This is a genomic window from Collinsella sp. AF19-1LB (assembly GCF_003459655.1).
In the GTDB taxonomy this organism is placed as follows: domain Bacteria; phylum Actinomycetota; class Coriobacteriia; order Coriobacteriales; family Coriobacteriaceae; genus Collinsella.
Window position 1 is genome coordinate 1 of the sequence record NZ_QRWO01000020.1, and the last position, 53,702, is coordinate 53,702.

The 53,702-nt window shown below is 59.6% G+C and carries 49 protein-coding genes and 1 riboswitch; of the genes, 17 read left to right on the top strand and 32 right to left on the bottom strand.

The annotated features are described in order from the left end of the window. The first annotated feature begins 568 nt into the window (after positions 1 to 568). The 3 genes from ppk1 (at position 569) to DWX39_RS11320 (ending at position 4,865) form a co-directional block, all read left to right on the top strand. Complete coding sequence (gene ppk1, locus DWX39_RS07000; protein WP_369832167.1) at positions 569 to 2,971, top strand: polyphosphate kinase 1; 2,403 nt, start codon at positions 569 to 571, stop codon at positions 2,969 to 2,971. 98 nt (positions 2,972 to 3,069) lie between these two features. Then, on the top strand, positions 3,070 to 4,398 hold the full coding sequence (gene rlmD, locus DWX39_RS07005) for a 23S rRNA (uracil(1939)-C(5))-methyltransferase RlmD (protein WP_117759007.1): 1,329 nt from the start codon (positions 3,070 to 3,072) through the stop codon (positions 4,396 to 4,398). Between the two features lie 137 nt (positions 4,399 to 4,535). Next, positions 4,536 to 4,865, top strand: coding sequence for an IS3 family transposase (locus DWX39_RS11320; RefSeq protein ID WP_197032199.1), 330 nt, complete (start codon positions 4,536 to 4,538; stop codon positions 4,863 to 4,865). A 175-nt stretch (positions 4,866 to 5,040) separates the two neighbouring features. Here DWX39_RS11320 and DWX39_RS07015 read toward each other — a convergent pair whose 3' ends face one another. From DWX39_RS07015 to DWX39_RS07025, 3 genes are all read right to left on the bottom strand, one after another. Beyond that, a complete protein-coding gene (locus DWX39_RS07015) occupies positions 5,041 to 6,489 on the bottom strand; it encodes a PTS transporter subunit EIIC (protein WP_117759008.1) in 1,449 nt (482 codons plus the stop codon). Positions 6,490 to 6,520: 31 nt separating this feature from the next. Beyond that, positions 6,521 to 7,951, bottom strand: a complete 1,431-nt coding sequence (locus DWX39_RS07020; protein ID WP_117583936.1) for a 6-phospho-beta-glucosidase — start codon at positions 7,949 to 7,951, stop codon at positions 6,521 to 6,523. Positions 7,952 to 8,073: 122 nt separating this feature from the next. Then, complete coding sequence (locus DWX39_RS07025; protein ID WP_117638210.1) at positions 8,074 to 9,054, bottom strand: EamA family transporter; 981 nt, start codon at positions 9,052 to 9,054, stop codon at positions 8,074 to 8,076. A 499-nt stretch (positions 9,055 to 9,553) separates the two neighbouring features. Here DWX39_RS07025 and DWX39_RS07030 point away from each other — a divergent pair, with 499 nt between their 5' ends. The 3 genes from DWX39_RS07030 (at position 9,554) to DWX39_RS07040 (ending at position 11,777) form a co-directional block, all read left to right on the top strand. Beyond that, entirely contained in the window at positions 9,554 to 10,096 is a 543-nt protein-coding gene (locus DWX39_RS07030) for a DJ-1 family glyoxalase III (RefSeq protein WP_117635391.1), read from the top strand. Beyond that, positions 10,093 to 10,674, top strand: a complete 582-nt coding sequence (locus tag DWX39_RS07035; protein ID WP_117635392.1) for a nucleoside triphosphate pyrophosphatase — start codon at positions 10,093 to 10,095, stop codon at positions 10,672 to 10,674. Before DWX39_RS07030 ends, DWX39_RS07035 begins: the two co-directional genes overlap by 4 nt. A gap of 101 nt (positions 10,675 to 10,775) precedes the next feature. After that, positions 10,776 to 11,777, top strand: a complete 1,002-nt coding sequence (locus DWX39_RS07040; protein ID WP_117759010.1) for a P1 family peptidase — start codon at positions 10,776 to 10,778, stop codon at positions 11,775 to 11,777. Positions 11,778 to 12,142: 365 nt separating this feature from the next. On the opposite strand, the gene DWX39_RS07045 is transcribed toward DWX39_RS07040, so the two are convergent. Further along, positions 12,143 to 13,174, bottom strand: a complete 1,032-nt coding sequence (locus DWX39_RS07045) for a glycosyltransferase family 2 protein (RefSeq protein WP_117759012.1) — start codon at positions 13,172 to 13,174, stop codon at positions 12,143 to 12,145. Then, positions 13,167 to 14,369 (bottom strand): UDP-galactopyranose mutase, encoded by a 1,203-nt coding sequence (gene glf / locus DWX39_RS07050; protein ID WP_117759014.1) that lies wholly within the window; start codon positions 14,367 to 14,369, stop codon positions 13,167 to 13,169. The genes DWX39_RS07045 and glf overlap by 8 nt, the downstream gene beginning before the upstream one ends. 232 nt (positions 14,370 to 14,601) lie before the next feature. Between glf and pta the strand changes: the two genes are divergently transcribed. Beyond that, positions 14,602 to 15,582, top strand: coding sequence for a phosphate acetyltransferase (gene pta, locus DWX39_RS07055; RefSeq protein WP_089573084.1), 981 nt, complete (start codon positions 14,602 to 14,604; stop codon positions 15,580 to 15,582). A 347-nt stretch (positions 15,583 to 15,929) separates the two neighbouring features. Here pta and DWX39_RS07060 read toward each other — a convergent pair whose 3' ends face one another. From DWX39_RS07060 to rnd, 9 genes are all read right to left on the bottom strand, one after another. Continuing rightward, positions 15,930 to 17,108, bottom strand: coding sequence for an acetate/propionate family kinase (locus DWX39_RS07060; RefSeq protein ID WP_117759016.1), 1,179 nt, complete (start codon positions 17,106 to 17,108; stop codon positions 15,930 to 15,932). A 164-nt stretch (positions 17,109 to 17,272) separates the two neighbouring features. Beyond that, the gene (locus DWX39_RS07065; protein ID WP_006234305.1) at positions 17,273 to 18,451 is read right to left on the bottom strand and encodes an acetate/propionate family kinase; all 1,179 of its coding nucleotides are present in this window, start codon (positions 18,449 to 18,451) and stop codon (positions 17,273 to 17,275) included. Positions 18,452 to 18,571: 120 nt separating this feature from the next. Further along, the gene (locus tag DWX39_RS07070) at positions 18,572 to 19,732 is read right to left on the bottom strand and encodes an MFS transporter (protein WP_117759018.1); all 1,161 of its coding nucleotides are present in this window, start codon (positions 19,730 to 19,732) and stop codon (positions 18,572 to 18,574) included. Between the two features lie 119 nt (positions 19,733 to 19,851). Next, positions 19,852 to 20,742 (bottom strand): LysR family transcriptional regulator, encoded by an 891-nt coding sequence (locus tag DWX39_RS07075; RefSeq protein WP_117759020.1) that lies wholly within the window; start codon positions 20,740 to 20,742, stop codon positions 19,852 to 19,854. A 41-nt stretch (positions 20,743 to 20,783) separates the two neighbouring features. Further along, entirely contained in the window at positions 20,784 to 21,119 is a 336-nt protein-coding gene (locus DWX39_RS07080; protein ID WP_035137921.1) for a histidine triad nucleotide-binding protein, read from the bottom strand. A gap of 49 nt (positions 21,120 to 21,168) precedes the next feature. Continuing rightward, on the bottom strand, positions 21,169 to 21,435 hold the full coding sequence (gene xseB, locus DWX39_RS07085; protein WP_006234311.1) for an exodeoxyribonuclease VII small subunit: 267 nt from the start codon (positions 21,433 to 21,435) through the stop codon (positions 21,169 to 21,171). Between the two features lie 42 nt (positions 21,436 to 21,477). Then, on the bottom strand, positions 21,478 to 22,929 hold the full coding sequence (xseA, locus tag DWX39_RS07090) for an exodeoxyribonuclease VII large subunit (protein WP_369832168.1): 1,452 nt from the start codon (positions 22,927 to 22,929) through the stop codon (positions 21,478 to 21,480). Positions 22,930 to 23,044: 115 nt separating this feature from the next. Continuing rightward, the gene (locus DWX39_RS07095; RefSeq protein WP_117759022.1) at positions 23,045 to 23,749 is read right to left on the bottom strand and encodes a zinc metallopeptidase; all 705 of its coding nucleotides are present in this window, start codon (positions 23,747 to 23,749) and stop codon (positions 23,045 to 23,047) included. A 124-nt stretch (positions 23,750 to 23,873) separates the two neighbouring features. Further along, the gene (rnd, locus tag DWX39_RS07100) at positions 23,874 to 25,007 is read right to left on the bottom strand and encodes a ribonuclease D (RefSeq protein ID WP_006234315.1); all 1,134 of its coding nucleotides are present in this window, start codon (positions 25,005 to 25,007) and stop codon (positions 23,874 to 23,876) included. Between the two features lie 98 nt (positions 25,008 to 25,105). Here rnd and DWX39_RS07105 point away from each other — a divergent pair, with 98 nt between their 5' ends. The 5 genes from DWX39_RS07105 (at position 25,106) to DWX39_RS07125 (ending at position 31,996) form a co-directional block, all read left to right on the top strand. Beyond that, positions 25,106 to 26,023 carry a diacylglycerol kinase family protein gene (locus DWX39_RS07105; protein ID WP_117759024.1) on the top strand — a complete coding sequence of 306 codons (918 nt, stop codon included), beginning with the start codon at positions 25,106 to 25,108 and terminating at the stop codon, positions 26,021 to 26,023. 408 nt (positions 26,024 to 26,431) lie between these two features. After that, positions 26,432 to 28,426 (top strand): C69 family dipeptidase, encoded by a 1,995-nt coding sequence (locus DWX39_RS07110; RefSeq protein WP_117759026.1) that lies wholly within the window; start codon positions 26,432 to 26,434, stop codon positions 28,424 to 28,426. A 400-nt stretch (positions 28,427 to 28,826) separates the two neighbouring features. Next, positions 28,827 to 29,399 (top strand): hypothetical protein, encoded by a 573-nt coding sequence (locus DWX39_RS07115; protein WP_117759028.1) that lies wholly within the window; start codon positions 28,827 to 28,829, stop codon positions 29,397 to 29,399. A 106-nt stretch (positions 29,400 to 29,505) separates the two neighbouring features. Then, complete coding sequence (locus DWX39_RS07120; protein ID WP_117759030.1) at positions 29,506 to 31,257, top strand: ABC transporter ATP-binding protein; 1,752 nt, start codon at positions 29,506 to 29,508, stop codon at positions 31,255 to 31,257. Further along, positions 31,250 to 31,996: an energy-coupling factor transporter transmembrane protein EcfT gene (locus DWX39_RS07125; RefSeq protein WP_022094111.1), complete on the top strand. Its 747-nt coding sequence runs from the start codon at positions 31,250 to 31,252 to the stop codon at positions 31,994 to 31,996. The genes DWX39_RS07120 and DWX39_RS07125 overlap by 8 nt, the downstream gene beginning before the upstream one ends. A gap of 125 nt (positions 31,997 to 32,121) precedes the next feature. Here the strand turns inward: DWX39_RS07125 and DWX39_RS07130 are convergent, their stop codons facing one another. Next, a complete protein-coding gene (locus tag DWX39_RS07130) occupies positions 32,122 to 32,868 on the bottom strand; it encodes an aspartate/glutamate racemase family protein (protein WP_040358337.1) in 747 nt (248 codons plus the stop codon). Between the two features lie 84 nt (positions 32,869 to 32,952). Then, positions 32,953 to 34,209 (bottom strand): ATP-grasp domain-containing protein, encoded by a 1,257-nt coding sequence (locus tag DWX39_RS07135; protein ID WP_117759032.1) that lies wholly within the window; start codon positions 34,207 to 34,209, stop codon positions 32,953 to 32,955. Between the two features lie 232 nt (positions 34,210 to 34,441). Here DWX39_RS07135 and DWX39_RS07140 point away from each other — a divergent pair, with 232 nt between their 5' ends. Both DWX39_RS07140 and DWX39_RS07145 read left to right on the top strand, forming a co-directional pair. Next, entirely contained in the window at positions 34,442 to 35,074 is a 633-nt protein-coding gene (locus DWX39_RS07140; RefSeq protein WP_199411461.1) for an MOSC domain-containing protein, read from the top strand. A 234-nt stretch (positions 35,075 to 35,308) separates the two neighbouring features. Continuing rightward, entirely contained in the window at positions 35,309 to 36,442 is a 1,134-nt protein-coding gene (locus DWX39_RS07145) for a glucosaminidase domain-containing protein (protein ID WP_117759034.1), read from the top strand. A 37-nt stretch (positions 36,443 to 36,479) separates the two neighbouring features. Here the strand turns inward: DWX39_RS07145 and DWX39_RS07150 are convergent, their stop codons facing one another. The 8 genes from DWX39_RS07150 to DWX39_RS07185 all read right to left on the bottom strand — a co-directional run bounded on the left by DWX39_RS07150 (position 36,480) and on the right by DWX39_RS07185 (position 41,256). Continuing rightward, entirely contained in the window at positions 36,480 to 36,668 is a 189-nt protein-coding gene (locus tag DWX39_RS07150) for a hypothetical protein (protein ID WP_117759036.1), read from the bottom strand. Positions 36,669 to 36,697: 29 nt separating this feature from the next. Further along, positions 36,698 to 37,858, bottom strand: coding sequence for a protein kinase (locus DWX39_RS07155; protein ID WP_117759038.1), 1,161 nt, complete (start codon positions 37,856 to 37,858; stop codon positions 36,698 to 36,700). A gap of 98 nt (positions 37,859 to 37,956) precedes the next feature. Further along, positions 37,957 to 38,379: an XRE family transcriptional regulator gene (locus tag DWX39_RS07160; protein ID WP_117759040.1), complete on the bottom strand. Its 423-nt coding sequence runs from the start codon at positions 38,377 to 38,379 to the stop codon at positions 37,957 to 37,959. Between the two features lie 32 nt (positions 38,380 to 38,411). Next, positions 38,412 to 38,855 (bottom strand): FxLYD domain-containing protein, encoded by a 444-nt coding sequence (locus tag DWX39_RS07165; protein WP_055309781.1) that lies wholly within the window; start codon positions 38,853 to 38,855, stop codon positions 38,412 to 38,414. Positions 38,856 to 39,019: 164 nt separating this feature from the next. Beyond that, positions 39,020 to 39,343, bottom strand: coding sequence for a hypothetical protein (locus DWX39_RS07170; RefSeq protein ID WP_117759042.1), 324 nt, complete (start codon positions 39,341 to 39,343; stop codon positions 39,020 to 39,022). 28 nt (positions 39,344 to 39,371) lie between these two features. Further along, positions 39,372 to 39,713, bottom strand: a complete 342-nt coding sequence (locus DWX39_RS07175; protein WP_117759044.1) for a HigA family addiction module antitoxin — start codon at positions 39,711 to 39,713, stop codon at positions 39,372 to 39,374. Continuing rightward, positions 39,685 to 39,966 carry a type II toxin-antitoxin system RelE/ParE family toxin gene (locus DWX39_RS07180; RefSeq protein ID WP_117759046.1) on the bottom strand — a complete coding sequence of 94 codons (282 nt, stop codon included), beginning with the start codon at positions 39,964 to 39,966 and terminating at the stop codon, positions 39,685 to 39,687. Before DWX39_RS07180 ends, DWX39_RS07175 begins: the two co-directional genes overlap by 29 nt. 102 nt (positions 39,967 to 40,068) lie before the next feature. After that, a complete protein-coding gene (locus DWX39_RS07185) occupies positions 40,069 to 41,256 on the bottom strand; it encodes an N-acetyldiaminopimelate deacetylase (protein WP_233506200.1) in 1,188 nt (395 codons plus the stop codon). 144 nt (positions 41,257 to 41,400) lie between these two features. Then, positions 41,401 to 41,569, top strand: a riboswitch (Lysine riboswitch). Positions 41,570 to 41,634: 65 nt separating this feature from the next. Between DWX39_RS07185 and dapA the strand changes: the two genes are divergently transcribed. Genes dapA through dapD form a run of 3 tightly spaced genes read left to right on the top strand, consistent with a single transcriptional unit; the run spans position 41,635 to position 45,436 of the window. Beyond that, a complete protein-coding gene (dapA, locus tag DWX39_RS11245) occupies positions 41,635 to 43,944 on the top strand; it encodes a 4-hydroxy-tetrahydrodipicolinate synthase (protein WP_117759047.1) in 2,310 nt (769 codons plus the stop codon). Next, the gene (gene dapB, locus DWX39_RS07195) at positions 43,937 to 44,677 is read left to right on the top strand and encodes a 4-hydroxy-tetrahydrodipicolinate reductase (RefSeq protein WP_199411463.1); all 741 of its coding nucleotides are present in this window, start codon (positions 43,937 to 43,939) and stop codon (positions 44,675 to 44,677) included. The genes dapA and dapB overlap by 8 nt, the downstream gene beginning before the upstream one ends. A gap of 39 nt (positions 44,678 to 44,716) precedes the next feature. Further along, positions 44,717 to 45,436 (top strand): 2,3,4,5-tetrahydropyridine-2,6-dicarboxylate N-acetyltransferase, encoded by a 720-nt coding sequence (gene dapD / locus DWX39_RS07200; protein WP_117759048.1) that lies wholly within the window; start codon positions 44,717 to 44,719, stop codon positions 45,434 to 45,436. Positions 45,437 to 45,506: 70 nt separating this feature from the next. Here the strand turns inward: dapD and DWX39_RS11030 are convergent, their stop codons facing one another. The 8 genes from DWX39_RS11030 to DWX39_RS07235 form a co-directional block, all read right to left on the bottom strand. Then, positions 45,507 to 45,671 carry a hypothetical protein gene (locus tag DWX39_RS11030; RefSeq protein ID WP_158561637.1) on the bottom strand — a complete coding sequence of 55 codons (165 nt, stop codon included), beginning with the start codon at positions 45,669 to 45,671 and terminating at the stop codon, positions 45,507 to 45,509. Beyond that, on the bottom strand, positions 45,668 to 46,012 hold the full coding sequence (locus DWX39_RS07205) for a type II toxin-antitoxin system RelE/ParE family toxin (protein WP_117759050.1): 345 nt from the start codon (positions 46,010 to 46,012) through the stop codon (positions 45,668 to 45,670). The genes DWX39_RS11030 and DWX39_RS07205 overlap by 4 nt, the downstream gene beginning before the upstream one ends. Further along, the gene (locus DWX39_RS07210; RefSeq protein WP_117759052.1) at positions 46,009 to 46,359 is read right to left on the bottom strand and encodes a hypothetical protein; all 351 of its coding nucleotides are present in this window, start codon (positions 46,357 to 46,359) and stop codon (positions 46,009 to 46,011) included. Before DWX39_RS07210 ends, DWX39_RS07205 begins: the two co-directional genes overlap by 4 nt. An 84-nt stretch (positions 46,360 to 46,443) precedes the next feature. Beyond that, positions 46,444 to 47,448, bottom strand: a complete 1,005-nt coding sequence (locus DWX39_RS07215) for a nucleoid-associated protein (protein ID WP_022094136.1) — start codon at positions 47,446 to 47,448, stop codon at positions 46,444 to 46,446. Between the two features lie 111 nt (positions 47,449 to 47,559). Further along, positions 47,560 to 48,720, bottom strand: coding sequence for a DUF2974 domain-containing protein (locus DWX39_RS07220; RefSeq protein WP_117759054.1), 1,161 nt, complete (start codon positions 48,718 to 48,720; stop codon positions 47,560 to 47,562). A 114-nt stretch (positions 48,721 to 48,834) separates the two neighbouring features. After that, positions 48,835 to 49,785, bottom strand: a complete 951-nt coding sequence (locus tag DWX39_RS07225; protein WP_117759056.1) for an L-lactate dehydrogenase — start codon at positions 49,783 to 49,785, stop codon at positions 48,835 to 48,837. A gap of 201 nt (positions 49,786 to 49,986) precedes the next feature. After that, entirely contained in the window at positions 49,987 to 51,150 is a 1,164-nt protein-coding gene (locus DWX39_RS07230; protein ID WP_006234344.1) for a pyridoxal phosphate-dependent aminotransferase, read from the bottom strand. A 118-nt stretch (positions 51,151 to 51,268) separates the two neighbouring features. Further along, positions 51,269 to 53,269: an NAD(+) synthase gene (locus DWX39_RS07235; RefSeq protein WP_117759058.1), complete on the bottom strand. Its 2,001-nt coding sequence runs from the start codon at positions 53,267 to 53,269 to the stop codon at positions 51,269 to 51,271. Positions 53,270 to 53,702 lie beyond the last annotated feature (433 nt).

The window sequence follows — 53,702 nt, forward strand, 5'->3', positions numbered from 1 at the left end:
CCTTTCGTCATGGCCTCCTACCTTTCTTTCGGGCCTTTCGGCCGAATCTCTCAGCACCCTTCCGTAACGGGTGCTGCTTGCTGACAGCTCTAGTTATATCCAAATTCCAACCGCAATTCCACCTCGCCCCCGAACGGTCAACAAAGTTCGATGAACGGTATATCGAATATGATTCTCCCATAATGCACTTCGGCGTTCTAAAGTAGCTTTTCTAAGGTAAATGCTCTTTTTTCTTAAAAATCATTCGCAATTACAACTCCAATCTTTCGATTAAGAATTGCATATCTAAAACGGTTTTATGTATATAAATGACGCTTGTTCGTGTTTCTGTCTGTATTCGATGATATTCAGCTACCTATCATTCTTATTCACACATACTCACCAGTTGAGTGAGGATATAGACCGTTTTTCACAACGCGAAGGGCGTCAGCTCTATGGCTTGTCAGCGTAAGAAGTAGGTAAAGATACCGTTCACGCGATACGTCCGTGCCATAGGCCGACTAAATTGAGACAATAGTGAATAGTGTTAGGCAACCGTCCCCCACGGGGACTGAACGGACAGATGCATATGCCGAGCAAAATCGAAAAAAAGCAAGCCGCTGCAAAGCTGCGTAAGCCGCCGCACGACTTCTCGTACACGCAGAACCGAGAGCTCAGCTGGCTGCGCTTTGACAACCGTGTGCTTGACGAAGCCTTCGACGAGACCGTTCCGCTGTTCGAGCGGCTAAAGTTCGTGTCGATTTTCGAGTCTAACCTCGATGAGTTTCTCATGGTGCGCGTGGGCGGCCTGTCCGATCTGGCAGAGCTCAAAAAACAGCCTGTCGACAACAAGAGCAATATGACCGCCTCCGAACAAGTCGATGCTGTCATGGCCGAAATGCCCGGGCTCCTTACCCGATGGGAGTCCATCTTTAAGAGCATCGAGGGCAAGCTCGACACCCTGGGCGTTCACCGCGCCCGCATCGATTCGCTTACGCCCGAGGAGCGCACCTTTGTAACCCGTTACTTCCAGGCCTACGTGTCGCCGGTCATCTCACCGCTGGTGATTGACCCGCGCCACCCCTTCCCCAACCTGCGCAACGGCGCACTCTACCTGGCCTGCGGCCTGGACGGCGTCACCGACGAGGAGAGTCTGCTGGGCCTTATCGAGATTCCCACCTCGATGAACCGCGTGGTCGAGATCCCCTCGCCCACCGGCACCTACTCCTACATCTTGCTCGAGGACGTCATCCTCGCCTGCCTGGACAGCTGCTTTGGCTCCTATAAGCCGCTCGACCGCGCGCTCATCCGCGTCACCCGCAACGCCGACATCGACCCGGACGGCGAGGGCGTCGAGGAGGAAGAGGATTACCGTCAGCACATGAAGCGCATCCTCAAGAAACGCTTGCGCCTGCAGCCGGTGGTGCTCGCGGTCTCGGGGTCGCTCGAGAAGGCGACGCTCAAGACCATCCGCAAGGCGCTCGAGCTTTCGCGCCGCTCTGTCTTTACCTGCGATATCCCGCTCGACCTAGGCTACGTCTTTGGCATTGAGGGCAAGATTCCCGAGCACCTGCGCAACGAGCTGCTCTTTACACCGTTTAAGCCGCAGCCCAACCCCACCATCGATATGACCCGCTCCATCCGCGAGCAGGTACTTCAGCACGACAAGCTGCTCTTTTATCCCTATGAGGCCATGAACCCCTTCCTGGATCTGGTGCACGAGGCCGCCTACGACCCCGAGTGCATCTCACTGCGCATCACGCTCTACCGCGTGGCCAAGCAGAGCCGCCTGTGCGAGTCACTGATCGATGCCGCCGAGAACGGCAAAGAGGTCACGGTGCTCATGGAGCTCCGCGCGCGCTTTGACGAGCAGAACAACATCGAGTGGGCCGAGCGCCTGGAAGAGGCCGGCTGCACCGTCATCTACGGCTCCGAGGGCTTTAAGTGCCACTCCAAGATCTGCCAGCTCACCTATCGCGAGGGCATGGCGCTAACGCGCCTGACGCTGCTGGGCACCGGCAACTTTAACGAGAAGACGGCCAAACTCTACAGCGACTTTATGCTCATGACCGCTCACCCCGGCATCGGCGAGGACGCCAACCTGTTCTTCCGCAACCTGTCGCTGGGCAACCTGCGCGGCGATTACCGCTTCCTGGGTGTGGCGCCCGTCGGACTGAAACCGCTCATCATGCGCGGGCTTGACCGCGAGATCCAGCGCGCCCTCGCCGGCGAGCCCGCCCGCGTGTTCTTTAAACTCAACTCGCTCACCGACCGCGAGGTCATCGACAAGATCGCCGAGGCATCGTGCGCAGGAGTCCGCGTGGACATGATCATCCGCGGCATCTCGTGCCTCAAGCCGGGCGTTCCTGGCAAGACCGAGAACGTGCATGTCCGTTCTATCGTCGGACGCTTTTTGGAGCATGCGCGCGTTTACGCCTTTGGCGTGGACTCGGACATGATCTATCTGAGCTCGGCCGACATGATGACACGCAACACCGAGCACCGCGTGGAGATCGCCTTCCCCGTGCTCGACCCCACCTGCCGCGCCCTGGTGCACGAGTACATGAGCATGCAGCTGCGCGACAACGTGAAGGCCCGCAGCCTCACGAGCGACGGCACCTGGGTCCCCGTGGAGCGCGCAGAGGGTGAGAAACCCTTCAACTCGCAGGAAGCCCTGCTGGAGCGTGCCTACCGCAACGCCGAGGCCGCGCCCGAGCCCGTCATTGAGGCAAAACCCGCCCCCGAGCCCGAGCCGCAGCCGGTAGCACCCAAGGTCCAAGAGGTCCAGGCGACCGTCATTGAGCCCGAGCCTGCACCTGCACCTCGACCCGAGCCGCAGGTCACCAAGCCCGCACCCGAGACGAGTGCCCGTCGCGATAAGCCCGCTGGCAAGACCAAGGCCATCGAGCGCCATCACCCCGGCCGCGTGCGCATGGGCTTGGGCCTGATCGGTCTGGGTCTCAAGACGCTCATTACCGGCAGGACGAAATAGTCGTTTGTAGAAGCAGTTTGTAGAAGCGCCCCGCATTTGAGCAAAGCCTCGGATGCGGGGCGCTTTTCCCTGCTACCATGGTGCGAGCAACAACACGAATGACAGGCAGGGATATGAAGCTCACTATAGAATCGATGACCTACGGCGCCGACGGGCTGGCGCACGCCGACAACGGCAAAGCCGTCTTTGTGCAGGGTGCCGTGGCAGGCGACACCGTCGAGGCCGAGGTCGTACAGGACGGCAAGTCGTTCATGCGCGCCCGCACCACCGAGATTCTGGAGCCGAGCCCCGATCGCATTCAGCCCCCCTGCCCCTACGTGGGCATCTGCGGCGGCTGCTCGTGGGGCAATCTCTCACGCACGGCACAGCTCGCCGCCAAGGAGCAAAACCTGCGCTCCACGCTCGAGCGCATCGGCAAGTTCGCTCCTGAGCAGGTCGATGAGTTGGTGCAGCCCATCTGCCACACCAAGGACGACTGGGGCTACCGCAATAAAATCGAGCTCGAACCGACCGTCGTCAACGGTCGCGTGCGCCTTGGCATGCACGGTGTCGACCCCAGCAAAATCGTGACCGTCGATGCGTGCCCGCTGTTCGATAAACGTTTTCCCAAGGCGCTCAAATCGGTCGTCGGCGCACTCAACTATCTAAGCGGCAGCCATGACTTAGGGCTCGAACGCGTGGGCATTCGCGCATCGCGCCGCACCAAGGCGCTCGAGGTTGCACTCTGGACGCCCACGGGCTCTTTTCCGCGCTCGCAAGTCTCCCGCGTGCTGGCGGTCGCCGCTCATCCCACGAGCATCGTGCGTGTGATGAGCAAGGGCGAAAAGAAGGCCCGCCGTGTCTCCAAGGTCGAAATGCTCGCCGGAGAGGGCTCATGGACCGAGAATATCGCCGAGGGTCAGATGCGCTTGTCTGCCCCGTCTTTTTTCCAAGTCAACACCAAGGGTGCTGAAATTTTGATCGAGCTTGTCATGGAAGCGCTCGACCCGCAAGAAGACGAGCTTGCCGTGGACCTGTACTGCGGCGCCGGAACCTTTACCCTGCCGCTCGCCCGCCGCTGCGACTTCGTCGCCGCCGTCGAGGCCTACGGCCCGGCCGTGCGCGACCTGCGCCGTAACCTGGAAATCAACAAGCTTGATAACGTCGACGTCATTGGCGGAGACGCGGTGCGCGAGTTCCCCGACCAGGATGCCGACGTCTTGGTGGTCGACCCGCCGCGCGCAGGCCTCGCCCCCGAGGCGATCGACCTTATCGCCAGCACGAGCGCTCGCGATGTCGCCTACGTGAGCTGCGACCCCGCCACCCTGGCACGCGACCTTAAGCGCTTTGTCGAGGAAGGTACCTTCTCCCCCGTCAAGATCACGCCGGTCGATCTGTTCCCGCAAACCTTCCACTGCGAAACCGTCGTCCACCTCAAGCGCAACTAGACTGTTTGCCCCAGACCACGCCCGATGATTTTTCTGGCACGGGGATAAAAATAGATTTGCTCCGAATGATTATTTAATCCCCGTCCCGAAATTGAACCGCCCCTCATTTCTTGAACATTAGAAATGGGGGCTTCTTTATGGACGGGAGAGTCAGGCACGACGCCACGCTGAGGACTCTTGCAGCAGAGCTTTGCGACAGGGGGTGCGGGCGCGCCGAAGGCCAGCGGGAGGCCGAAGGGTGCCCGGACCCGGCCGGGGCCGGCGGCGTGCGAGGGCAAGCTCATGCGACGGAGCTGCTGCCCGGGCGCCTGAAGGACGAATTCTACAGGAGCCGGACGTGGCGGAGCTTCGAGGAGTTCAAGCGGGACCTCGAAGCCTATACCGTTCACTGGAACAAGAGGAGGCGGGTTAAGCAAAAGGGACTGACCCCGGAGGAGTTCCGAAATCAGTCCCCATGTGCGGCATAGGCCGCTAATTGACCCGTCCAAGTATCGGGGCGCAGTTCATTTCAGCGCCGCCCGAGAAAGCTAAACGCCTTCTGGCAGGTTGTCCCGGGCCGAGGGCGGCCACCTTGATCGCCCTCGGCCCTCACCCACCTCAACTGCCCCTCAATTACATAGAGCTGATTGAGGAGGGCGCAGGCTAGCGGGTGCCTTCCTCATCGTCGTTGGGCCGGTAGGTGATGAACTCGATAACAAAGGCCAGGACGGCAGAGACGAGCGAGGCGATGATCGCGAAGATCATGTGGGAGATCCCGGCGCCACCAGGGGTCCCGTCGATAAAGTTGAGCAGGTTGAAGACGCCGAGGCCGCCCGAGATGTACATGAGAGCGCCAGTCATTCCCACGATGACGCCGCCCACGGCGGAGCTCAGGCATGCCACGACGAACGCGCGCTTGTTGGGGAGGGCGATGCCGTAGATGCCCGGCTCGGTGACGCCGAAGAAGAAGGCGGAGATCATCGCGGGAAGGGCGATGCCGCGGAAGCGCTCGTCCTTGTTTCTGAGGTACATGGCAAAGATGACCGCTCCGAGCGCGAACCCGTGGCCGATGGTGGCGGCGAGCACGCTGTCGTGGCCGAGGGTGTTCAGATTCATGATGGAGATGGGGATGAGGCTCCAGTGGAAGCCAAAGATGACGAGGCACATCCACAGTCCGCCAACCAGGGCGCTGCCCAGGACGGAACCAACCACGGGGAGCTGGAAGATGAACGAGAACGCCGCGCTCAGCAGGTTGGTGATGAGGGTGGCCACCGGGCCGATGATGAGGTAGCCCAAGACGATGGAGACCGTCATCGTGGCGAGCGGGACAAGGAACATCTTGAGCGCAGCCGGCATCCAGCTCTTGAGCCAGCGCTCAAGGATAGAGCCGAACCACACCATGAGAAGGACGGGGATCACCGAGCTCACGTAGCCGGACACGGGCATGATGATGGGGAGCCCGAGGGCGGTGGCGTACCACGAGAACGTGCCGGCCACGCCGAGGTCGATGCTGCCGAGCGCCTCGCCCGAGGTCAGGGCGACCATCGTCGGGTAGAGAAGCGCCACGCCGATTGCCACGCCGGTGAACTCGTTCATGCGGAACTTGCGCGCGGCACTGAACGCCAGGGCGACGGGAAGGAAGTAGAAGAAGCCGTCAGCCACGGTGTAGAGCAGCGTGTAGAGGCCGTCGTTTGCAAAGGCCGGGACGAAGTAGGTGATGAGGGCAAGCAGTCCCTTCATGATGCCTGCGGCGGCAAGCGGTCCCAGGATGGGCTGGAAGATGCCAGAGATGAGGTCGATGACGACGGAGGCAACGGTCTTATCGCCCTGGGGCTCGTCGTCGGCGCTTGCGCCGCCCGAGAAGTTGCCGGCCTCCAGGACCGCGTCGTAGACGTCCTCGACGATGTTACCCACGACCACCTGGTACTGGCCGTTGGCCTGGATGACCTGGATGACGCCCTTGAGGGCCTCGATCTTGGCAGTGTTGGCGCGGGACTCGTCCTTGAGTTTGAAGCGCACGCGCGTGATGCAGTGCGCGACGCTGGCGACGTTCTCTGTGCCGCCTACGTTCTCGAGTATGGATCTGGCCAGATCGTCGTATTTTTCAGCCATTATTTTCTCCTTAGTGATATTGCCCGGGCGGCTAGCCCAGGTCGCCTCCGTTGGTGGCGATGGCCTGTTGATACCAGTAGAAGCTCTTCTTGCGCCTGCGCTCGAGCGTGCCGTTGCCCAGGTTGTCGCGGTCCACGTAGATGAAGCCGTAGCGCTTCTCCATCTCGCCGGAGCCCGCGCTCACGAGGTCGATCGGCCCCCAGGTGGTGTAGCCGAGCATCTCGACGCCGTCCTGCTCGATGGCGTCACGCATGGCCTCGATGTGCTCGCGCAGGTAGGCGATGCGGTAGTCGTCCTCGATCGTGCCGTCGGGAAGCACCTCGTCATAGGCGCCGAGGCCGTTCTCCACCACAAAGAGCGGCTTCTGGTAGCGGTCCCAGAGGTCGTTGATCGTGATGCGGAATCCCAGCGGGTCGATGACCCAGCCCCAGTCGCTCGTGCGCACGTAGGGGTTCTCCACGCCGGCGAAGGCGTTGCCCTCGGCGACGCCGCCCACGGAGTCGGGGTCGCCCGCGGTGCAGCGCGAGGAGTAGTAGCTAAACGAGATGAAGTCGACGGTGTTCTCCGCAAGGATGCGCTCGTCCTCGGCGGTCATGCCCACGTCGATGCCCTCGCGCTCGAGCATCTTGAGCGCGTAGCCGGGGTAGCGACCGCGCGCCTGCACGTCCACGAAGAAGAGGTCCTCCTGGTTCTTGACCTGCGCCGCGCGAACGTCCTCGGGACGACAGGAGTAGGGGTAGTAGCTTCCCGCGGCGAGCATGCAGCCCACCTTGTTCTCCGGATCGACCTCGTGGGCGATCTTGGTGGCCCAGGCGCTCGCCACGAGCTCGTTGTGCGCGGCGCGGTACTCGGCCTCGCGGGCATTCTCCCCGGGCTCGAGGACGATGCCGGCACCCATGAAGGGACGGTGCAAGATCATGTTCATCTCGTTGAACGTGATCCACCAGCGCACGAGGCCGCGGTAGCGGTTGAAGAGCACCGTCACAAGCCGCTTGTAGAGCTCGATAAGGGTGCGGTTTCGCCAGGCGCCGTACTTCTTGACGAGGTGGATGGGGCAGTCGAAGTGCGTGATGGTCACGAGGGGCTCGATCCCGTGCTCGCGGCAGCAGCGGAACACGTCCTCGTAGAAAGCGAGCCCGGCCTCGTTGGGCTCCTCCTCGTCGCCATTGGGGAAGATGCGGCTCCAGGCGATGGAGAGGCGAAAGACCTTAAAGCCCATCTCCGCGAAGAGGGCTATGTCCTCGCGGTAGTGGTGGTAGAAGTCGATGCCCGTCTGGGCCGGGTAGTAGTACCCGGGCTCGAAGTCGAGCATGCGCCTCAGGCCGCGGCTTACGTCGTTGCGCTCCGGCCCGTGTGGGATGACGTCGACGTTGGCAAGGCCGCGGCCGCCCTCGTCATAACCTCCCTCGCATTGGTTGGCGGCGGTGGCTCCTCCCCAAAGGAACCCTTTTGGAAATGGCATGGTGCCTCCTTCTCTCTGGCGCCCCCATCTCTGCGGGGGACGCTTTATAACGTCCTTGCGGCCTCGCGCGCCTGGCCCGTGGCCCTTTCCCTGATGCGCGCGGGCCGCCTGTGAAGGGGTGACTAGCTGACGGCTTGTCCTGCGGCGGCGCGACGTGCCTCCCGGCCTCCAAGCAGGGAGGGGACCTGTGCCAGGCACACGCCGGCGAGGATGATGGCGACGCCCAGCCACTCGACGACGCCGAGCGGCTCGCCGAGGACGATCATGGCGATGAGCAGGCCGGCGGGGAGTTCCGCGGCGGCCATGACGGTGGACAGGCCCGCGGGCAGGTGCGGAGAGCCCATGCCGAAGAGCAGGACCGGGCAGAGCATGCCAAAGAAGCCGGCGATGACGGCAAAGGGCAGGATGCCCTGGGCGAGGACGCCCGAGACGACGTAGTCCGGACACACCGTGAGCGACATGACCACGGAGCCCGCGCATACGATGACGCCACGCTGCTCGGACGAGCAGGGGGCCTCGACCTTGCCGGAGAGGGTGACAAAGAGGGAGCAGGACACGGCCGCCCCCAGCGCGCAGAGCAGGGCCACGGGGTCGTACCCGGTGATGCCGGTCTTGTAGACGCCGCTGGCGAACACCGTTCCGAAGACGATGACCAGGGCGGAGGCCACTTGGAGGAGCCTCGGCGGCCGGCGCGTCATGACGGTCTGCCACACGAGCCCCAGCCACGTGAACTGGAAGAGGAGCGTGAGTGCCACCGGGGCGGGCAGCACGCTCATGGCGTAGCAGTAGAGGATTGAGGTGAGGCAGGTGAGGGCTCCCAGGCCCATGAGCTTGAGGGCGAGCTTCCAGCCCACGCGCTGCCAGCGGTGCCCGAGTGCGTGCCCTGCGAGCGTGGCGAGGGCGAAGAAGAGGCAGCCGAACCACGCCTGGCTCGCCACCACCTGCGCTGAGGTGAAGCCCGCGGCGTAGGCGAGCTTGTAGGTCGTGGCCATCGCGCCGTAGCAGGCGCCGCCCGCAAAGACCTGGAGCGCCGCCTTGACCTGCCCCGCGCCCGCGGCTCCCGCCTCGGCGGTCTGTTGCTTGATTGTGTTTGTTTCTGCCATTAGGCTCCCTTCCGTCTGCTGTCTTGCAGATGCACGTCTCGTGCGTCTGTTCCCTGCAGTCGGAAGGTGGGCTCGTGCGGTCTTCTGGCGGTGCATGTGGTACCTGCTGCCAAGACGAAAAAAGCCACGCAACCGACTGCTCGGTTGCGTGGCAAAAAGGTGGCTAGCGCCCAGAAAAGTCCACGCGTTTTTAGACTGGGACAAAGTACTACAACAGGTGAGATTCCGTCAAGAAAAACCGAGGAAAAAAGTGAGCCTCTGCCCGCCGTACCTGTGGCGGTCGTTCCCCGAACGGGGCAGTGCTGTTGGGGACTGTCTCGATCTGTAACAGTTGGGGCTAGTTTTGGTCGATGGATGTTACAGATTGAGATTGTTGAGGATGGGTGGGGGTAGCTAATTCGGACGGGGCTATTTTAAACATTGGGAAATCGAGCGTGGCAAGCGGAGGTCTTCGGGGTATAAGACGGCTAATTGTATGCCGCCTATGAAAGGAACCCTCATGCCCAGCGTTGCCGTTCTCGCCGCCGATGGCTTTGAAACTATTGAATGCCTGACCATGGTCGATGTCATGCGTCGCGGCGGCGTGCGCGCCACGCTTGTCTCGATCATGCCCACGCGCGAGGTCGTAAGCTCGCTGCAGATTCCCGTAACCTGCGACGTACTCTTTGACGAGATTAACTTTAACGAGTATGACTGCGTCGTGCTGCCCGGCGGTCTGCCCGGCGCCACCAACCTGCGCGCCGACCAGCGCGTCTGCGACGTGGTCTGCGAGTTCGCCGCGACCAAGCACGTCGCCGCCATCTGCGCCGCCCCGTTTATCCTGGGTGAGCTCGACCTGCTCGAGGGGCGCCACGCCACGTGCTTCCCTGGCTTTGAGAAAAGCTTCCCCAAAGGCGCCTATACCGGCGAGAAGGTTACGCAAGACGGCAACATCATCACCGCCAGCGGCATGGCCCAGTCGCTCCCCTTTGCGCTTGAGCTGCTGCGCACGCTCGCCGGCGACAAGGCCGTCGAGAAGGTCGCCGAGGGCATTCAGCTATGATTTTGGCTTCGCAATCACCGCGCCGCATCGAGTTGATGCGCGAGGCGGGCTATGACATTCGCATCATTCCTGCCGATATCGACGAAACGCCGTTTGATGGCGAGGCCCCGCTTACGCTCGTTGAACGCTTAGCACGCGCCAAAGCCGCCGCCGTTGCCGCCGAGCATGCCGAGCCCAATGAGCTGACGGTCGCGGCCGACACCATCGTCACCTTTGACGGCAAGATTCTGGGCAAGCCGGCAACCGAGGACGAGGCGCGTACCATGCTCCGTGAGCTTTCGGGCCGCACGCACCAGGTCGCAACCGGCGTCTGCATCGTTAAGGCAGGCGATACGGCCGCCCCACATGCCGCCGAGAGCCTGTCCTTTGTCGATGTGACCGACGTGACGTTCTACGAGCTCACCGACGAGCAGATCGAGCACTACGTCGCCTCGGGTGAGCCCATGGACAAGGCCGGCGCCTACGGCATTCAGGGCACAGGAGGACGCATGCTCGTGCATGATATATCGGGCGACTTCTATAACGTGGTGGGCCTACCCATCGCTCGCGTCGCGCGCGCGATTCAAAAGCTCTCGTAATTGCATCTGGCGCTGGGTATCCCCCAGCGCCTACAATTTTGGCGTACCGTACGGATCCCGACCGGGCACATGGCGCGGCGGAAAACCGATAGGAGTTAAACATGGATACACTGCTCGAGGCCATTGACGTCTGCGATGTCGATGGCTTTTGCTATGGCAACTATACGGACGAGGAGGCCGGCACCGGTTGCACCGTAATCGTGGCACCCGAGGGCGCCACCGGCGGCGTTGACGTTCGCGGCGGTGCTCCAGCATCGCGCGAAACCGACCTGCTGCGACCCGAGAACACCGTCGACAAGGTCCACGCCGTCTGCCTTTCGGGCGGATCGGCCTTTGGTCTGGAGGCCGCAAGCGGCGTCGCCCGCGAGCTCGAGAGCCGCGGCATCGGCCTTCCCGTCGGCCCCACGCAGGTGCCTATCGTGTGCTCCAGCTGCATCTTCGACCTCGCCTTTGGCGATCCCACCGTGCGCCCCGACATAGAAGCCGGCATCGCCGCCGTGCGCGAGGCACTCGACAACACCCCCACCACACTCGAGCAGGGCAATGTGGGTGCCGGCACCGGTGCTACCGTAGGAAAGCTCATGGGCCCCACCACCTGCATGAAGGCCGGCCTTGGCGCTGCCGCCGTGGCGCTCGGCCCTGTCAAGGTGGGTGCCGTGGTCTCGGTCAACGCCTGCGGCAACGTCGTCGACCCGACCACGGGCGAGTGGGTAGCCGGCATGCGCGCCGCAGCCGATAGCAACCAGATCGTCGACATGGAGCTCGCCGCTTTTGCCGCCGCCGGCTCTATGCAGATGCCGCTCGACCGCACCAACACCACCATCAGCTGCATCGTCACCAACGTTGAGCTCACCAAGGCTCAGGCCACCAAGGTCTCCCAGATGGCCGCAGACGCCTACGCACACGCCATTCGTCCCACGCACACCACCAACGACGGCGACACCATCTACACCCTCGCCAGCGGCAAACTAGACGCTCAGACAAGCGCCACCGTTCCCCTAGACCTGCTGGGCATGCTCGCCGTAAGGGCCCTACAGACCGCCATCGTAAACGGAGCCAAAACCGCCAAAACCTCCCACGGCATCCCCGGCGCCGCGAAGTAACTTCACTCGACCGTCGGTCGGAGGCGGGCGGGCGTTACGTTTGCTGCTCTACAGTCCTATGCAAGACGAAGGCCACATTAAGTGGCCTTCTTTGCATGCGGAACTCGCGACAAACGTAACGTCCGCCCGCCTCCGACCGACTACCAACCAAATTCTTTTCAGCCCAGGCCCCTTTGTACCACGCGTCGAAGATCTTCAAATTCAGCTTGCTGACATAAAGCGAGACATAGCAGAGGACCCCTGGTCCTTAACTTGATACGAGTTCCGCACGCAAAGGAGGCGCCAGTGGCGCCTCCGTCTTGCGCAGGACTGTCCGAAGTAGCAAGTTAAGGACCAGGGGTCCCCGTTACCCGTGCGTTTCTGTGCTAGTTGAATTTGAAGATCTTTGAGGCAAGACGGTATAGGCCGAGTGTGGTTTTGTCTCCGGCCCGTCCGCGCAGGTTGGTGAAGAAGCCGACCACGCCGTAGCGGGCACGACGATACATGCGCTCGTCGTAGGCCTTCAAATCATTCCACAGCGTCTTTAGGCGCTCGTCGGCGCAATCTTCCTCGGAAAGCTTGGTGAGCACCGAGCAGATCGCCATCATCATGGTGAAGTAGCCCATCATGTACGAACGCAGACGCGACGACTCAACATCGCTGTACAGGTGGTACGACTCCATCATGATACGCGTAACACGGAACTGCTGGTCCAGACGCTTGACCATCGTTGCCTCGTTGACGCTCTGACCTTCGCGACCGATAAAGTAGCGGTAGAGGTCGATGTCGGCGTAGTACATGGTCTTGCAACGCGGCAGCGGCACGTAGGCGTAGATGTTGTCCACATAGAACGTGTGCGGCGGCATGGGAAGGTTGGACTCGCGCAGCACATCCGTGCGATAGCACAGGCTGTGCATGAGTAGGTTCTGGTCCAGGCGGAAATGACCGATCTGATCCCAGGAAAAGATCTTTTTGCGCGGCAGGGCAAATTTGTAACCGATAGCGGTATGCGTGCCCTCGTAAACCTTCTCGTACACGTAGTTCGAGATAAACAGGTCAACGCGCTGGTCGCGCTCCTCAAAGCCACGCAGAATCGACAGCATGGTCGAAAGGGCAGCGCCGTCAAGCCAGTCGTCCGAGTCGACAACCTTGTAGTAGGTGCCCTGCGCCTCGCGCAGACCCGAAAGGACGGCAATACCGTGACCGCCATTCTCCTGGTGCACCGCGCGGATGATTCCAGGATAACGGGCCTCCCACTCGTCGGCCTTGGCGGCCGTCTCGTCCTTGGAGCCGTCGTCCACCACGATAATCTCGATATCGGTGGCGCAATTGCTCCCCTCCAAGATGGAGGTGATGCAATGGTCCATGTCCTTGGCGGCGTTATACGAGGGAATACCGAATGTTATGACTTTATGCATGGCAGGCGATAATCTCATCCGAAAGATCGAGGGCAGAATTGGTCACGGCGTCCATATCGTAGTAACGATACTCGGCCAGACGACCCACCGGGTGGAAGTTCGTCAGGTTCTGGACGCGCTCAAGATAGCGCTCATAGAGCTCACGGTTCTCGGGCTCAAGAATGGCGTAGTACGGCGTCTCGCCCGAGCCGGGCGTATAGGCCTTGGAGTACTCCTTCATGATGGTGGTCTTGCCGGGCAGGACCTGACCGGTCATGTTCTTGAACTCGGTGATACGCGTGTAGTCCTCGCTCGTGGTGTAGTTGACGGTGCCCACGGGCTGGAACTGGTCCATATCGAGCGTCTCGAACTTCATATCGAGCGTGCGGTACGGCAACGCACCCAAGTCGAGGCTGAACAGCTCATCGAGAGGACCGGTATAGACAATCTCGCCGCCGTAGACCTTGCCATCGATCTTGACGGTGGTCTCGTCGATTTCAAAGAGATCGCGGGCGTCCACGTCGCAGAACACGTCGATCAGATCGTGATCGAGCATATGCTCGAACAGCGCGGTATAGCCGTCCTGCGGCATGCCCTGGAAAGGAGCCTGCGGGAAGTAGCGATCGTCATCGCCCACAAAGACGGGAACGCGGCCGGTGATCGAGGGGTCGATCTGGTCGGGCGTCTGGCCCCACTGCTTCATGGTGTAATGCAAAAAGACGTTCTCATAGACATAATCGGCGACCTCGGCAAGATCCGGGTCGTTCTTCTTGCGCAGCTCCATAATGGGCACCTTGACGTCCTTGCCAAAGGTCTCCACGAGCTTTTGGTACAGCTCCTCGCCGCGCTCATCGCCAAAGGCGAGCTTGAGGCTCGCATGGTTAAAGGGTACGGGCATGAGGGTGCCGTTGATGTTGGCGAGCACCTTGTGCTGGTAGTCCGTCCACTTGGTAAAGCGCGACAGGAAGCTATGGACGCGCTCATTAAAAGTGTGATAGATGTGCGGACCGTACTCGTGGACCAGGATTCCGGCCTCGTCAGTGCAGTCGTAGGCATTACCCGCGATGTGGCCGCGACGCTCCAAAACGGCAACACGATAGCCGATAGTTTCGGCAAGACGGCGGGCGCAAACGGCACCGGCATAACCGGCGCCGACAACGATCATGTCGTACGCACCGGCATTAAAGCCTTCAGGCAGGCCTGAGGTAATCTGCATCGATACTCCTTGTCAAAAGCCACACGCTTTTTAACTGGGCTTTTTCTCGAACATACGTCGAGACATATTTATCAGTGCGATTATAGCGCTAATGCGTCCTATAATGAGCTTGCCACACAAGGAAAGCTCAAGCACCGCGGCGTACATTATTGAAAGGTAAACCCGCTAGCAGCGGGTTTATTCGTGTACAGCCGAGGGCCTGGAGCTTAGCGAAACGCTTGTAAGGAGTATCATGAGCGATTTCCTGAACCGTATGAAGTCTGCCGCCAAGGCCGACCTTAAGACGATCGTCCTGCCCGAGGGCGAGGATCCGCGCACCATCGTCGCGGCCAACAAGATCATCGAGGAAGGCCTGGCCAACATCGTCATCCTGGGCGATCCCAACGAGATCAACGTTCCCGGCGCCACCGTCATCGACCCGCGCAATGCCGAGAAGCACGAGGAGTACGCACAGAAGTTTGCCGAGCTCCGCGCCAAGAAGGGCGTTACCATCGAGCAGGCTCGCGCCCAGGTGATGGACGCCACCTACTTTGGCACCATGATGGTCAAGATGGGCGACGCCGACGGCCTGGTCTCCGGCGCCTGCCACTCCACCGCCGACACCCTGCGCCCCGCGCTTCAGATCCTCAAGACCGCCCCGGGCACCAAGCTGGTCTCGGCCTTCTTCGTGATGTGCACCGACACCCCGCAGTTCGGCACCGACGGCACGCTGATCTTCGCCGACTGCGGCCTCAACATCAACCCGTCCTCCGACGAGCTCTCCGAGATCGCCATCGCCTCCGCTCACTCCTGGTCCACCTTCATGGGCAACGTTGAGCCGCACGTGGCCATGCTCTCCTACTCCACCATGGGCTCCGCCGGCGGCGAGGTCGCCAAGAAGGTCCAGGAGGCCGTGAAGTTCTGCAAGGAGAAGGCTCCCGAGCTCGCCATCGATGGCGACCTGCAGCTCGACGCCGCTATCGTCCCCACCGTCGCCCAGCTCAAGGCTCCCGGCTCCTCTGTCGCCGGCAAGGCCAACGTGCTCGTGTTCCCCGACCTCGAGGCCGGCAACATCGGCTACAAGCTGGTCCAGCGCTTCGCTGGCGCCGACGCTTACGGCCCCATCCTGCAGGGCATCGCCAAGCCGGTCAATGACCTTTCGCGCGGCTGCTCTGCCGACGACATCGTGGGTGTCGTAGCCATCACCGCCGTCCAGGCTCAGATGGCTGAATAGATTACATATCCCCTCGGGACCCTGCAGGGCAAAGCTCTGAAAACGTCCTCGGACATGCAAAGAGGCTCCGCTGCGCGCTTCGCGCGGCGGAGCCTCTTTGCGTCCTGCGGAATGTTTTCAGAGCTTTGCCCTGCAGGGTCCCTGCCGTCACGCAGCAGTCAGGGAATCTGGAGTGGGCGGCGGCTTGGCTACGAGCTGGGGCTTAGGATCTGAACGAATGGATGCCGTTGCTGAAAGCGCAGGCGTTGCCGGCGATGGTCACTTTGGGACTGGAATTACCGCCTGCTAGTAAAAAGGCCTCCGGAGCTGTTGCTCTGGAGGCCTTTTTTCAATTACAGACGAATGCGTTAGTTGTTCTTGGTCAGGCGTTCGACGTCGTGGGCGATCATGTATTCCTCGTCGGTGGGGATGACCATGACCGTGACGGCGGAACCGGCGGCGCTGATGACCTGCGGGCCGTTACCCACGGCCTCGCGGTTCTTGTTGTTGTCGATGCGCACGCCCAGCCACTCGAAGCAGTCGCAGAAAGCCTTGCGGATCGACCAGTCGTTCTCGCCAATGCCGGCGGTAAAGGTAATGGTGTCCACGCCCGCCATGGAGGCAATCATGGAGCCGGCCTGCTGCATGGCCTTGTAGGCGAACATATCGAAGGCGAGCAGGCAGCGCTCGTCGCCCTCGGAGGCGCGCGTGCGGATGTCACGGGCGTCGTTGGAGATGCCCGAGATGGCAAGCAGACCAGACTGCTTGTTCATCATGTCATCGACTTCCTGGTAGCTGTAGCCGCCCTCGCGCTGCAGGTAGCACACGGTAGCCGGGTCAATGGAACCACAACGGGTGCCCATCATCAGGCCGTCGAGCGGCGTGAGGCCCATCGTGGTATCGCGGCATACACCGTCCTCAATGGCGGCGAGTGAAGCGCCGTTGCCCAGATGACACGAAAGCAGACGGTGGCAGCGCGAACCCAGGATCTCCTTGGCCATCATCCACTCGTAGCGGTGGCTCGTACCGTGGGCGCCGTACTTGCGCACGTGGTACTTGTTACACACGTCCTTGGGCAGGGCGTAGGTGTAGGCGACCTCGGGCATAGTCATGTGGAACGAGGTGTCGAAGACGGCCACGTTGGGCAGCTCCGGATACTTCTCGCGACAATACTCGATTGCCGCTGCCTCGCCGTAGTTGTGCAGCGGGGCAAGCGGTGCCACCTCGAGAATCTTAGCCATGACCTCATCGTCGACGACCGCGGAATCGTCAAAGTACCAGCCACCCTGAACAATACGATGCCCAATGCCATCGATCGTAAAGTCGGTCTTCTCGAGCTCCTCGAGCACACGTGCGATAGCCGAACGGTGGTCCGGGAAGGGGACCTCCTCGGTTTGCTTGGCGCCACCGTTCTCGGAGTGGCCAAAGATGCCCATGTCCGAACCGATACGTTCGCAGTTGCCCTTGGCGAAAACCTCGCGGGTATCGGTATCCAAAAGCTGATATTTAAGGCTTGAGCTACCGGCGTTGACAACAAGTACGTTCATGAGACTCCTTTGCAGTGCGATACGGTCGGCGCAGACCCCTTAAGGCGGCCGCATGTTAATAAGAAGTTATCACAACTTAATAAATAACTATCAGGCATATCGCCCAACGAGCACAAAAGAGGGGCCGAACGGCGCTCGGTCGTCCAGCCCCTCCCCTTTTGCAATTACTTGCCGTTGACGATGCGCTCGACGTCGGAAGCGATCATGAACTCCTCGTCCGTGGGGATAACGAAAATCTTAACCTTGGAATCCTTGGCAGACAGGCACCATGCGCCGTCACCACGCAGGGCGTTGCGGGCATGATCCATCTTGACGCCCATAAAGGCCAGGCGGTCGGCCACGCCGGCGCGGACGGCAGGAGCGTGCTCACCGATGCCGGCAGTGAAGACCAGGGTGTCCATACCGCACATGGAGGTGGCCATCTCGGCAGCCTTGGCAGCAATCTTGTAGACGAACATATCGAAGGCAAGCTGGGCCTCGGGGTCACCGGCAGCGGCGAGCTCCTCGACGTTGCGGCAGTCGTTGGTCTTGCCGCCGGTCACAGCCAAAAGGCCGGACTTCTTGTTCATCATCTCGTCGACCTCGTCGAAGGTGTAGCCGCCCTCGCGCTGCAGGTAGCACACGGTAGCCGGGTCGATGGAGCCGCAGCGGGTGCCCATCATAACGCCGTCGAGCGGCGTCAAGCCCATGGTGGTGTCCATGCACTTGCCGTCCTCGATGGCGCACAGGGAAGCGCCGGAGCCGATATGGCACACGACGACCTTGCGGGCCTCGCCGTTGGTCATCTCGGCGACCTTCTTGGAGATGTAGCGGTAGCTGGTGCCGTGGGCGCCGTACTTACGGATGTGCAGCTTGTCGCAGACGTCCTTGGGCAGGGCGTAAGTCTTGGCGACCTCGGGCATGTTGAAGTGGAAAGCGGTGTCGTAAACCGTGACGTTGGGCAGGTCGGGATACTGCTCCAGGCAGTACTCGATAACGTTGGCCTCGGGGTTGTTGTGCAGCGGGGCGAGCGGAGCGACCTCGCGGATCTTGGCGAGGACATCCTCGTCGACGAGGGAGGAATCGCCAAAGTACCAACCGCCCTGAACGATACGGTGGCCGATACCCTCAATCTTGACGCCGTTGGCCTCGAGGTCCTTCAGGACAACCTCGATGGCGACCTTGTGGTCGGGGAACTCGATGTTCTCGGTCACCTTCTTGGAGCCGTTGGCAGCATGGGTGAAAGTGCCGCCGGTAAAGCAGACGCGCTCGCAGGAGCCCTTTGCGGACACCTTATGGGACTTGGTATCGATGACCTGATACTTAAGGGTCGAAGATCCTGCGTTGACGACCAGAACGTTCATGTGTCTCCCTACTAACAGGCGGTGTGGCGCCGCCAGGTTACATACGCTTCAATAATAAACCCAAACGCCCTCGCGCTCGGGTTTATTGCGTTGATATATAAGTTATCGGTGCCTAAATACTCATGTCCTCTGGCTTGTAAGACGAAATAACGCGGGGATATACACAAGGGAAGAAATCCCGAGCGCGACAAGCAATATGACTCGAATGCCCGCGATGCCGCTCAACGCAGCGTTGAACAGATAGAAAAGGATGGCACCCACCGCCACCATCTGGCTTTGAACCGAAATCAGTGAACAGCGCATCGAAGGATCGGCTGCTTTTTGAAAAATTGAGTATTTAATTGGAGCAAATAACGAGTACGCGACCGTCTGCAGCACATAGAACACGGGCAGCAAATAAACCGGAGTTAAGGGAATCAAAAACAGAGCTGTCAGGAAAAGACGCACGATGCCGCAAATACGCGCAAAGCGGCCCTTGTCGACATGAGCAATCGCACAGGGCACAATAAGTCCCATGGAGGCCGAGGCAAGGAGCTGAACCGCAATGGTCACACCCGAAGCGACGGCATTCATTCCGCGACCCGCAAGCAGCAGTGAGAAAAAGTCTTCCAGGGCGACAAAAGCAAATGCCTGAGAACAGTCCATGATGAACGCTGAACGAAGAATGCCATTACACGCAATAGCGGCACCGATCATCTTCGGGCTAATTCCACGCTCAGGTGCCCCCGCAGTGCCCCCTCTTCGCATCTCAGGAATGCAGACAACGACAACCAACGTCAACACCATTGCGATGATATCTGCCGAAAGACCAATGAGATATGCACCGACAGACGAAATGAAACCGCCCACGCAAGCGGAGATGGCATAAGAGGCATAGAAAACAAATCGCTCAACGACATTAAGTCTTACGAGCTGGTCCTGAGAGACGCTGTCAATGTAAATCGCTTCTATGGATCCGCTCAGACATGCAACGGCAAAACCTTTGAGAGCGAACGCACCGATTAAAAGCAGAGGGGAACGGACGAGAAGCAGGGCGGCGTAGTATCCAAGCATCCCCACGACGCCAACGAGACCGCTTGCCTTTCGTCCAAACCTATCAGCAATATAGCCAGTGGGAACTTCGAGGATGAACTTGCTCACTTGATATGCAATCATCATGCTAGAAATCGCCACTATCGAGAATCCGACGAATTCAAGGTAAACCGTCAGAAAATACAAAATAGTGCTGAAGTTCGACAGAAAAACGAACGTCATATAAAGCAAAACCGTACGGTTTTTCATGCTCCGCCCTCCAAGAGTCAGCAATCTAAATCGAAATCTTGGAAAAGCATGAGGGCAAAGCTGTCAGCTATGTGTTGCAGGGCGTCAACATTCACTTGACGACACGAGGCCAAATGGCCTCACGAAGCGAGATGACGCAATAGGTGAAGAAATACCGTCTGGTGTCGATCGGTCCAGGCATTTTGTCGATAGCAAAAGTAGATGGGCAAGGCTACGTCATGTGAGGCTTCAATGGAGCACTCGCTCACTTCCGATCCATCCGATGCGAGAGAAGAGCCAGAAAAACTCAATATCAATCCCCCGGCTTGAAGAAACTCAGCCTGCGCCCTGTTTCCGTATTCGACATCGCGAAAGCGGAAATTAACCAGCTGAGCTTCGGGACATTGATTGATTGCATTGAGACAGGGTGACAAATTAATGGGAACAGCGAGCCTGCCGCCCAGTAACTCACGAACGGTCATAGCACCCACAGATTGATGACCAGCTGGGCATGAAAGAACCCTGAGCTCCTTTTCACCCATATATTTTGAAGAAAGGACGCTGTCCCGTGGTTCCTCAAACGAGATAGCCGCGTCCGAAATGCCAAGTATAAGTGATTCAAAGCATGTAGCCGTTGGCTGATGCCACACATCGAGGTGAATCTGAGGGTGCGAGCTTTCAAACGAGTCATACCAGTTTTCGGCAAAAAGGCGCCCCCGCCCATGAAGGCAGGGGGCGTAAAGACGAAAGTGGCCGTCGGGCGAGACGCCGTCGTCCCTCGATTGAGCGTACTTTTTGAGATCGTCGACTTGTGCCAGGATCACGCGTGCACGACGCGCAAATTCTCTGCCCGCCGGAGACAAAACAGCCTCCCCCGCCGATCGGTTGAGCAAAACGATCTGATACTCAGATTCCAACTTTTTGATTGCCGACGAAACGGCCTGCGGACTCACATGAACGGCGCGAGCTGCTTTGCGCACGCCGCCATAGTTCGCTACCGCTTGAAGGTATTCGAGTTGAGAAAGCTGCATAGATTACTCCAAAGGCAGCCAAGTCGACGGCCTACGCGCCCTCAGATGAGGTTCTCACCCAAGTTCTTGCCGCCGAGGACGTGCATATGGAAATGCATGACGGTCTGACCGGCGTTGACGCCCTTGTTGGAGATGACGCGGAAACCGTCCTCCAAGCCCTTGGCCTTAGCGACCTCCTGGATGGCGTGAGCCATGGCGCCCATGGTCTCGGCAGGCACATTATCGGCGATATCGCTGTAGTGCTTCTTGGGAATCACGAGAGTGTGGACCGGCGCCTGGGGGTTGAGGTCGTCGAAGGCGATGACTTGATCGTCCTCGTAAACGACGGTCGAGGGGATCTCGTGGTTGGCAATTTTGCAGAAGATGCAATCACACATGGTTGGTTCCTTTCTCGCAGACCAAGGTAATTATATTTGGTCGGGGTGGTTAGAACGAGAGGTTGTCGTCCGTGTTGGCGGCCTCGCCGTCGGCGAGCACGTCGTTGCCGTCGACGTCCTTAAGGAGCACCGAGACCTTCTGCTCGGCATCGGACAAGCGAGTACGCAGGCTCTTGAGGAGCTCTACGCCGCGGGTATAGCTCTCGAGCGACTCCTCGAGCTCCATATCGCCCGACTCCAGGCTGCGGATGATGAGCTCCAACTCCTGCGAAGCCTGCTTGTACGTAAGCTGCTCGACCGGGGTTTTCTCTGCCATATCTGCTTCCTTTCCTAAAGGTTTATCGCTATGAAACGCAGCCTACTCGACCGTATCGACCGTTGCTGCCACGTTGCCGTCTGCCATGCGTACGCGAATGGCGTCGCCCGGCTTAAAGGTCTTGGCGCTCATAGCCACGCCGTCAACGCTGTACGCGATGGAATAGCCGCGGGCAAGCACCTTGAGCGGCGACAGGGCATCGAGCGAGGCTGCCGTACGGCCCAGGTCGGACGCTGGCTTGTTGAGCATCGTGCGCCCCTGATGCTCCAGGCGAGAGCTCGCGAGCGTGAGCGCATGGCGCTTGCCATCGAGCCCCGAGGTGCTTGCAACCAGACGCTCGGGCAAGCGCTCAAAGTTGGAGCGAAATGTCCCGACCGAGCGTACTATGGCGCCCGACAGGCGATCGGCGGTCAGCGCAAGCTCCGATTCGCGACGCTCGACCATAAATGTGGGGTCGTTGAGGCACGGGCGGCACGCAGCCGCATCGAGCGCATCGCCCAGGCGAGCCGTATAGGTATCCCAGGCACGGCGACCGCGCTGATCGAGCATCTCCAGGTCGACCTGGGCCGACCCAATCATCGATGCCATCGCGGCACCCAGACGCTGATGGCGCGCCTCGAGCACATCGGCCAACTCCGTCATAGCCGGCGCCACCGATTCTGCCGCCGCCGTGGGCGTGGAGGCGCGGCGGTCGCTCACCATGTCGCAAATCGAGGTATCGGGCTCATGGCCGATACCGGTCACCACGGGCACGGGACAGGCAGCCACTGCACGGGCAAGCTCCTCGTCGTTGAAGGTCATGAGGTCCTCGAAGGAGCCGCCGCCGCGCACCAGCAAGATGCAGTCGGGCGCCGGCGTGATGGCGGCGGCACGGCGCAGGCCCTCGATAAGCTCGGCCGGCGCACCCTCGCCTTGAACCTTGGCGCCCACGCAGACAAGCTCGACGAGCGGATTGCGCCGACGCAATGTACGCTTGACGTCGTCGATTACCGCACCGGAAAGCGAGGTGACGACCGCCACGCGGGAGCAGAACACCGGGATGCGGCGCTTGCGCGCTTCGTCCATCAGGCCCTCGCGGCGTAGCTTTTCGGCCAGTTGCGCCACTTGCTGACGCAGCAGACCCTCCCCCGCCAGCGAAAACGAGCGAGCGACAAAGCTCATGCGGCCTGTGGCCTTATAGAGGTTGAAGCTGCCCTTAAAGCTCACCTGCATGCCGTCACGCAGATCGAAGGTACGCTTGAGATAGGCGCCCTTCCAGATGATGCAGTCGACGGCGGTCGAGTCGTCTTTAATCTGGAAGTAGCAGTGGCCGCTTCGGGCATTGGGACCACGAAAACCCGTGACCTCACCCAAAACGCTCAGCTGCGGAATGGCGTCGAGCGCGCCGGCGGCGATCTCCACCGCTTGGCTCACGCTGAGCTCCTTGCGCTCCTGATCGTCCGAACCGTCGAACTCGGCGGAAACGGTATTGCCGGTCAGATTCCAGCCTGCCACGCAGCCTCCTTTCGTCATCGTGCACAAGGGCTTCGGCCCTGCGCAAATTCAAGTCCAACACATAGTACAGCGCCGCGGGGACACGAATCCCCGCGGCGCCCAGCGACCCAATTTGTTATCGGTTGGAGTTTCTGTTGTAGCGAGCCATAAGATAGAGCAGCTGAATAATCGAGGTGAGCGCCGCAGCCACATAGGTAAGCGCGGCGGCCGTCAGCACCTTCTTGGCACCGTTGACCTGCTTGGAGCTCATACCCGACTGCTCAATATACGCCACGGCGCGCCGACTAGCATCAATCTCGACCGGCAGCGTAACCAGTTGGAACAGCACGCTAAACGAGAAGAAGATCAGCGCGAGGGCCGTGAGCCCGGCAATGTTCATAAATAGGCCCAAGAGCAACACGATGGTCCAGGTGTTCTGGGTAAAGTTGACGACCGGCACGAGGGCGGTGCGAACCTTCATCATGGCATAACCGCTTTGACGCTGGGCGGCATGGCCCGCCTCGTGGCAGGCAACGGCAACGCTTGCGACCGACCCGCCCGAACGGTTGGCATCCGAGAGATACAGGTTGTTGTCCTGCGGGTTGTAATGATCGGTGAGCTCACCAGCGACGCCCTTGATACCCACGGCGTTGCAGCCGTTGGCGTCGAGCATGCGGCGAGCGACCGTGGCGCCCGTGTCGCCGTCCGAGCGAACCTTGGACCAGGTTTTGTACGTCGAGTTGATATAGTTCTGTGCGGCAAGACCGATCACCGTGCAGACAAGAACAACCAGCAGGTACAGCGGGTCGATGCCAAAGCCGTATCCATAGTAATAAGGCATGCGAATTCCTCCGAATCGAGTTACACGTTGGAGGCATTTTACCCACTCGCCCAGCCAACGAGACACCATCGATGTTTTGGCATTGCAGCTCTAAAACGTTTGCAGCGCTTGGCAAACCGCGTAACTACAAAAGCTCGATTTTGCCGTCCTTCACAGTGAGTCCCATGTTGCCCGAGAGCAGATCGTCCAGGCGCGAGCCCACAAGCTCAAAGCGCCAGCCTTCGCGCAAGGGGCTCTGCTCGGGATGCTCAATATAGTCGGCCAGGTCATCGCGCGAGGCAATGACCGAGGTCGCCACTCCCGAGCGTTCGGCAACCAGGCGGATAAGCGCGTACATGAGATCCGTCACGCTCTCCAGCTCCGGAGAGATCTGGCGATGCCCGCGCACCATGAGCGGCAGGCGATCGTGCGGGCAGCTTGCGCCGCGCTTGATGGCCATGAGCGCACCGTCCACGTCGCGCTCCCCCAACTGATCGGTACCGCGAATGCTACGGAACTCCTCAACGCGCACGGGATTGCGCTTGACGAGCGCAAGCAGCGTGTCGTCGGACATGACCCACTTGCGCGGGATGTTACGGCGCTCGGCGCGGTCCTCGCGCCAGGCGGCGAGCTCGCGCGCGATGCCCAGCTGGTGGCGGCTGCACGAGTTGATGCGCTTGACCTTGCGGAATGCCTCGTGACGGTCGGCGCGATAGTGCGACTCGTCAGCCAGCGGGCGTAGCTCGTCGAGCACCCAGTCCACACGGCCCAGCTCGCGCAGGCGACTCATCATCTCGGTATAGGCGACGATCAGGTACTTGACGTCATCAATCGCGTACTCAATCTGCTTATCGGTCAGCGGGCGACGCGACCAGTCGGTCAGCGACTCGGTCTTGGGCAGCGAGACGCCGCAAAACGTCTGAACAAGCGCGCCATACGAAATCTGCTGGCGCTCGCCCAAAAAGGCAGCGGCGACCTGCGTATCGAAAATCGGTCGTGGCAGCACGCCCACGGTATGGAGCATAACCTCCATATCCTGCGAGCAGGCGTGGAAGACCTTAGTCACGCTCTCGTCTGCCATAAGCTCGGCCAGCGGCGATAGGTCGTCGATCACCAGGGGATCGACCGCGACGCTCTCGGCAGGGGTGGCAATCTGAACCAAGCACAGGCGCGGATGGAACGTGCGCTCGCGCAAAAACTCGGTATCGACGGCAATCGCGTCGAACTCACGGGCGCGCTGGCAAAAGTCGAGTAGAGCCTGATGTGTGGAAATGTACATATCAACCCATCGAATAAGGTTAGGCCCGAAAAACACGGGTAGGATATCGGCATTGCCTTACAACTATACTCGGTTAGTCACAGAACGGGAACGTAAGTATGCGCTGCCTTATCATCCACAACCCGGCATCGGGCCCCAGCTCAGATGAAATCTTCGCATTCACGCACGCCCTTGCACAGGGCGGCGACGAGGTCGTGATGCGCTTTATCGGCGATGGCATGGAACCCGAGGACGCCGTGGCAGACGTGCGCGAGTTTGATCGCGTGGTCGTTTCGGGCGGTGATGGCACTGTCTCCAACGTGCTCGACCAGATGCGCGGATGCGGTGTCCCCACGCTCGTCTTCCCCTCCGGTACGGCCTGCCTGTTCTTCAACAACATCGGCAATGCCCCCGAGGCGGCGGCGCTTGCCAAGGCTTGCCGCGCCGGTCGCACGGTCAAAGTAGACATGGGCGAGCTCTTTTGGCTCGACGAAGACGGCAACGAGAAGCGCCACGGCTTTATCATCATCGCCGGCTCGGGCTTCGACGCCGAGATCATGATGAAGGCCGCCCCCACCAAAAACGACATCGGCGAGATCGCCTACTTCCTCTCTGCGCTCGCCACGCCCAACCCTACGGTAGCGCACTTTACGATTGAGCATGACGGCATTGTCGAGGAGCTCGATGGCATCTGCTGCATGGCCGGCAACACCTCGGTCATTCAAAACGACATCAACCTGTTCCCCGATTGCCGCATGAACGACGGCATGGTCGACATCGCGGTCATCGAGCCCGTAAAAACCGTCCAGCTGCTCCCGACCGTGATCACCGCCGCGCTCGACCCCGCCGGCAAGTTGCTCGGCCGTCCGCAGTTCAAGATCATCCAGACCAAGGAAGCCAAGATCACCTGCACGCCGTCGCTGGGCATGCAGTTCGATGGCGAGATCATCTCCAGCAACTCGGGCGTCTTTGGTGCCCGCGCGCTTCCGCAATGCCTCGACCTCATCGTCGACGAATTCTCACCGCTCGGAAAATAGGAGGACCCCATGAACGACAATCCCCTGATCGGCTTTATTGTCATCGTCTTGGCCATGCTCGTCGGTTACGCCATCAACGTGATTCACCGCCGAAAGAAGTAAATCTACATTGGTATGATATTCATCCAATTATCGTCTCCCCTGCCGTTTATGCATTTGCCAAACAGCAGGGGATTTTCATTTCGGGCATTCCCAGCTACTTTATTCGACTACAGTAATTACAGGGCGTCTTTATTAAAGTAAAGCTATAAACTGAGTACAATTAACCGCTCATCGCATATTTCATTACGCTTATCGAGTAAGTTTCTTTCATAGATGAATATTGTTTCCAGTTCGTTACGCTAATGGGGTGTCTTTATTGGCTGAAGCCCTCTGGCAACGGAGGGCTTTCGCACGCTGGGAGGGAAAATGAGGAAAACTCACCCCGTCAACGCGCTCAAAAAGCTTGGCATAGGCCTCGCCTTTGGAGCTGCAACCATCATGTCCATGCCGACATCTGCGCTCGCCTGCACGCAGATGTACATGGGCAAGAACCTTACGGCCGACGGTAACACGTACTATGGCCGCACCGAGGACATTGGCACTCGTTACCTCAAACACTATGGCATCGAGCCCTCTTATGGCCCTGGTCATACCTACAGCTCGAACGAGTCCGGATTCTCCTACACCTCGACCAAGACTACGTATCGTTACAGCTACGTGCGCGACCATCCTGCTGAGTGGGACGGACGCTGGGATGCCTACTCCGAGGCCGGCATCAATGAGAAGGGCGTCTCCTGCTCCGCAACACTGAGCACCTCCTACAACGACGATGCCAAGGCAGCGGATCCCACGACCGAGCATGCCCACAAAGCAAATCCCGAGGTCAAAAATACCGGCATCGGCGAGTACAGCTACGCGGGCGTCATCTTGGGCGAGAGCGCAACGGCCCGCGAGGGCGTCGAGCTTATCGGCAGTCTAATTGACGAGCAGGGCGTCTGCTCCAACGACCAGATTGTCATCGCCGACAACACCGAAACTTGGCTGTTCGCCGCGCTTTCCGGCCACCAGTGGATCGCTATGAAGCTGACCGACGACGTCGCTTCGGTCAACCCCAACATTAGTAACCTCAATTTCCAGGTCAATCTTGACGATCCTGAGAACTGCCTCCACTCTGAGGGGATCAAGACTATGCCCGAAGAGAAGGGCTTCGCCAAGTACTTTGAAGACGGACAGTTCGATGTTGCCCAGACCTACGGTGTATCTATCAACAATACGGGCATGGGCTCTTGGGCGCGTTATATCCAGGGCCGTGACTACTTTATGGCTCCGCTGACCGAGGGCACCGACTACGAGATCGTCAAGGACAAGGACAAGAATGACGTCACGCTCGGTGCCATGGTTCATGAGATGCAGCCGCTGTTCTTCCAGCCCAGCAAGTCCGACTGGAACACGTTTGAGCTGATTCGCGCCTTCGGCAACCGCGGTGAAAAAGTCCCCGGCCTTAATGCCAATACTGACGGTGTCAGCAGCATCGGTTCCGACCGCAACGCCGAGGCCAACCTCTTCCAGATTCGAAAGGGCTATGACCCCGAGGTTGCAACCATCCAGTGGGAGATGCTCTCCTGCGCCGAGTTCTCCGTCGCTATCCCGCTATACTCCGCTCTGATGACCGAAGTCAGCCCCTACTTCAGCGACCAGACCGTTGATTATGGTCACTGCAGCGAGACGGACATCGTGAACAACGAGGAGCCCGAGAACTCCATTAACTACGTCCTGATGGACATCAACTCGCTTTGCTTCGCGAACCGCGCACAATTCGCCACCAGCGTCCGCACCTACCTCGATGCGCTCCAGAACGAGCTCATCGAGCAGAACAAGGAAGTCGACACCGCCATGCTGGCCGAGACGACCACCGAGGGCCGCACTGCCCTGGCCAACAAGGCCGGCAAGGCTGCTACCGAGAACACCTACAAGAAGTGCAAGGCACTGCTCCAGGAGATGCGCGCCTATCAGAAGGCCGAAAACTTCGACCAGCCCTTCACCCCAAGCGACCTGAACACCGAGACCAACGGCCTCAAGGTGTCCATCACCTACGCCAAGGATGCTCTTGCCACCGATCCGGTCACCCCGGATCAGCCCGGCACTCCCGAGCAGCCTGGTACTCCTGAGCAGCCCGGTACCCCCGAGCAGCCCGCTAAGCCCGAGCAGCCCGCTAAGCCCGAGCAGCCAGCCGCCAAGCCTGAGAAGCCTAGCAAGTCCGACACCACGACCACGGTAACCACTAACAAGACGAACACCAAGGGCGGCCTGCCCACCACTGGCGATCGTTTTGATGGCCGCATGGTGGCCGCATTCGCCATCGCTGGCGTTGCCGTCATCTCCGCGGGCGGTTACTTCCTCTACCGTCGCAATAAGGAGTAACGTCTTAGCTGGGCGGGCAAGGCAGCAATGGCAGCCTCGCCCGCCCAGCCCGCTCTTTTGACCGGCGGGAAACCCGCCTGAAATCTTTTCAAAAAAGATTTCCCCGCACGCACTTCGCTGTGCTATAGTGCAGCGCAACAGCAACTAGGTGCGACCGTGCCACGGTATCACGAAAGGAGCCACCAACATGAAGAACACGATGAAGTCTCTCAACAACTGGTGGTGGCGTGATGCGAATACGATCGGTCGACAGTGAGTCCCTCACGCCTGTTTTTGCGCTCTAGGTGATTGGAAGGCCTCCGGTTTCGACCGGGGGCCTTTTTCTATCTCGAGCCCGATCGCATTCGCATCACGCGCCTCCGCTTTTCTCTTGCACCCCCATTCCGAAAGGATTTTCACCATGTCTCAGAACACCACCGCCGCCCAGCCCCGCACCGTCCAGACCGCCGACCGCGGCAAACTCGACGTCCGTGCTCTCGTCCTGCTCGCCATCCTGCTCGCTGCCGGCTTCATCCTCAACTTCACCGTCGGCAAGGCCATCTCGGGCATCTCGGGCGGCATGATCAGCCCCGAGTTCATCATCTCGGCCTTCTGCCTCACCATCCTGGTCGTTCGCCCCAACATCGGCCAGGCGCTCGTCATTGGCCTCATCTCGGCTGCCGTAATCCAGATCACCACCGCTTCGCCGTTCGTCGATTTTGCCGCTGAGGGCATCGCCGCCATGCTCATGGCCGGCATCGTCAACGCCGCCGGCAAGAACGGTCAGGTCAAGCCCGCGATCGCCATTGTCGCAACCTTCCTGACCACCTTTGTCTCCGGCGTCATCTTCATGGTCATCAAGATGGCCATGCTCGGCGTGGTCGGCGAGCTCGCCGCCGCCATGTTGCCCGTCGTCGCCATGACCGCCGTCTTTAACGCCATTCTGGTCGGCGCCCTCTACTTGCCCATCCAGAAGGCCCTTAGGCTCAACTAACCCACAGTGCCCCATCGGTAAAGACTGTCCCAAACAACGAGCTCTTGGGGACGTTCTTAAACGACTGGTCATTTAAGAACGTCCCCAATGACTATGAAAGGTATCCATGGAAACGATCATCAACGTCGACGATGTCTCGTTCTCCTATGGCACGCAGACCGAGCAGGCGCTCAGCCACATCTCGCTCAGCGTGAACAAGGGAGATTTCATCGGCATCATCGGGCCCTCGGGCGCCGGCAAGTCCACGCTTGCCGCCTGCCTGTCGGGTGCCGTGCCCCACCACTACACCGGCACGTTCTTTGGGTCCGTCATGGTTGACGGCCACGACACCTGCGAGGTCTCGCTGACCGACGTGTCGCAAATCGTCGGCAGTGTGCTGCAGGATATCGACACGCAGATGGTCGCCTCGGTCGTCGAGGACGAGATGCTCTTTGGCCTCGAGAACTTTGGCGTTCCCCACGACCAGATCGAGCGGCGCGTGAGCGAAACGCTCGAGACCGTCGGCATCAGCGACCTGCGCGACCGCGAGATCGCCACCCTCTCGGGCGGACAGAAGCAAAAGGTAGCCATCGCCGCCATCCTCGCCATGCGTCCGCGCGTCTTGGTTCTCGACGAGCCCACCGCGGCACTCGACCCCGCTAGCTCCACGTTGGTCTTCGAGACGCTGCGTGAGGCAAACCGCGCACTTGGAATCACCATCGTCGTCGTTGAGCAAAAGGTCGCCCTGCTCTCGGAGTACTGCAACCGCGTGCTCGTGCTCAACCATGGCGAAATCGCGCTGCAGGGCGAGCCACACGAGGTCTTCGCGCATACCGACGAGCTCCGTGCCATCGGCGTCGACTGCCCTCGCGTCACGCGTATCTTCAATAGCCTCGAGGCCGATGGCCTGGTAAGCGGCACCCCCTGCTTGGATGTCGATGAGGCCGAGCGCCTGATTTCGGGCATCGTCGACCCCGCACACGCGGCTATCGAAGCCCAGGCGCCCGCCGGTTCCCCGCATGCACCGTCGTTGCGTCCTCATGCCAAGGACGCCGAACCCGTACTCACCTTCGACCATGTTGAGTTTGCCTATCCCAATGGTGGAGCCGCCGTACGCGACCTTAGCCTGACGCTCTATCCTGGCGAGCTCGTGGGCATCGTCGGCCAAAACGGCGCCGGCAAGACCACGCTCACCAAACTGCTCATAGGCCTGCTTAAGCCCGCCTCGGGCAGCGTGCGCGTCACGGGACTGGATACCGCAGCCGTTCCCACGAGCCGCATCGCTCGCGAGGTCGCGACCCTCTTCCAAAACCCCGACCGCCAGATCTGCAAGGACACCGTGCTCGACGAGGTCGCCTTTGGCCTGGAGCTTGGCGGCATGGACCGTGCCGAGGCTCTGCGTCGTGCCCAACTCGTCATCGACCGCTTTGGCCTGCCTGCCGATGAGGCGCCGTTCTCGCTTTCGCGTGGCCAGCGACAAATGGTGGCGCTTGCCTCCGTCGTAGTGGTTGAGCCCAAGATCGTCGTACTCGATGAGCCCACGAGCGGCCTTGATTACCGCGAGTGCATGACCGTCATGGAAACGGTGCGCACCATGGCCGAGCGCGGTTGCGCCGTTATCATGGTCTGCCACGATATGGAAGTCGTCTCGGATTTTGCCGAGCGCATTGTGGTGATGGCCGACGGTCGCATCCTCGACCGCGGCCGCACGCACGAGCTATTCTCGAACATCGAACTCATGCAGCATGCCTACGTGGAGCCTCCCCAGGTTATTGAACTCTCGCGCCGTCTGGCATCTTCCGTCTCGCCCGCTTTTGCGCAGGTGAGCGAGGTCACCGATGTCGTTCGAATTACCAAGGAGATGGTCCACCGTGGTTAACGTCATCGACTACATGCCGGGCGATACGCTGCTGCATCGCCTGAACCCCGTCGTCAAACTGGGCCTCGCCGCTGCCATCATCGTCGGCATCTTCTTGTCCGACACCTACGTAGCGCTGCTGGGCTTTTTGGCACTCACCCTTGCACTGGGTGCCTATGCCGGCGTCGTCGACCGTCTGTTCTCGCTGCTCAAGTTGCTGATTCCGCTCGCGCTTATCATGCTGGTGCTCCAGCTGGCCTTTATGCGCGATGGCAACGTGGTGTGGGGTTTTATCACCGACACGGGCCTCATCACAGGATCGAAGGCCTGCCTGCGCCTGCTGGGTGTGGCGTTACCACTCATCCTCATGCTCATGGTGACCAAGCTCAACGACCTTGCCAACGCCTGCGTCGAGGTGCTGCACGTGCCGTATCGCTATGCCTTCACCTTTACCACGGCGCTGCGCTTTGTGCCGGTGTTTGGTCAGGAGATGAATGCCATCATGGAGGCGCAGACCGCACGCGGCGTCGAGTACGACACCAAGAACCCCATCAAGAAGCTTAAGCTCATGTTGCCACTGTGCGTGCCGCTGCTCATCTCAAGCGTGGGCAAGACCGATGCCACAGCCTTGGCGGCAGAACAGCGCGGCTTCTATCTGCGTACGCGCGCCAGCTCGTACAAGCGCTACCCCATCAAGGGCCTGGACATCGCCGTGCTCATCGTCAGCATCGCCCTCATCGCCATCGGCTTCCTGTTCTAGTTCACCACCGACAGCAACCGCCCAACGCAAAAGGCCTCGGCTCGCACCAAACGAGCCGAGGCCTTTACTGTTTCACCAGATAAAACCTACCAAAATTAACCTGTCCCTTTTTGGCGGGTCGGAAGCTAGAGGCGGTAGGGGGCGCCGCTGCGGATGATGGATTCGCGCACCAGGACATCCATGGCGTCGAGGGTGATCTCGGGCATCTCTCGGTACTTTTGCAGCACCGAGAGCTCGGTGCAGGCCAGAATGACGCGGTCGCAGCCGCTACGGGCGAACTCCCACATCACGCGGTCGAACTTATCCATATCGGGCTCACGTCCGGCCTTCACATCATCGTAGATAAGCGACATCACATCGTTCTGACGTTTCTCGCTGGGATAGACGACCTCAACACCCGCAGCCTTACATTCGCGGCCGTAGACGCCCGCGCCCACGGTTCCGTCGGTGCCCATGATGCCAATCTTGTGCACCGGCTCGGCCGGCATACTCAGGTTGGGGTCGAACTCGCACTCCCCCATCACCGCACCGGCCAGAGCATAGCGCACCGACTCACGCGGCATGTGGATAATCGGCACCTTCGTAAACGACTGGATCTGATCGTAGAAGTAGTGTGACGTGTTGCAGGGAATGGCAATGTGCGCGCAGCCCAGCGACTCGAGTGCCTGGGCACACTCTTTCATGGTCGCCAGCAGCTTGGCATGCTCGCCGGTCTTAATGGCCAACGTGCGGTCGGGCATGGTCGACTTGGAGAGCACCACCATGTCGATATGTTCCTGATCGCAGGCAGCAGCCGTGTGGCGCACCACCTGGTCGTAGTAATACGACGTGGCCTCGGCGCCCATGCCGCCGATAACTCCCAGCTTTTCCATCGCCGCCTCCTTGGTGACGCTTGCGCAATTGCGCGTATCATACCCGCGCCCGCCCGATGCAAACCGGACGGGCGCCGCGCTCATCTACTTGTAATACGTCTTGAACAGCTTGAAGTGGCGCAGCTTGGTGTGCCACATGCGCAGCCAGCGGTTAAAGACAAAGTCGCCCTTCATAAACGAAGGGTCGGCGCCCTTGCCCTCCTTGTCCAGACGATGCACCTTAGCGCGCAGCTCGGGATCCTTGACGTACTTGTCGACGACGCCCATGGGGACGACCATCCACAGGGCCTCGTCCTGAGCCGTCACAAACTCCGGCTCAAATGGACGGTTGAACACATACTCGTCCACCACATACTTGGCAACGTTAAAGCCACTGTTAGTGACGTAGTAGTTGCTGCGGCCCTGGCGCGTGTTGAAATCGAAGAACTTAAACGAGCCGTCGCGCTCGTCGTACTTAACGTCAAAGTTGGAATAGCCCACAAAGTGAAGGTCCTCGAGCAACTTGCGCACGCCGTCCATGAGCTCGTCGTTGGGCTCGGTAATGATACAGGCATGGTTGCCGACACCGTGGGGCTGATGCTCCTCGAGCAGCACATGGCCCAGGCACATCATGCGCACCTTGCCGTTGCGGTCGGAATAGCTGGTGAGCACGCGCATGTACTCGTCGTTACCGGGCACGCGGTCCTGCAAGATCAGGTCGTCAGTGTAGCCGCTGGCATACGAATCGCGAATGACCTGTTCCAGCTCGGCGCGGTCGGCAATCTCATAGGCCTTCTTCTGGCCCTCGAACTCGTGCTGCCACCACATGATGCCGTCAGAAGGCTTCAGAATCATCGGGTAAGGAAAATCGATCTGGTCGAGCACCTCGGCAGGTGCCTCGCCTTGGTCGTTCAGCATCGCCATGGTGAAGGTAAAGGTATGCGGATAAGGCACGCCATGCTTCTCGCACAGCTCGTAGAAGATCTCCTTCTTCTGGCACTGCTCGAGCATGCTGTAGGGAGCGTAAGGCGCGACGATGTTATCCGCCAACTCATGGGCATCCTTGGCCTGAGCCACGAGGGCAACATAGTTATCGCCACAGCCCACAAGGACAATCGTCTTATCGGCATGCGCTTGGGCAATGCCGTTGACGGTTTTGAGCATCACGGGCATGGTATCGATATCCACGTTGGGCGTGTAGTCGATAATCTGGCTGCGGTACGCGGGACCCGTCTGGTACTTGCCAAAGACCAGACTCTTGACCTGGTACTCCTCGTAGAAGGCGCGCGCCACCGAATAGGCGTTGATGTCGCCACCGAGCAGCACGGGAATGAACTCGCGCTCTGTAAATTGCAATGCCATGGAAACTTCCTATCATGAACTGCCCACACAACGGGCGGTCTTTGCGCATCTGATTTATTCTAGCGTGCCAAGCCGCCGACGCCCAAAGCTCCACCGTATCTATGGCAATCGACGTAATCGTCCAGCACGAAGGCCAGCACAAAGACGGCGCTCACCGTTGTATGACAATGGGCAATGAACCTACCATTGTTGTAGGATTCAACATGTTGCCCGCCCCGTCGAAAGGTGCACCGTGCCCCAGGCTCATCCGATCAACAACCCCATCATTGACGCCGCCAAGCGCGAACTTGCGGATCGTGCCCAGACGGCAGCTCCCCTACGCACCGCAAACGATGCTTACAACGGGCCTGCCCGTATCGTCTCAATCAACACGTCGGAGCACAAAGGCACTCGCAAGTCGCCCGTCGCCGATGGACGCGACACCGTCATCGAGCAATTTGGCCTCGCTACCGATGCGCACGCCGGACATTGGCACCGCCAGGTCTCTTTTTTAGCCGCGGAGTCCATCCAGACGGCGCAGGCGCGCGGGCTCGATGTGCACGAGGGCGACTTTGGCGAGAACTTCACCACCCAGGGTATCAACCTGCTCTCACTCCCCTTGGGCACGCAGCTCAAGCTCGGCAGCGAAGTACTCGTCGAAATCAGTCAGATCGGCAAAGTCTGCCATACCCGCTGTGCCATCTACTATCTCGCCGGCGACTGCATCTTTCCCCACGAGGGCGTTTTCGGCGTGGTACTAAAGGGCGGAGAGGTCCATACCGGCGACGAAATCCAGGTGGTCAAGCTCGGCGACGGCACTTGCTCGTTCACCCCCGCCGAGGCGCTCGAAGAGATTGAGCAGGCTCGCCAGGAGGGCACGCTGTAGTTGTAAAACCCCACGTTGAGATAGCTTTTACAGCCCAAAGTTCCTCTTAAACAGGCCCCCGTAACGTTAAAGTTGAACTCTATGGTTTCTCAACAATTCATCATAACTGCAGGTCAAAGCCAAAGCCTCAAGTTCAACTTGACCCTTTGGAACCTTTAAGGTTCAAGTTGAGGTCGAAAGCAGTAGTAGAATACCGTTCGAACCATAACCTACGATTGATTGCAGAGGGACTGGATGCAGCATTCGAATCATCGCACCGCAGCGCTCATTGCGTCGAAGCCGGCTCGTATCATCACGAGCGCCGCGCTCGCCGTTGCGCTGACGGCCTCGCCGATGCTCTCCCCCGTTGCGGCGTATGCCGCCTCGCAGGCAACGCAGGACCAGCTTTCCGCAGCCCAGCAGAAGATCGAAGCCGCCACGAGCGCCTACAACGACGCCCGCACCAAACTCGATGACCTGCAAAAGCAGATTGACTCCAATGAGGCAAGCATCGAGGAAATCGAGGCTAAGCTTCCCGAGCAGCAGGCCAAGGCAAGCTCTGCCATGCGCGATCTGTACAAGTATCAGAAGGGCACCAATCCCATCGTGAGCTTCCTGGTCAACGCGCAGAGCCTGGGTGAGTTCATCACGACCTGCAAATACACCAACCAGATCACGAGCTCGAGCGTCGACGAGATCGAAGAGCTCAATAGCATGCAAACCGAACTCGAGCAGAACAAGGCCGAGCTCCAGCAGGCCAAGTCTCAGCTTGAGGCGGAGCAGAAAAACGCCGAGGATGCGCTGGCACAGGCCCAGCAGCTCCGCAGCGAGGCACAGGCAAAAGCCGAGCAGGAAAATGCCGCCGAGCTTGCCAAGCTTGAGGCCGATAAGGCCGCTGCCGCCGAGAAGCTCTCGGGCGAGGGCGTAAGCGGCAGCAATTCCAGCAGCCAGGCCACCAACACCAACACCACCATCGACACCACGGTGAACAACTCCAATACCGGTAGCTCCGATTACGATTCGTTCATTAATGAGTGGACGAGCCGCATCGACAATTATCTCGCCGGCTCCCCTATGGCAGGCCAGGGCTATAACTTTGCCGTCGCCGCTTGGAATACCGGTGTCGACCCCCGTTGGTCCCCCGCCATCGCCTGCATCGAGAGCACCAAGGGTGCTTATTGCGCCAATTCTTATAACGCCTGGGGCTGGAGTGCACGTGGCGGCGGTTGGCGCAGCTTTGGCAGCTGGAGCGAGGGCATCTCCGCTCACGTTGCCTATCTGGGCGCCAACTACGGCTCCACCCTTACCCCGGCTGCGGCCAAAAAGTACTGCCCGCCCACGTGGCAGGACTGGTACAACAAAGTCGCCGCTCAGATGAACCGCATCTAAGTGCAACTGCAAAGGGCCCCAATGGGGCCCTTTTCTTTTAGGTAGCGGAGGTATCGACAACGCCGGTCGCATTGGCAACCGCGACTATGACGATCATGCATAGGAGCAGCACACCCAATGCCTTGAGCCAGAGTTTCGCGAGTTTCTTGCCGCGATAGCTGTCGAGCAGTGCGAATCGCCGACGAAGACGGCGCTTATCGAGCAGCGCAAAATGCATAAGCACCATAAGGCCATCGACAAAGAAAAAATACTCGATTATGAGAAGCCACGTCGGGTAGCTTTGGTTTGCTCCCGTGGGGTGAAAGACGGCAAAGTGACTTCCGGCAAAGAACACAAGCAGCGAGAAGCAGACGAGCGTATTCCAAATACGCCCAGAGACTCCGGAACGCGAGAGAGCAAACCGCATGCAGCGGAGGCGGCAGGCCTAGGAAGCCCTGTGGGGTTCTGGAGCCCTTGGGGCGTCAACACCGTCTCCGAGGCCGGAGTACGGACAGGCGCAGGCGCAGGAGGCCGCACGGGGCGACTCAGATCGTATGCCGCGCGCGTCGCCCGTCCCAACGCTTCCGCGCTCGCAAAACGCTTGGCCGGGTCGAGCGCCATCGACATGCAGATGACATCGGCAAGTGGGGTGGGAATGCCACGCGCCTCGCATTGCTCGCGCATGTCGAGCCCTGGTTTAGGGTCGACTCCCGTCAAGCAGAAGAACAACAGGGCGCCAAGTGCGTAGACGTCGCTTCGCACGCTCGTCTGCCCAAACCCATACTGCTCGGGCGGCGCATAGGGCCGTGTCCCAAACTTGATGGTGTCGGCATCGGCGCCATCGCGCCATACGCGCGCGATCCCCAAGTCGATAATCACCAGCGACGAAAACGTCAGACCGTCATCAGGCGTATAGTTGGCACCTGTCATGATGATATTCGACGGCTTGAGGTCGCGATGGATCACCGGCGCCGACGTCTCCCCCGCCATCGCAAAACCGGCGTGGAGCTCGCCCACGGCATCGCATAGGGCAGGATACAATTCGTGCGCATAATCGGGGGTGGCTCCCAGACGGTCCACCAGCGCCCCGAGTGTCTCCCCTTCGATGTATTCCATAACCACGTTGAGCTCGTCGCCCGCACGACGACAATCGACGATTCTGGGCAGGTGCTCAAAACGCCTACCTGCCCGCTGAGCGGCAAACAGACGCCCGTATGCCCCACCGATTTGAGCCGAAGCATCGATGCGCTTACGGACAAAGGGGCCGAGCGAACCACCGCCGGTTCCTTCAAAGTACACGAGCTCGGTTGTTTCAACGGACGAGCGCTTAAGTACACGCTCCACGCGATAGCTGTCGTCGCGATCGAGCGACGCCAGGTGCTCGGCAAGCGCTGCGGTCAGCTCGTCATTGGAATATGTTGGGGTCTGAGTATCCATAGCCTCCATCATAGCGCAGGGCGCAGACACCCCATGGCATCCGCGCCCCGTTCGTTTGCATCGTTGTTCGACAGCTCCACCGGCTCAGATATCAGCCGCTAACTCACCGTCTCCTCGCCAAAGCGATACAGCTCCTCGTTGACCTTTTGGAGGCTGCACCCGCGATCGATGCAAAAGATGATAATCGCATCGCGGTGGTCCTTGCAGTTAAGGACGCTTACCCCGGCAGCCGTCAGCGCACGGTTGGTCTCTTTGAGCGTCAGCGCCATCGCAAAGGCAATCTGCAGCACCTTATTGCGACTCGGATGACGCGCGCCGGTAAAGATCTGATAGCCAAAGGTCTCATTGAGATCGGCCATGCGAACCACGCGCGAACGCTCCAAGCCCTTTTCCTGCAGTAGCTGCTTCAGGTAGTCCGAAAGCGACGGGGCGGCAAAGTCGTGCTCCCTGATATAGCCATCGATGTTCGGCGCATCGAGAAGCTCATTGAGCAACTCCTCGGTCAGCTTTTTATCGGGCATACGGCTTCACCTCCCCCAGTGCATGCAACATGCTAGAAACCACTTACGTCCGAACGCTCCCAGCTAGCAACCTGGTCGGGAGACACTGTACCCAGCGCCTCGAACTTCCAGGAGCCGCCCGCCTTCAGATGATTGGTGTTTGCAAGAGCCGTTCCAACCTGGTTGCCATCGGCATCATACAGAACATACTCAATCTGAATGTAGCTCTTTTCCTTGTCCGTGTTATTGGTCAGCGTGCCCGTGATCTTATAGGCAAACTGATTGGAGGTGTCTTCAGCCTCATCAGCAATGGTATACGGTTCTTGCGGTTCTTTTTGCTCCTCAGCCTGCTGTGTCGCCTCGGCAGGTTTTGCCGAATCGCTCGCAGACGAATCGGTTGAATTGCCACCCATAGAGCCCACGGCACCGACGATAACCAGCACCACGATGACGCCTAGGACAATCTTGCCGATCGGCTTCTTTCCCTCTTTTGCCATTATTCATCCTTCCTACGATCCGGCTACCGCGCCGGCACACAGCACATCGTAGAAAGGATTGAACTTGAATTCATTAGCTGAGAGCTAAGGCTGCAGTAAACGGCCAATGCAGTTATCCAAACGCCGAGCAAACGCACTTTGCGCAACCGTCTGCTGGCAGCGCGTCAACCCACCGTTACGGATTCCCCAGTAAAGGCGCTGATCATCAACAGGACAAAGAACACCAGGTAGCTGGCACTCAGCGGGTACGCAATAATCAGGAAGACGACCCAGCCGACAGTGGTTTTACCGTCGGCACGGCGTTGCTCGCGATTGCGGCAAAGCCAAATCGTCACGCCAATGGCCACAATCAGCAACACGAGTGCCGCTGCTGCCAACCCGGCAAGCGCAAACATTACGCCAATGCTCACAGCGATGACCGGGAGCAGCAGCAAGCCGCACCCGCAACCGCCCGGACTATATACAGCAGACTGTCGGCGTCGCTTCATCGCCGCGCCACCCCATCATCTCTGAGCACTACAGTGCGATGGCCTGCTGAACAGGAACGATCTTATCGAGTTCCGGTTCGATCCGCCTTTTCTCGACCTCAAGGTCAAACGCCACCTGAGCGCGCAGCCAATAACCATCCGTCAGGCCAAAATAACGGCAAAGACGGAGGTCGGTGTCGGCCGTCACGCGACGTTTTCCCAAGACAATCTGCCCGATACGCTGAGCCGGAATCCCGGTCTCTTTCGCAAGGCGATATTGAGAAATGCCCATGGGAACAAGAAACTCCTCTTTGAGAAGCTCACCAGGGGTCACCGGCGACAGCAAATCGGCCGAGGTCTCATCACTTGTGATAATCGACGATTTCGACATTCCAAGCCATCTCCTGTCTCCACTCAAAACAGACCCGATAGCGCTCGTTAACACGGATGCTATATTGACCGGCACGATCGCCCTTCAAAGCTTCCAGGCGGTTGCCCGGCGGAACGCGAAGATCATCAAGCGAAGCACAAACCTGCAGTTGGCGAATCTTCCTCAGCGCAACGCGCTCAAAGGGCACGAACCTCCTGACCCGCACACCCATGGCAAAGCGTTCGGTATCCTCATCTATATACGATGCAATCATAGTATCGCCTTACGTTAGTAACGTCAAACGTTTCTATAGACTTACATCTCTATTATATCGTACGTTTGTTCGTGTTTTCTAGAACAAATAGTCCTTCACGCCTTAGTCAAGCGAAAGTAATCGTTTGTAGACATCGAAGCCTTTGAGAAGAATCTCCTCGTCGAAGAGCATGCTATCGGTATGCAGAGCGCTTGTGGCATAAGCGGGGCAGCCATCCGAATCACTCGGGTTGTCTTGGTCCTCTGGCATACCCGTACCCAGCAGGAAAAACACGCCCGGCAGATGGCGCTGATAGAACGCGAAATCCTCGGCGATCAGCAGCGGCTCGTCCACAAGTTGCAGCTCGGGCAAGGCAGGCATGATGTTGGCAAACAGCTCGGGGTCGTTGTCGACCGGCGGATAGCCCTCGGCAAAATCGAGGTCATATGCGCAGCCCGTTGCGGCGCATGCCTCATCAAGCACGCGGCGCACACCCTCACGCGCACGGTCGAACATGTCGTCCGTAAACACACGCAGGCTGCCGGCAACATGGGCCTCCCCCGCCACCGCGTTGCAGACGGTACCGGCCTGCAGCAGACCAAACTTACCGATACAGGGCTCGTCGGTGCCCAGCTCGTCCATCAGCTCGCGCTCGGCAACCAAAAACTTCGCTGCCGCCAACGCGGCATCGTGCGACTCCCCAACCGGCACACCATAGGTCTTAGCGATGTGGATGCTCGTACCGTGAATATGGATATGCGTCTCGCTCGAACGCGCCAGCAGCGGACCGGAACAACTCGCCAACGTGCCGGCAGGCAGATCGGGCCACACATGGAAGCCAAAAATGCGGTCGGCCCCATAGCGCTCGAACACACCACTCTCGCATACCGTCTTGGCACCACCTGTCGTTTCCTCGGCCGGCTGGAACACAAAGAGTACGTTGCGCCTAATGGCGCCCGGCTGCTCGCGAATCGTACGGTCGACATACGTCGCGGCGGCAAGTGCCATGGCCATGTGTCCGTCATGTCCGCAAGCGTGCATCTTGCCGGGATGTGTCGAGGCGAACGCTGCCCCTGTTGCCTCGGCAATGGGCAGCGCATCCATATCGGCGCGAATCGCCGTGGCATGCGCGGCACCAACGCCGGCGTCGAAGAAAGCGCAGACGCAGCTGGGGCACGGATGGGTCACCTCGCAAGCGAGCGGTGCCAACACGCCCTCGATATAGGCAATGGTTTGCGGAAGATCGAAATCGAGCTCCGGAATGCGATGGAGATCGCGGCGATAGCGACGGAGTTCTTGGAGCTCGGTCATAGAGGATCCCTTCGTGAGGCACATCTGTTGCAACTTATTGTGATACAGGATTGTGGCGCACATGTTTCCAGCATATCCCTGCATTTTTTAAACGTTATATACGAATACTCTTGTTTGGTAAAGTGCAACGTGGTAGGGTCGTTACCACTTGATAGAGGCGCGGGCACGAAGAACCGCGGGCGAGCCGGCAGGCTTTGACCCCGTGGGGAGGCGAAACCCGCCGAACTGGGCTTTTCGGGCACGAACAACCTGGTGGGCCTGCGGGAAACACCCGCAGGACTGTCTGCAGCAATGCGGGAGCGCTATCCGGACATTGGGTCCACGCTATGCGGATTCGATGCGCAGATGGCGCCGTCTGGATAGCGAGGTTTACGGGACATGGCATTGACCCCCAACGAGGCATATGCGGCCAAGCAGCCGTTTGTGGACAAGGAGACGCTCGAGCATATCGTCGAGCAGTTCCCCACGCCGTTTCATCTATATGACGAGGCGGGCATCCGCCGCAACATGCAAGAGGTGCGCGATGCCTTTGCATGGAACCCAGGCTTTAAGGAATACTTTGCCGTCAAGGCAAATCCCAACCCGGCGCTCATCTCCATTCTCAACGAATACGGTTGCGGCTGCGATTGCTCGAGCTATACCGAGCTCATGATCGCCCGCTCGCTGGGCATCACGGGACACGACATCATGTTCTCGTCCAACGACACGCCGGCAGCGGACTTTGAGCTCGCCGACAAATTGGGCGCCATCGTCAACTTTGACGACATCAGCCACATCGAGTTCTTTGAGCGCGTCGCGGGCCCCATCCCCAAGACGGTCAGCTGCCGCTTTAATCCGGGCGGCCTGTTCCAGCTCTCCAACGGCATCATGGATAACCCCGGCGACTCCAAATACGGCATGACCACCGAGCAGCTCTTTGAGGCTTTCCGCATGCTCAAGGCCAAGGGCGCCGAGAATTTTGGCATCCATGCCTTCCTTGCCAGCAACACCGTCACCAACGACTACTACCCCAAGCTCGCGCGCATCCTCTTTGAGCTTGCCGTGCGCCTGGAGCGCAAGACCGGTGCACATGTCGCCTTCATCAATCTGTCCGGCGGCGTCGGCATCCCCTATCTGCCCGAGCAGCAGGCCAACGACATTCACGCCATCGGCGAGGGGGTGCACGCGGCCTACGACGAAATCCTGGTTCCCGCCGGTATGGGCGATGTGGCCATCTGCACCGAGATGGGCCGCTTTATGATGGGGCCCTACGGCTGCCTGGTCACCAAGGCTATCCACGAAAAGCAGATCTACAAGGACTATATCGGTGTCGACGCAAGCGCCGTCGATCTGATCCGTCCTGCCATGTACGGCGCCTACCACCACATTACGGTAATGGGTCAGCCGGGTGGCGACGACAAGACCACAGCGCCCGTCACAGACACCTACGACATCACGGGCAATCTGTGCGAGAACAATGACAAGTTCGCCATCGACCGCGAGCTGCCGCATATCGAAATGGGCGACCTGCTCGTGATTCACGACACCGGTGCGCATGGCTACTCTATGGGCTACAACTACAACGGCCGCCTGCGCTCCGCCGAGGTCCTGCTGCGTCCCGATGGCTCAGCCGACCTCATCCGCCGCGCCGAGCGCCCGGGCGATTATTTTGCCACGCTCGACGTGCTGCCGAGCGGCCGAGAGCTGCTGGCCAAGTCGCGCGCCGAAAGTGCCCGCCGTCGCGCCCAAGACGAGCGCCTGACAGTCGCCGCTCAATGGAACAAACGCATCCAGATCGCGGACGCGAAGGAGAAGAACATGGACATCCGCAATCTCGAGGGCTCAATCGTCGCCCTTGTTACGCCGTTTAAAAAGGACGGCAGCGTCGACTTTGACGCGCTCGAGCGCCTTATCGATTTCCACCTGCAAAACGGCACTGACGCCATCCTCACCTTGGGCACCACCGGCGAGAGCGCCACGATGACCGACGACGAGGACAACTCCGTTGTCGCCGCAGTGGTCAAGCAAGTTGCAGGACGCATCCCCGTCATCGCCGGCTCGGGCTCCAACTCCACGCAGACCATGCTCACCAAGTCGCTCACCTACCAGGGCCTGGGCGCCGACGGTCTGCTGCTCATTACCCCCTACTACAACAAGGCCAATGAAGAGGGCATCTATCAGCACTTTAAGACCGTCGCCGATGCCGTGGACATCCCCTGCATCCTGTACAACATTCCCGGCCGCTGCGGCTGCGGCATCAGCGAGCGCAACGTAGAGCGCTTGGCCGCGCACCCCAACATCATGGGTATTAAGGAAGCCTCGGGCAACGTCGCCTACGCAGCCAAGATCGCCCACCTGCTGTCCGACGACTTCCGTATGTACTCGGGCGAGGACGCACTTACCGTACCGCTCATGAGCCTGGGCGCTTCGGGCACCATCAGCGTGTGGGCCGATGTTCAGCCGCAGCTCGTGCACGACATGTGCCGCGCCTATCTGGACGGTGACGTGGAGCGCGCCCGCAATATCCAGATTGCCGGCCAGCCGCTCATCAATGCCCTCTTTAGCGAGGTCAACCCCATCCCCGTCAAGGAAGCACTCGCCCAGATGGGTATGATCGAGGCAAACTATCGCATGCCGCTGTGCCCCATGGCAGACGACACGCGCTCCGCACTTACCGATGCTCTGAAGGGAGCTGGTCTGCTTGATTAAGACCGTCATTATGGGAACGGGCCGCATGGGCTCGCTCATCCGCACTACCGCCGGGGGCATTGTCAACGCCGCCGGTCAGCCCGTTTTCGACATCGTCGCCCAGATCGGCTTCGACTTGTCCGAGCTCGAGAACGCCCCGGCAGCCGACGTCATCATCGACTTCTCGAACGTCGTGACCTTCGATGCCGTCGTCGCCTATGTCGAGCGCACGGGCGCGGCGTTGGTCTCGGGCACCACGGGCTATACGCCCGAGCAGATGGATCGCCTGCGCGAGCTGGGCCAGAACGCCCGCGTCATGCACTCGGGCAACTACTCTATCGGCATCGCCGCCCTGCGCCATCTGGTGGCGCAAGCCACACGCGAGCTGCCCGGCTTTGACTGCGAAATCGTCGAGACACACCATAACCAAAAGGTCGACGCCCCCAGCGGCACTGCCAAGTTGTTGCTCGACGCCGTCGTCGAAGCCGAGCCCGAGGCAGGTTACCACCCCGTCTATGGCCGCGAGGGTATGTGCGGAGCGCGCGACCCCAAGGAGATCGGCATGCACTCGCTGCGCGGCGGCACCGTCGCCGGCGTGCACGAAGTAAGTTTCTTTGGCCAGGACGAGGAGGTCACGCTCACGCACCGTGCCACAAGCCGTCAGATCTTTGTCAACGGCGCCCTGGCAGCCGCGCAGAAGCTCGTCACCCACGAGCCTGGCTTCTATACGTTCGACCAGGTCATGTTTGCCTAACCAGGTATCAACCGAATCCACCCAAAGGAGAGACATCAAATGAGCAATGCAGCCGAGATGGATGCCCAGGAGATTATCAATTACATCGCCACCGCGCCCAAAAAGACGCCTGTCAAGCTGTACGTGCGTGAGAAACCCGGCATGAAGGTTGCCTGGGGCAACGCACATGTCTACGGCGGCCGTCGCGGCAAGACCGTCTTTGGCGACTGGGACGAGCTCAAAGCTATCCTTGATGCCAATGCCGATTCCATCGATTACTACGATGTGGAGAACGACTGCCGCAACTCCGCCGTGCCCATGCTCGACCTCAAGGGCATCAACGCCCGCATCGAGCCGGGCGCGATTATCCGTGACCGCGTCGAGATCGGCGACCGCGCCGTCATCATGATGGGTGCCATTATCAACATCGGCTCCGTCATTGGCGAAGGCTCCATGATCGACATGGGCGCCGTGCTGGGCGGCCGCGCCACCGTGGGCAAGAACTGCCACATCGGCGCCGGCACCGTGCTGGCAGGCGTTGTGGAGCCCGCCAGCGCCACGCCCGTCATCATCGAAGACGATGTCATGATCGGCGCCAACGCCGTGGTCCTGGAGGGTGTGCACGTAGGCAAGGGCGCCGTCGTTGCCGCCGGCGCCGTGTGCGTCGAGGACGTCCCCGCCGGTGCCGTCGTGGCCGGTGTCCCCGCCCGCGTCATCAAGCTGCGCGACGAGAAGACCGACAGCAAGACCGGCCTCGAAGAGGGCCTGCGCCAGCTTTAATAGTTACGCGGTTTTGACAAACCGCGTAACAGGTCGACGCTGCAAACGACCCAGAGCGGCAATCTGATGTTCAATCGTCAGGCATGACCAGAAGGTCAATGCCTTCCTCTTTCACGTCACCTTGCTCGCTCTGGGGCGTTTTCGCTGACGTATGCTCAGCCTGCGGCGCAATGTCAGCAACCAAGCCGAAAACAAAAAAAGGCCGAAGCACCATCGGGGCTTCGGCCTTCATCATCTCAGGGTTCCGTCGTATTCAACCATGGCGGGTCGCTTTGACAGGCGCCCTGCGGCCGTCTTATAGACCTCGGAACGGTCGCGCCGCCCTATTGCCACGATCTCGGCAATCTCAACCGTTCCGTCCTCCCGGATTCGAAAAACCATTCGGAGTCCTGCATTCCGCCATTTGATCTTTTTGCAGCCGGCAAGCTCGCCGTGAAGCGGCGTTCCGATTTCATCAGCGCGCGTCTTTAATTTCGCGACTGCAATACGGACGAGTCTTCGCTGAGATCCGTCTAGTTTTTGATATTCCTTCTCGACGTCTCGATTCAAAAAGCCGACGACAAAATGCCCACTCATTCGAAAAGATCCTCATCGGGGATCGCGTCCGGATCCATCGATTCAAACTCCGCGAGCTCCTCGGTAGTTAGGGCGTCCTCAAACGGAACAAATTCATGCGGACCATGCTTGACTCGATCCGCAGCGATGCGATTTATCTCAAGTTCGTGCAGATACTGCAGCGCGCCGTACATTTCCTCATAGGCGGCATAGTCGATGATCACGGTATCGATATCGTTATGATCGGCAATGAACTGTGGCGCGCGTTTTGCGCGTTTACGAATGGCAGATAAAGACTTGCTTGCTTCGGTAGCCGAAACAACCTGGTCTTTTGTAAACACCGGTTTTTCCAGAACAAGTGGGGACATTTTGACCTCCAAAAAATAATCTGGATTATATTTCAAAGTATACTTCAAAATATAATCCAGACTTTTATTCGAAAGAAAAAAGCCCTATCGATTCTCGATACTACCGATATTCTTGAGCTCGATGGAGATAAGGCCGTTGGGCTCGTTGACGAACTCGATGTACTCGGAATTCGAACCCATCTCGGCCGGGAAGCTGATTTCGATACCCGTGTCGGTACGGATCTTGTGATTGCGCACGGCAGCGCGCTCGACCTGCTTGCGCTCCACGGGAACGCGCTCGGGAACCTTCTCCTCGGTCAGTGCCGCGCGCACGCTTTCCTTGATGACCGGTTCGTCCTCAAAGACCTCATCGACGATATCCCAAGGCGGCAGCTCCTCGTCATCCTCAACCTTCTCGGCAACGGCAGCCTTAACCTTGGCGAGTGCCACGGCCGTATTGGCACCATGCTCCTCGGCGACTTCCTCGACCACACGCGTCACGGTGTCGATGACCTCCTTGCCCGATACACCCGTGTCGCACTGCAGCAGGCCATCGGGGATAAGCATACGGTCCTCGCCGGCAATCTTGCGCTTCTTGTCCACGTAGCCGATCTCCATGGTACTCGCGCGCACGATGGCATAGCTCGGCACCTTTTGCGAGGGGTTTGGCAGAATAGCGTAGTGGCGCGCGATGTCGTTGCGTACCTCCCCCTCCTCACGGCCCACTTCGTGCATAAAAGCCTGCTTGGAGCCCAGCAGCATCACGGCAAACCAGCGGGCATCCTCATCGTCGTCAAAATCGGCCACGAGCACGTCGGTGGACTCGGCTTTCTCGGCTTTGGTGAGCTCGGAAGAGATGAACTCCGCAATCTGCTGCGACAGGTCCACGAACTCGCGCTCGCCAAAGAAATAGCCCTTGAGTTCGCCGCCAAACGCAGAGTTCTCGGCAAACGTGGCACGTTTATTGTCGGCCGAGGTTCGTGCGCGGCGCAGATGCGTGGTCACGAAGTTGCGCACGGTACGGCTTTCGATATCGAGCTCGCGCTGGCTCATAACGTTAACGGCAGAGTCAAAGTCCAGGATATGCAGAATCGCGTGATTGATTTTCATATACGGCATTCCGTTCTAGATCGATTTCGGCACGAACCAGTATAGCGGTCGAGCCCGCCCCAAGCGCATCGGAGATTGCTGCATTGGGGCCAGGTTTCTCTGCACCAATGGTTAACGCAGGAGCTCGGACTGCCAGGCCTCGAGTTGTTCTGCCAGACTCTTACCGGCAGCGGACATGTCGATCTGAGGGCGTTTGGGCAGCAATGCACATCTAAGGATTGCCGCGATGGTCTGCGAAACAAAATGGCGCGTATCCTTGTCAAAGCCTTGGGCGGCCCGGAGCATCACAGGCAGGTTCTCGCGCATGTTCCCGGCGATATCCGCAAAACGTTCGGCGCCCGTAGCCTCAAACACGGAGAACAACGCATCTACAAAACGCTCGCGCTCGCCAGGTGACACTGCAAGCAGCATCTCGCGAATAGAGCCATCAACATATCGCGCGCCAGCAGACAGGCGTTCGCAATACACAAAATCGCAGCCGTCGACCACCCAGCTAAAGGGATTGTGTTGCAGCAGGCTAAACTCGGTGCTTTCGACGATAGCGTAGTCCTCTTGCGTCTCGAACATCATGCCGAAGATCGAAGACTGGGGCAGGGTTTTATCAATACGACCAGAAAGGCTCGCAAAGGCGTCTCCGTTCAGAAACTCCTCGACAAAGCCAGGGCCATCGTGGGAGAAGACCCGCTCAATCCGGTTGCGAGCACCGCTTGAGCACATCGCTGCACCATACACAGCCAGATTTCCGCCCTTGGAATGGCCTCCGCACAAGAGCGGCCCGTCAATCGCATCCGCCGCCTCGTCCACATAACGCGCCGCGGATTCCTGGGCCGGCACAGGACACCGGAACGCCATGTTAAAGTCCTCTTTCCAGCCCACAATCGTGCTGTCGGTCCCTCGGAAGGAAAGATAGCTAAACCCCGCCGGAAACCGGAACGTCATGGCTGCAAACTGCTCCGTCGCCACCACATCGCTCACGGCACGATAGCCGCAAACGTTCACGCCACGGTAGCGAGGGCTTGCTGCCACGGCCTCCAGCAAGGCCCTGCTCCCCTCTGGGTCCCACAAGTCGCCAATCATGTCCCGGTAGCACTCGGCACGCAGCAGCTCGCGTACGTCTAGGCCCTGCCAGTTCGTCAGCTCCGCCATATCACCCGGCAAACGCAAATAGGACAACCACGCAAAGACCAGGCTATCCACCGCGCAGAACGGCCGCTCCTCAAACGGATCAAACGCCGTCTGGGCATAGGTCAAAAAATTAGGCGAATCCGACATGGCCCTCCCATCAACTATGGTGCATTGGGGTCAGGTTACTTTGCACCAAAAAGGCGCCCGGGCCGTGTGGGCTCGGACGCCTTCATTGTAGCTTTTCGCTCTAACGAGCTTGATTTAGCAGGAGAAGTCGACGCTGTCGATGATGTCCTTGAGGGCCTTGGCGGAGGCGGTGAGCTCATGTTGCTCGTCATCGTCCAGCGGCACGGGAACGCGGCAGACAACGCCGTCGCGACCAACGACGGTCGGCATGGAGATGGCAAGATCGGACAGGCCATACTCGCCCACCATGAGCGAGGAAACGGGCAGAACGGTCTGCTCATCGCGCATGACAGCGGTGCAGATGCGCTTAACGGCCATGGCGACGCCGTAGTAGGTGGCGTGCTTCTTCTCGATGATGGTGTAGGCGGAGTTCTTGACGTCCTCGGCGATGCGCTTCTCGGCGGCTTCGTGCTCCAGGTGGCCGTGAAGCTCGCAGAAGGTGTTCAGCGGAACGCCGGCAACCTGAGCGCTGGACCAAGCGACAAACTCGGAGTCGCCGTGCTCACCCATGACGTAGGCCTGAACGTCGCGCGGGTCGACCTCGACGTGGGCGCCGAGCATCTGCTGCAGGCGACCGGTATCGAGCACGGTGCCGGAACCGATGACGTGGCCCTCGGGCAGACCGGACATCTTGATGGCGGCATAGGTCAGGACGTCGACTGGGTTGGAGACGATCAGCAGAATGCCGTCGAAGCCGGACTTCTTGATCTCGGGAATAATGGACTTGAAGATGTTGACGTTCTTGTTGACCAGGTCCAGGCGTGTCTCGCCGGGCTTCTGGGCGGCGCCAGCGGTGACGACGATCATGGCGGCGTCGGCGACATCGGAATAATCGCCGGCGTAGATCTTCATCGGCTCGGCAAACGTCATGCCGTGCGCGATATCCAGGGCCTCACCCTCGGCACGGTTCTTGTCCACGTCGATGAGGACCATCTCGGAGAACAGACCACTCTGCATCAGCGCGAACGCCGAAGACGAACCGACGAAACCACAGCCGACAATAGCGACCTTCTTCTCGTTAACCATTAGAAACTCCCATCTCTCTCCACAAACAAGCCGCCCGGGAACGACCCGAGCGGCTTGCCGTAATCCCAATACATCCAATCGGGACTTTGATTATGCTCCTATTCGCAGCCAAATATCGACCGTTTACCGAAATTATTTGCAGGATTCGTAAAATAACTGCACGAAATCGGTTTCGAGCTATTGACGAGTCGAAACACCTTTCTAATACAGGCCCGCCTCGCGAATGGCCTCGACAGCCAAAGCAATCTGATCGGGCGGTAGGACCAGCGCCATGCGCACGTGCCCCTCGCCCGAAGGGCCAAAGCTCGCGCCCGGCGTCACCACAACGCCGGCCTTCTCCATGAGCTCCTCGCAAAACGCCATGGAATCGGTGCGACCACCGGGAAGCTTGGCCCACACAAACATAGAGCCATGCGCGTTGGGACGCTCCCAGCCCAGGCCCTCAAGACCGTCGCACAGGGCATCGCGGCGCTCCTGGTACTTCAGACGCTGCGCCTCGACCTCATCGCGCGGGCCATTAAGGCACGCGATGGCGGCCTTCTGGATCGGGAAGAACATGCCGAAGTCGATCTGCCCGCGCAGCTTGGCAAAGGCCGAGACCACATCCTCGCGACCGACCAAAAAGCCGATGCGGGCACCGGTGACGTTAAACGACTTGGAAAGCGAGAAAAACTCCACGCCCACCTCGAGCGCACCGGGATACTGCAGGAAGCTGCCGCCGGGCTCGCCGTCAAACACGATGTCGGAGTACGCGTTGTCATGAACGATCAACAGATCGTGCTCGCGGGCAAAAGCGATTATCTCCTCGTAGACCTCGGGCGTACCCACCGAGCCGACCGGGTTCGCGGGCAGCGACACGATCATATATTTGGCACGATCAGCAACCTCGGGATCGATACCCGCCACATAGGGCAGGTAATTATGCTCGGCAACCAGCGGATAGTATTCGAGCTTGGCATCGGCGATCTTGGCACCCGCCTCAAAGACCGGGTAGCATGGATCGGGCACCAGGATGGTGTCACCCGGATCGAGCAGGGCCAGGCCCAAATGGCCCACGCCCTCCTGCGTGCCGTTGCACGACTGCACCATAGACGGCGTAATGCCCGAAACGCCAAAGCGGCGCTCATAGTAATCGCACACGGCTTGCTTGAGTTCGGGCAGGTCGCGCAGGGCGTACTTCCACATCTCGGGATCTTGGGCTGCCTGCGTGAGCGCCTCGACCACGTGGTCGTACGGCTTAAAGTCGGGCGTGCCCACGCTCATGTTGTAAATGGTCTTGCCCTGAGCCTTCAGCGCGAGCAGTTTGTTGTTGAGCGAGGCGAAGACCTCCGCGCCAAAGCGGTCGAGACGCTGCGATGCCTGCATGGTGCCACCTTTCGATATAAAAAACGCGGCGCTCCGACAAGAGCGCCACGCGATACGGGCCATCAGATTGCAAAAGTGTAACGCTTGCCACCCCCGTATTGGTTCAATTTAGCCAACCTTAGTCAATTGGATTGAGCGCGTCGATCTGCGCAAGCCACAGACGCGAGCTGGCGTCACTCGGCATACGCCAATCGCCGCGCGGGCTGAGCGTCACCGAGCCCACCTTGGGACCATCGGGCAGGCAGCTGCGCTTAAACTGCTGGGCAAAGAAGCGACGATAGAACGTGCGCAGCCACGTGTGGACGATCTTGGCGTCGTAGACACCCTCGAAACTCTTGAGCGCCATGCGGTAGATCTTGCCCGGCTCAAAGCCAAAACGCAGCAAGTAGTAGAGGAAGTAGTCGTGCAACTCGTACGGGCCCACCAAATCCTCAGTCTTCTGCGCAATCTCGCCGTCGCCCGTGGGCGGCAGAAGCTCGGGGGACACCGGCGTGTCGAGGATATCGAGCAAAACCTCGGCAATACGCCCGCCAAAGACATCAGCCGCATAACGCACCAAGTGACGCACGAGTGTCTTGGGCACGCTCGCGTTGACGGCGTACATGCTCATGTGGTCGCCGTTATAGGTAGCCCAGCCGAGTGCCAACTCCGACAGGTCGCCCGTGCCGATGACAAAACCGCCAGCCTGGTTGGCCAGATCCATCAGAATCTGCGTACGCTCGCGGGCCTGGCTGTTCTCGTAGGTCACGTCCTGCACGGTCGGATCGTGCTCAATGTCCTTGAAGTGCTGTTCCACGGCCGCGTGAATCGAAACCTCGCGGAAGCTCACGCTCAGGTCGCGCGCGAGCGACTCGGCGTTGGACTTGGTGCGATGCGTCGTGCCAAAGCCGGGCATGGACACGGCAGTGATGCCCGAGCGCGGCAGCCCCAGCGCATCGAAGGCACGCACGGTCACGAGTAGCGCCAGTGTGGAATCGAGGCCGCCGGAAAGGCCGATGACGGCAGCCTTGGTACCCGTATGGGCAAGGCGGGTCTTGAGGCCCGCAGTCTGCAGATTGAGAATAGTCTCGCAACGCTCGGCCAGATCACCGTGGTCGGCCGGCACAAAAGGCGCGCGAGGGAAAACGCGGTCGATATCGCAGGCATCGCGCAGGACAGGCTCTTTGGCCAGCACGCCCTCAAAAGAAAACTCAACGGTCGTGGCCTCCGGCGCATCGTCCGCGCGCGCCCACGTCGTCGAGCGACGGCGCTCGGCAACCAGGCGGTCAAGATCGACATCGGCGATGGCCATATCGCAGGTAAGCAGTTTGGTCGCGGCGAGCTTGGAGCCGTTTTCGTAGACGAGGTTCTCGCCCGCAAAGACCATATCGGTCGTGGACTCACCCTCGCTCGCGTCCGCGTAGGCATAGGCGCAGTACAGGCGTGCACTTTGGTTAGAGATAAGGCTGCGGCGGTAATCCGCTTTGCCGATGATCTCGTCCGAGGCCGACGGGTTGAGAATCACCGTCGCACCGGCAAGCGCCATCTCGGTCGAAGGAGGCGCCGGCACCCACAGGTCCTCGCAGACCTCAACGCCCAGCACCAGGTCCTCGGCGCCTTCATCACAGCAACGGTAGACAAGCCCCGAACCCAGCGGGACCGGACCCTGACCGGCAAATTCAACCCACACGGGATCCGCAGGCGCCGGAGCAAACCAACGGCGCTCATAGAACTCGCCATAGTTGGGCAGATACTTCTTGGCCGTGAGGCCCAAAAGCTCGCCCGCGCAGCACACGGCGGCGCAGTTGTAGATATTCTCGGCAACTGCAACGGGAAGACCGATGGTAAAGACGACCGGCAACTCACGGGTTTCATCAAGGATGTGCACAAGTGCCGCCTCGCAGGCATGCAGCAGTGTGCGGTTATGGAACAGATCGGCCGCGGTATAGCCGCACAGATTAAGCTCGGGCAACACCAACGCGCGAATGCCGCGCTCGGCAGCTCTGCGAACAGCTGCCAGCGCAACCTCGGCATTACCCTCGACATCGGCCACGCGAATCTGCGGCGACGCCGCCGCCACACGCAAAAAGCCATCGTTCTTATTAGCCGAAACGCAGCATTGCCTTGTTGATCTGGACACTGGAGGCCCCTTCTACCCTGAGATTCAGTCTAACGGACGTTCACATATCTCTAACTAGCCAAAGCAACCTCTCAGTTTACTGAGACGCCAACCTGTGCTAAGAGCATGTATTCCAAAAATATCTTTAATTAAAAAAGGAGAAATCGATAATCGACTTCTCCTTTAAGCGAGGCAAGTTAATTCCGAAACTAATGGCAGAATTTATCCATGTAGTCCTCAAAGTCGAACACTTCTACCACGACGCCCTCTTCCTGAGACTCTTTCAGTTGCTCCAAGAGATCTTTGTTAATAACGTCCATGCAGAAACCTCCTCTATCTAATCAATTGTAGTATATCTGCTTTCATGCAATTATCAACCAACTTGTTTAATTGCTCCTCGTTTGTCGATAGTCCCTCTTTTTTCCTTGATTGTCATTTTCATTGCAACAGCCTC

What these genes read in the sequence shown, in the direction of transcription:
- ppk1 (WP_369832167.1), top strand. Translation starts at nt 569, where the DNA reads ATGCCGAGCAAAATCGAAAAAAAGCAAGCCGCTGCAAAGCTGCGTAAG.
- rlmD (WP_117759007.1), top strand. Translation starts at nt 3,070, where the DNA reads ATGACAGGCAGGGATATGAAGCTCACTATAGAATCGATGACCTACGGC.
- DWX39_RS11320 (WP_197032199.1), top strand. Translation starts at nt 4,536, where the DNA reads ATGGACGGGAGAGTCAGGCACGACGCCACGCTGAGGACTCTTGCAGCA.
- DWX39_RS07015 (WP_117759008.1), bottom strand. Translation starts at nt 6,489, where the DNA reads ATGGCTGAAAAATACGACGATCTGGCCAGATCCATACTCGAGAACGTA.
- DWX39_RS07020 (WP_117583936.1), bottom strand. Translation starts at nt 7,951, where the DNA reads ATGCCATTTCCAAAAGGGTTCCTTTGGGGAGGAGCCACCGCCGCCAAC.
- DWX39_RS07025 (WP_117638210.1), bottom strand. Translation starts at nt 9,054, where the DNA reads ATGGCAGAAACAAACACAATCAAGCAACAGACCGCCGAGGCGGGAGCC.
- DWX39_RS07030 (WP_117635391.1), top strand. Translation starts at nt 9,554, where the DNA reads ATGCCCAGCGTTGCCGTTCTCGCCGCCGATGGCTTTGAAACTATTGAA.
- DWX39_RS07035 (WP_117635392.1), top strand. Translation starts at nt 10,093, where the DNA reads ATGATTTTGGCTTCGCAATCACCGCGCCGCATCGAGTTGATGCGCGAG.
- DWX39_RS07040 (WP_117759010.1), top strand. Translation starts at nt 10,776, where the DNA reads ATGGATACACTGCTCGAGGCCATTGACGTCTGCGATGTCGATGGCTTT.
- DWX39_RS07045 (WP_117759012.1), bottom strand. Translation starts at nt 13,174, where the DNA reads ATGCATAAAGTCATAACATTCGGTATTCCCTCGTATAACGCCGCCAAG.
- glf (WP_117759014.1), bottom strand. Translation starts at nt 14,369, where the DNA reads ATGCAGATTACCTCAGGCCTGCCTGAAGGCTTTAATGCCGGTGCGTAC.
- pta (WP_089573084.1), top strand. Translation starts at nt 14,602, where the DNA reads ATGAGCGATTTCCTGAACCGTATGAAGTCTGCCGCCAAGGCCGACCTT.
- DWX39_RS07060 (WP_117759016.1), bottom strand. Translation starts at nt 17,108, where the DNA reads ATGAACGTACTTGTTGTCAACGCCGGTAGCTCAAGCCTTAAATATCAG.
- DWX39_RS07065 (WP_006234305.1), bottom strand. Translation starts at nt 18,451, where the DNA reads ATGAACGTTCTGGTCGTCAACGCAGGATCTTCGACCCTTAAGTATCAG.
- DWX39_RS07070 (WP_117759018.1), bottom strand. Translation starts at nt 19,732, where the DNA reads ATGAAAAACCGTACGGTTTTGCTTTATATGACGTTCGTTTTTCTGTCG.
- DWX39_RS07075 (WP_117759020.1), bottom strand. Translation starts at nt 20,742, where the DNA reads ATGCAGCTTTCTCAACTCGAATACCTTCAAGCGGTAGCGAACTATGGC.
- DWX39_RS07080 (WP_035137921.1), bottom strand. Translation starts at nt 21,119, where the DNA reads ATGTGTGATTGCATCTTCTGCAAAATTGCCAACCACGAGATCCCCTCG.
- xseB (WP_006234311.1), bottom strand. Translation starts at nt 21,435, where the DNA reads ATGGCAGAGAAAACCCCGGTCGAGCAGCTTACGTACAAGCAGGCTTCG.
- DWX39_RS07095 (WP_117759022.1), bottom strand. Translation starts at nt 23,749, where the DNA reads ATGCCTTATTACTATGGATACGGCTTTGGCATCGACCCGCTGTACCTG.
- rnd (WP_006234315.1), bottom strand. Translation starts at nt 25,007, where the DNA reads ATGTACATTTCCACACATCAGGCTCTACTCGACTTTTGCCAGCGCGCC.
- DWX39_RS07105 (WP_117759024.1), top strand. Translation starts at nt 25,106, where the DNA reads ATGCGCTGCCTTATCATCCACAACCCGGCATCGGGCCCCAGCTCAGAT.
- DWX39_RS07110 (WP_117759026.1), top strand. Translation starts at nt 26,432, where the DNA reads ATGAGGAAAACTCACCCCGTCAACGCGCTCAAAAAGCTTGGCATAGGC.
- DWX39_RS07115 (WP_117759028.1), top strand. Translation starts at nt 28,827, where the DNA reads ATGTCTCAGAACACCACCGCCGCCCAGCCCCGCACCGTCCAGACCGCC.
- DWX39_RS07120 (WP_117759030.1), top strand. Translation starts at nt 29,506, where the DNA reads ATGGAAACGATCATCAACGTCGACGATGTCTCGTTCTCCTATGGCACG.
- DWX39_RS07130 (WP_040358337.1), bottom strand. Translation starts at nt 32,868, where the DNA reads ATGGAAAAGCTGGGAGTTATCGGCGGCATGGGCGCCGAGGCCACGTCG.
- DWX39_RS07135 (WP_117759032.1), bottom strand. Translation starts at nt 34,209, where the DNA reads ATGGCATTGCAATTTACAGAGCGCGAGTTCATTCCCGTGCTGCTCGGT.
- DWX39_RS07145 (WP_117759034.1), top strand. Translation starts at nt 35,309, where the DNA reads ATGCAGCATTCGAATCATCGCACCGCAGCGCTCATTGCGTCGAAGCCG.
- DWX39_RS07150 (WP_117759036.1), bottom strand. Translation starts at nt 36,668, where the DNA reads ATGGTGCTTATGCATTTTGCGCTGCTCGATAAGCGCCGTCTTCGTCGG.
- DWX39_RS07155 (WP_117759038.1), bottom strand. Translation starts at nt 37,858, where the DNA reads ATGGATACTCAGACCCCAACATATTCCAATGACGAGCTGACCGCAGCG.
- DWX39_RS07160 (WP_117759040.1), bottom strand. Translation starts at nt 38,379, where the DNA reads ATGCCCGATAAAAAGCTGACCGAGGAGTTGCTCAATGAGCTTCTCGAT.
- DWX39_RS07165 (WP_055309781.1), bottom strand. Translation starts at nt 38,855, where the DNA reads ATGGCAAAAGAGGGAAAGAAGCCGATCGGCAAGATTGTCCTAGGCGTC.
- DWX39_RS07170 (WP_117759042.1), bottom strand. Translation starts at nt 39,343, where the DNA reads ATGAAGCGACGCCGACAGTCTGCTGTATATAGTCCGGGCGGTTGCGGG.
- DWX39_RS07175 (WP_117759044.1), bottom strand. Translation starts at nt 39,713, where the DNA reads ATGTCGAAATCGTCGATTATCACAAGTGATGAGACCTCGGCCGATTTG.
- DWX39_RS07180 (WP_117759046.1), bottom strand. Translation starts at nt 39,966, where the DNA reads ATGATTGCATCGTATATAGATGAGGATACCGAACGCTTTGCCATGGGT.
- DWX39_RS07185 (WP_233506200.1), bottom strand. Translation starts at nt 41,256, where the DNA reads ATGACCGAGCTCCAAGAACTCCGTCGCTATCGCCGCGATCTCCATCGC.
- dapA (WP_117759047.1), top strand. Translation starts at nt 41,635, where the DNA reads ATGGCATTGACCCCCAACGAGGCATATGCGGCCAAGCAGCCGTTTGTG.
- dapD (WP_117759048.1), top strand. Translation starts at nt 44,717, where the DNA reads ATGAGCAATGCAGCCGAGATGGATGCCCAGGAGATTATCAATTACATC.
- DWX39_RS11030 (WP_158561637.1), bottom strand. Translation starts at nt 45,671, where the DNA reads ATGATGAAGGCCGAAGCCCCGATGGTGCTTCGGCCTTTTTTTGTTTTC.
- DWX39_RS07205 (WP_117759050.1), bottom strand. Translation starts at nt 46,012, where the DNA reads ATGAGTGGGCATTTTGTCGTCGGCTTTTTGAATCGAGACGTCGAGAAG.
- DWX39_RS07210 (WP_117759052.1), bottom strand. Translation starts at nt 46,359, where the DNA reads ATGTCCCCACTTGTTCTGGAAAAACCGGTGTTTACAAAAGACCAGGTT.
- DWX39_RS07215 (WP_022094136.1), bottom strand. Translation starts at nt 47,448, where the DNA reads ATGAAAATCAATCACGCGATTCTGCATATCCTGGACTTTGACTCTGCC.
- DWX39_RS07220 (WP_117759054.1), bottom strand. Translation starts at nt 48,720, where the DNA reads ATGTCGGATTCGCCTAATTTTTTGACCTATGCCCAGACGGCGTTTGAT.
- DWX39_RS07225 (WP_117759056.1), bottom strand. Translation starts at nt 49,785, where the DNA reads ATGGTTAACGAGAAGAAGGTCGCTATTGTCGGCTGTGGTTTCGTCGGT.
- DWX39_RS07230 (WP_006234344.1), bottom strand. Translation starts at nt 51,150, where the DNA reads ATGCAGGCATCGCAGCGTCTCGACCGCTTTGGCGCGGAGGTCTTCGCC.